We start from the raw sequence: 55,163 nt of genomic DNA, 5'->3' as shown, positions 1-55,163 counted from the left end.
GGGAAACGGACTTGGGCTGAGAAGAATCTAGCTCAAATCTAAACTGACAGCGACACCTGAAAAAACGGGTAACTGTCAGATCAAGTCTGAGCTAGTACAGTTTACTTAAAGGTAAGTCGTGGCAGGGCCATGAAGAATTTGCCGCCGTGCACCGGTCCTGCAAAGTCATCTCTGGTACTCATCGCGTGTTGCTTACCCTGGATCCCATGTAGTTTTTAAGTACTTATTGTACCTCACCCTCGGTTACTTCGGCGCTATCACTTTTTCCATGAGTTTTCCCTTGTGATAGCGCTTTTTTCTCTCTCGGTACCTAGCCTCGCTAATCTTCTTAAATATCCGCTTTTAAGCTTCCAGCTTTAAGGCTAATTGCCTAACAGGCAAGTGCCACACCTTTTTAGCGAAGACCTGAAAAGCCAAGTTTTTCAACATATACCCTTAAACATTATAGTCTTTCATATTTAACGTATTGTGAATGCTAGGAATGCGTTCTTCTGCATGGTGATTCACATACAGCAGTGTACTTGTGCCAGCCCTAGCCAATATATCAATAAGCTTAAGCGCTTTCTGTCGGTTGAAGTCGTCTAAACCATTGCAAGGTTCATCCAAAATAAGCACGGCGGGGTGCTTAACCATAGAACGTGCAATAAGTACTAATCGCTGGTCACCAAAAGACAGTGACTGAAACGGCGTGTTCTTTTTCTGTTTCAACCCCAGTACTTCAAGCCACTGCTCTGCCACCATGCGTTCCGCTAGCGTGGGGCGAGTGTACAGACCAATACTGTCGTGAAAGCCTGAAATGATAACGTGCTCAACACTTGCATTCACTTTGTACTGCATGTGGAGCGCATTCGACATAATTCCAATGTGCTTTTTAATGTCCCATATGCTCTCGCCTGTGCCACGTTTTATGCCAAACATTGTTAAATCGTTGATATAACAATGGGAATTATCACCGGTAAACATTTGAAGCAAACAGGTTTTGCCTGACCCATTTGGACCAGTGATCTGCCAATGCTCATTTTTGTTAAGCGTAAAGTTAAGCTTTTCAAATACGGTTCGCTCATCGAAGCGCACGAACCCATCTTTAAGCTGAATTAAGGTATGAGGTAGTGAATCTAACTCACTGTTTTGCTCATTGAGGTTTCGGTCATTGCGATTGGGGTCATCGCCGTGCTTGTCTTTAGCGTTAAGGGCTAAGGGAACATTGATATCATCAGACTCTAGTGCAAACCAGGTGCTTAATTCTGAGCGCAAACCGTCATAGTTAAGTTTATCTTCAGATTTCCACGTAATAGCCAAGTCATCCATGACAATCAACTGGGCTTGCATATTCTTGGGAATATCTGCGAGTTTGTTGGCGGTAAGTACTAAAGAAGCTTGCTGCTGAGAGACAAGAAAGCGACTAAATGCGCTTATCGCTTCAACATCTAAACCTTCGAAGGGTTCATCAAGCAAAATAATAGAGGCATTACTTAACCATGCCAACATGATAATAATCTTGCGGGTTTCACCTGTTGAAAGTGAAAGAAACCCATTATCTAGCAAATGCTCAATTCTAAGCGCAGAGGCTAGCTCGTTGTAATAACGATGACTTTGGTAATCTTTATTGATGCCCGCGAATAGTTCGCGAACCTGTGTTGGCTCAGCTATTACGTCTAAAATATCCGCACTGTCTTTTTGTTTTTCTTCTTCAATTAACGCTTGCTGTTTAAAAACCGATACTTCTGCAACAACCGAACTACATTCACGACTACCGCTTACGACCTTCCCACTACCGGCAAGCGCGGAAATTAAGAGTGACTTTCCGCTACTGTTTCTGCCTGCGATAAGGAAGTGCGACGGCGCACTTTCAGTACAGAGCGCTAGCGAAAATGCAGGAGTAATGTATTGATTAGAAAGCTTTATTTGAAATTCAGAAAGGTACAGCATTAATGATCGCGAGTGAATATGGTGTAGAACCATTGTGAAGTTTTCTGATTACGTGTCAATGGTGAATAAGACTTTCTGAAGCCAGAACTAGCTGGTAAGTTAGTCTCATAAGGTAAATGCAGCATTGGATGCTTGCTAAGGGAATAAAATAGTGAGCAAGGTAACACTCAGAGATTTTAAAATGAGCGATGTGGGTAGACTGGTAGATATTTTGAATCAACCGTCGGTCACGCAATTTCTGTCGACAAAAATTCCCAGCCCTTATACAAAAGAAGATGCCACATGGTGGATTCAAGAGGGGAGCAAAGAAGGTTTTATAAGAGCTGTAGAGTACGACGGCGAGTTAGTAGGGTGTATTGGTGTTAACCCAGGAAACTTTGAATATGAAAGAGCCGGAGAGGTCGGGTACTGGCTTTGTTCATCACATTGGCGAAAAGGGATTATGCGTGACGCGCTGCGCCAAATTATCGCTCTTACTTTCTCAAACACAAGTATAGAGCGCATTTTTGCCTGTGTATTTTCATCCAATCTTGCTTCGCAAAAGCTGCTGCTAGATGTAGGGTTTAAGCAAGAAGCGATATTGCAACGCGCTATTTTTAAAAACGAACGTTTTTACGATAGCCATATTTTTGCCATTTTGAGATAGCTCTTCGATGGTGACTTTAGGACCCGCAAAGCGTTGAGTGGTTTCCATTGATACGGATATTTATTTTACTGCTTTATTCGCGGCAACGCCTTCAATCACCCCTGCGGCTGCAAGGTTCATCAATCGACGAAACCTCGGACATTCCAAATGACTCGGTGCCGTGCAAGCAGCTGCATGCTGCAGACCATCACGCATGGCTTCTAATTTTTTGATTGTTCCATCTAATTCGTTCGCTTTTTTAAGTAGTAGAGCGCGGTCTATATCAGGCTTTGCATCGGTTCCTAGTATTCCTGCAATTTCTTCCAGTGAAAAACCTGCTGCGCGGCCTAGTGCGATTAATTCAAGGCGCTCTAGTACGTTTGAGCTAAATACGCGACGTATACCTTGTCGACCAATAGATTTGATAAGGCCTTTTTCTTCATAAAAGCGCAGTGTTGATGCCGACACTCCTGACTTTTTTGCTACTCGAGATATTTCCATACTTGTTACCCATAAAGGCACTTGACTTAAAGTTAACTTGAAGTTGTAGGCTAGCATCTCATGTTAATTGAAACTAGTTATTGAGAGTGAATATGGAAAGTATTGTTTTTATCTTGCTGATAGGTATTGGAGCTACTTTAGTGATGGATTTATGGGCCTTGTTGAGAAAGCAATTGTTTGGTATTGCCCCTACCAATTGGGGCATGGTGGGGCGCTGGATAGGGCACATGAGAAAAGGGCAGGTTCGTCATACTTCTATTTCAAGTGCCCATGCTGTTCACGGGGAAAGTACTATTGGGTGGACAGCCCATTACCTAATTGGAATTGCCTATGCAGCACTGCTTATTTTCATATGCGGAGAATCTTGGTTGTTCGAACCGACGCTGGGTCCAGCAGTGGCGCTCGGTATCGCTACAGTCGTTGCACCGTTCTTTATATTGCAGCCAGGTATGGGGGCGGGTATTGCGGCATCGAAAACGCCTAATCCTAGCGCTGTCCGTCTACACAGCGTTTTAAACCATGCAGTATTTGGCTTAGGGTTGTACCTTGCGGCATTGGTTCTAAGGCTCGCCCTGTCCTTATAGTCATGGAATTGGTCGAGCGGTAAATACAAATAGAAGCTGCAGACTGCCAGACAGAATCTGGCTAGGGAAGGCATTAGCTAGTAAAATAAAAGGCGACTGGGGTTACTCAGTTGGCGATTATTACAGTTGATGCCTTACCTTTTCTGACGCCAAGAAATGTAGCAACGTGCTGATTATCTTCACTGTATAGCCTAACAAAGCCTCCTTGCATACTGGACGAAATGTCTGCATCAAACATTAAGTCATCTACTAGACTATTTAATATTTCAGCGTCATCTGACACCACCTCTATTGCACAAAGGTCATTATTGCAAACGGCCTCTTGATACAGTGCTGCGTCTTGCTCATTTAGTCTGTCGATAAGTGAATCTTGCAGATCGCTTTCTATTGAAAGGGTTTCACTAGTTTTTGGAGCAAACTTTATCGTCTCTACAAGGCCCCTTAATTCTGTAATAGTTAAAGAACCTAAACGCTTAGTATCCAATGTGGCAACGTCGTTATTGACCTTCAAAATGTGACTTGTATCGTCAATGGGTTCTTCTGGTTCAATTAAAGCGTGAACCTTGGTTTCATTACTAGTTAGCTTTTCATTTTTTAGCTCAGCGTCAGTATCAATTTTCGTCACCATAAGTTCTTCCGCTGAAGTCAGTGCTTGATACGAAGTTGAGCCTGACTTATCCGCTAGGGGAACTGCTGTATTGTTCAGGTTAGTTGCTTGGTCTTTCTTCTGAATTAGTGGCTCACTGGTTAACGAACCGATAAAGTAACCCACAGTAGTGAACAGTGCTACGGTCAAAACAAAAGAGAGTTTTTTCAATATAAATATCCTTATTTCAATAACTGAAAGATGTTGTGCTTGTTATGGGGAAGATGACCTCTGTCAAAAGCGCTATTCCTTATGCTCTTAACCAACAGTTCCTGTAAAACGTGTCACTATACTATAAAGATTAAAACACGAACCAAGAACAACATATCACAATGAATAGCGAAATTACTTACTTCAATTGCTGATAAGAAAGTTTAAAATACCAAATCAGCCACAATTATTTATTTGTTCTTAATAATTAACTGGAAAAAGAAAACAGGATGAAAATTTCACTGGAAGAAATAAACAAATCTAACTATGAGCAGGTTTGTGACTTGGATGTGGCGGAAAATCAGCAAGCCTTTGTTGCGTGCAATATGTGGTCGTTGGTTGAGTCTTTTTACAACGAGAACCATACCTGCAAAGCCATTTATTGCAACGACCAGCCCGTAGGGTTCTTCATGTGGGTTCAGGAAACGCCAACCAAAGTGTCCATTTGGCGCTTTATGATTGATGAGAGCCATCAGAATAATGGAATTGGCAGAGTTGCTTTATCTCAAGCTATCACGCTTATAAAGCAAACTTCTGAGCTCAAACAGATAGAGATATGCTATAACCCCAAGAATCCTGTCGCCAAAGCCTTCTATTCAAGCTTTGGTTTCGAAGAGGTGGGGTTAGATGAAGATGGCGAAGATATGCTTGCTGTTATTGCCATTTAGCCACGATTTAAATTTAAAGCAGCGAAATGCGAGGGATCTCAAGATATGGATGTCATAGATATTAAGACTTTTATTCCAAGCAAAAACTACGACATTTCTAAAGCATTTTATTCTGAGATTGGATTTAATGCAGAATACGTAAATGAAGACCTAACACTGTTTGAAAATGGTGATTGTCTCTTCTTTCTTCAGCGCTTTTATAATCCTGAATTGGCGAATAACTTTATGCTACAAATATGTGTAGCAGATATTCAGTACGCTTTTGATTTGTGCTCGCGCTCGTTACATAAAACGAAAATTTCATCAATTGAGCAACAACATTGGGGAAGTGTTTTCTATCTGTGGGGCCCGTCGGGCGAACTACTTCACATTACCGAATTAGGTAGCTAGCTTTGGCGAGAACGAGGGACGGAATGACGAATGATGCATATGAATTACACCGTTAAAGAAAGCCCTCCGTCAGTTGAAGACTTTGCCAGTTTAAGAAAATTGATTGGATGGAGTAACCCGTGTCTATCGGTTGTTCAAAAAAGTATTGATGCCTCGTTGTTTTGGGCAACAATTTACCTCGACAACAACTTTGTAGGCTGTGGTCGGGTGATTGGCGATGGCGCAATGTATTTTTATATTCAAGACGTCATTATTCATCCAGACCATCAGAATAAAGGCTTGGGATCGAAAATAATGAACACGTTAATTAGACATTTAGAGTCTTGCTGCGCACCTGGCGCAACGATTGGTTTGTTGGCTGCGCACGGTAAAGAGAGTTTTTATCTTAAATTCGGTTTTGAACCTCGTGATGGTGAAAGTTTAGGTTTAGGCATGTGCAGGTTTACTTAGCTAATTGGTCATTAACGCGGCATGAGAGTCCCAAGAGTCCTCAAGTTTTTTTTGGTCACTTGGCATTATGATCATTGCCTATTAATTATCGGCAGCTTTCTGTCCTAAGGCGGCAAGTCGCCTCCGCTTTTTGTGGGTTGTATGGCGATGAATATTAAATTCTTTCAGCACTGAAAAAATATATATCCCCCTGAAAGTAGCCGCCTTATCTAACACGTTTAAAAGTAGCGCTCATAATGCTACCTGCAGCCTCTCTTTGGTGTGAATTTTGCAGAGCCTGCTTAAAGACACTGAAAATGTCGGTTTGCGTAGCAGCTGATCACTGTTTTTCGATGAGTTTTTGCTTCTTTCCGATAGAAATTTGACGTTTTTCACTGGACACGTGTAATGAAAAGTATGACAAAACCTGTCTCTCACGCTTTGCTGACAGAAAATGGTCGCTTGGTCGCGAAAGCCTTGGCATATACCGCGCTTCTCTTGGGCTTACTCTCTGGTTGCTCTTCATCTGACGAACCAAAGAGTCAATTTGCGCAAACCGATGCCAGCGACGTATCTGCATTGGGGAATGTGGAATACCATACCTATATGTTGGCAAACGAACTTTTTGCTGATGTGGGTCCAGCACGTCAGTCTCGCTATGCGGTAGTTGGCTTTGTACCTGCCGATACTATGAAATACAGTGCTGATCATCAACATCCGCTAATGTTGTTGGGTCATCAACTTGAACAGGGAATGATTACTGAGGCCACGAAAAGAGGCTTTTCTACTCAAGAATTTAAGCTTTCGAACGATATAATTGTTAGTAACGAAAGCGACAGAGTGTTAACCCGCGATATCGACCAGCTTTCCAACATTGAGCGCGTCGATTTTTATATAACCGGCACTATGGTTTATCAAGAGTCTGGCGCGGTGGTTAACGCTCGAATTATCAACGCTAGAAATAAAAACATTGTCGCTGCAGCAACACGCTTTTTCCCTGCCGAACTGTTTTGGCGCGAAGAACAAGTAACCACCAGAAACGGCAAGTTATACAGAACTGAAGGTACGAGGTAACCCCATGAAAAGACGAAATCAATACGCGGCGCTTTCGCTTTGTGCTTCACTGCTAAGCGTCAGCGGGTGCTCTATGATGATGGGGGAAGAAGAGGTAGCCGAACAAGCGCCTCAGCGCCCGGCCATGAACGTGATTGATATTACTGCCGCCGACCGCGCTCCCTCAAAGCCAGTTGAAAATACCAGTGATACCCAGTCTCAGGGTATGGACGCGTATGGCGCTATCGGTCAACCTCCTTTGTATTCGAGCGTACAGGGCGCGTATAAAGGTCGACCTCTAACCAAGCATATTGGCGACTATGTGAAGAACATGGCGCAAGACTTAATTGCCAATATGGAATATGTGAATAACAAGACACCTATTGGTGTAACCCATTTCGCACTACTAGATACTGACTTGCAGAAAACGGATTTGCTAGGTCGTCAGATGGCGGAATCTTTTGTTCACGAACTGCATAAATTCCGCGTACCCGTTATCGACTTCAAAGCCACCGAGTATATTCGCATTACTGACGATGGCGATTTTGTATTAAGCCGAGACTATTTGGAATTGAGCAGCAGCCTTCCTATAGAATACGTACTTACCGGAACCATGACCAAGCACCAAGGTGGCGTGTTAGTTAATGCCCGTATTTTAGGCATGGAGTCGCGCGCGGTGGTGGCAACTGCGCAAATGTTAGTGCCGTTCTACGTAGTAGATGCACTTATTCCAAGTGACGGTAGCCAGCAAAACGGTATGCGCGATGGCGTTAAGCTAAGTCGCGGCTAGGAGTTTCAGCATGGTGTTTACAAAGAAGCTTGTGTCAAGCAGTTGGGCAGCCGTTGGCGTAATGCTAAGTGTATGTATGACAGGGTGTACTAGCACACAATCTATTGGCTCATTTTGGTTAGGTGAAGACGGTGAAATTACGCATCACGCCGAGCCAGTGCCTGTACCAAGCCGCTCAGGGCTGGAGTACACACCAGATTCTCGCGATAGACAATATCAACAGCACGTGGAAGTCGCCCCCGGCTATAAAGACCCATTACACCATGGCTATTCACCTTCACAGACGCACAAGCGCTTAAATGATTACGCCTCGCAACTTGCGATGGAGTTAATGGACAATGCAACCCGTCTTACGCAGCAAGATATGGTGGGTGTGGCGAGTTTTGTTAGGCTTAATCAGTCGTTGAGCGACAGCACCGTGTTAGGCAATCAGCTTTCAGAGTATCTAATAGCCGAGCTACAAGACTTTGGGTTAGCGGTTGTCGACTTTAAGCTTGCAGGTGGCATTACTGTAACGCCAGTCGGCGATTTTGTTCTTACTCGAGATGGTACTGCGCTAGCTAAACAGGTTGAAATGGACCATGTTGTAACCGGCACCATCATTGAAGATGACAGAGGCGTACGCGTAAACGCCCGTATCGTGTCGCTGGAAAATAAACAAGTGGTAGCCAGCGCCAACGTATACATTCCTGCGTTTATCGTGATGGATTTGAATAAAATGGCTAGTGTTAACTAGCCATTTACTTTAATTGCGCTCTGTCTATAAAAGCGAACTCCTTTCATGTTCGCTTTAAAACCTCTAAACATCTTATCTTTTGGGTCTAGGTACAGGAGGATTTTCACAAAGGCCTCTCCGTTTATTAACCCTGACTTCTAATCGCTTCGCGAGTCATAAAGCGGCTTGTGTTTACAGCATTAAGCAGATCGTTGCTTAAAGGTAGCGGCTCATTACATAGACTACTCACCAAGACCTCTGCCATTAAAGGCGCTGTGGTTAACCCTCGAGACCCAAGGCAAGTAAGGGTGGAAACTACGCTGTTTGGCAACACTGGCGCGCTAGTCAACGGTTTGCCCACGCCTAGCATAGTGTAGTGTTCTTTTAATGAGTCAAAGTTATGTAGTGCACCGACAACAGGCTGGTGGTCGGGTGAACCTAAACGGGTAGCAGCTCTGGCTTTACCGTCATGGTGTAATGCTTGCACAATGTCGGTGTTTGCTAGCGCCTGTTCATGTGTGGCAAGGTTCGTTTCAGTTTCATCGCCTCGTATATCGGTACTTAAGTCGTTTTTAACGTAGGTTGAACCTAACGCATGTCGACCTTCGAATACAGGTGTCATATAGCCTTTGTGACACAACACAGTGTTAAGCTGTTCAATTGGCATTTGGGTGGGAATAGCTTCAACCTGGCCGCGAACAGGGCGAAGGGATAGGCTGTTAAAATCGCTAGCGTTTACCGCACCTGCACCAAGGGCTAGGATAAGATGATCGGCAGTAATAACTTCTTCATTCTCAGCGCTATCTAAGTTAAAGCGAATCCGCACCCGCTGCTTTGTTGTCTCAACTGCCTCATGAGATACATAGGTATGATTGGGTTTCAGCGTGAGTTTGCCACTTTGAAGTGCTTCTTCAATCATGCCAGTAACTAGCTGTGGAGGAGAAATCCATCCGCCCAAACCAATGTATAAGCCAGAGTAGGGAAGAGCTAGGTTAGCGATATCGCTCACCTCTTTACTGTCCACGGGCTTAATCAAAGCTTCAGGCCATACGTCGGCTGCTGCCAGTTTATTTTGGCGTTCTGCTACCTTGTCGTTAAAGCTTAGTTGAATAACGCCACAGAAATCATGGGCAACGTCGGCTAGGCCAGAGACTTTTGCATGTTCAATGGTGTGGTCGTAGCGTTGGCGCGCATATAAAAAACTGTGCGCCTGAATGCGGCTGGCAATACTTGCTTCGCTATGAAGCTGCGGGTAAAAACCGCCTTGCGGGTTGCCAGACGCGCCGCTTGCAAGGGTGTTACCATCAAAATACAAAGTAGTGCTAATGCCGCGATTTACTAAAGCCAGGCATGCTGTAGCTGCAGCAAGGCCGGAACCGACTACTGCGACTTTACTTGTTTTATCTAAGCTGCCGTTAGCGTACCTGTAATAGGGGCCAGCAGGCAGGCGAAGTTTATGCTGCACATTTTCATTTTTTTGGTTAAAAACGCCAGTGAGCATGTCACGCTTACGGCCAAAACCGTTGCGTTTTTTAATGGTAAAACCCACACCAGCAAGCCCACGTTTTACGATGCCTGCGGCGGTAAAGGTTCCAAAGGTTGTACCTGTTTTTGACAACCGAGCCATTTGGCTAAACAGTGCATCGGTCCACATATCAGGGTTTTTGCTTGGTGCAAAACCATCTAAAAACCAGGCATCGATGAGGCCATTTACAGGAGAATGCCATTGAGGTAGAAGTTCGTGAACATCACCAATCCACAAGTCGAGTGTGGTTGAATGGTTGTCAAAATGAAGGCGATGACAACCTTCAAGGCCCATGGGGTAAAGTGAAGCGAGTGCTTGCGCTTCGTCTTTAAGAGCAGGAAAAGCTTCTAGCGCACGCTGCATATCCTGTTGAGGCAGTGGAAACTTTTCCGTGGTGATAAAATACAGGCGCTTTAACGGATGGTCAGGGTTTGCTGCTTTAAATTCGTTGAAGGCACGCATGGCGACCAAAAAGTTCAGCCCAGTTCCAAAACCAGTTTCGGCGATGACAAAAGTAGGATTGCGCCACTGTTGCCAGCGCTCAGCAAGGTCGTTGCCTGCAACAAAAACGTGTTGGGTTTCATCAATGCCGCTGTCGTTAGAAAAATAAACGTCGTCAAAATGGTCGGCGACAGGCGTACCGCTCTCATTAAAATGAACCTGTGCATGCTTAGATTTCACTGTTTATTTTTCTCCGTTTATATTGTTTTGGTGTTGGCACTTTGAACTAGGGGCAGTTTTCACTACTTCATCAGCTTGCCCATCCGATGCTTGATTTGAAGCGCCAGAATTAGCCTGGCTTTTAGATAAACAAGACATTTCTTCGAGTGTTGAAAAGTGAGGAATTACTTTACTGGTCACGTGCTGTGCGCCAAGCATACCGCCAATAGTGCTCCACGAACCATTAACGTTAATTAATCCGCGATGATCCATCGTAGGTGCTTCAGCTTCTGTTTTCGAGATAACCCAAGTGCCTTCGGCAATATCAAAGGTCCATATGGCGTCATCTGCTGTTGAAGGCTCGCCGTTATAGCCGATGCCATTATAATTGTACGGATTAATTGAGCCGCCAACAAAATAGATTTTATTGGTGGCCTTATCTCCCGCTGCCGCCATGCGATAGCGCGCAGTACCCGTTGGATGGTCAAGTGTACGCCAATCAATTTTTAAAGGGTTTTGCTTATCAATTACGCCTTTAAAGCAGGCGGTTTCTGGCGCGAAGCTGCGGCGTTTATCACTGTGCGGTGTTACAGAAACGCCGTCACAAATTACCATAGTGCTGTTAACGATGCCGCCAGCTTGACCGAATACCGGATTGCCAAGAAAAGGGCTCGCCTGTTGCCATTGGCCGGTTTGCGTATCGTAAACCTGCACAAGATTTACGTTGCCATCGTTGTGCCAGCCAGAAACTAAGTACACGTAACGGTCTTGGTAAACTAAAGCAGTTGCATCATCAACAGGCACGGGCATAGGCGTTAATAGCGTATATTCCCCTGTTACAGGAGCGTATTTATAAACATCTGGCGTACTAATTTCATTGTGATCTTCATCAACCGTGTAACCGCCAAAAATGTAAACGCTGTCTTTTACGCCCACTGCTACTGATGCCAAGCGGCCTTTTAGCGCAAGGCTGGATGGAACGGGGGAAAGAGCCTGCCACCGTAAAGGTTTATCTTTGTTATTGATAACAAGCTGCCAAGCACGGTTGTGCACATCTTTATGGGTTTTTCCTTTGCCCAGCCCCATAAAACTAATTACATATTGCGTGTCGTTTATGGTGACAGAAGCTACGGCATTGTTTGAAACTGGCTCTGGTAGCGCGGGGAGGACGATAGGCGCAGCTGTTGAAGAGACAGTCGCTGCAGAAGCAATGATAAAGGCAGCCACTACGAAAGAAAGTCGGGGTACCGCACTTTGGAAAATGCGTAGAGCAATGGTTCTTGGCTTTTTTAATAACACAGCAATCTTCAGTTTTATCTAAATTTCGAACGTTTGGCCGCGTATTCTACCTGTCACCTTTTTGTTTTTCCGCAAAAGTTTGTACCTGCTTAAAACTCTTCTTTTCTTATTGCTTCTGCAAATAACAATCTATCAGTAAAAACAATACGTTTATTTAATTGTTGTTGTAAATGATTTGTTAAATTTAGCGCTAAGTCTATTGAGGATAGTTCAGGGAGAAGGTATGGCGGGCGTGTTTCACCAATGTGGTCAAAGCATTTGCAAACGCACTAGAGACGAAATGGATGATCGTGCACGTATCATCGCACGTGCACTTGCTGAACATGGTGTGTGCGATAACGATGTGGTAGCTATTCTTATGCGAAACCACGTCGGTATATTTGAAATAGTCGAGGCATGCCGATATGTGGGGTCGCGCTACGTTCTGCTTAATTGGCACAGCCCCGTTGCCGAACTTTTGCCTATTCTGGACGACTGTGGCGCTAAAGTACTGTTCGCTCATCGCGATTTATTAAAGGGTGGGAATGCCCACGAAACGTTATTACAAGTTCCCACCTTGTCTGCGATATACACGATTAAAACGCCAAAAAGCATTTTAGAGCGCTATCATCTTACAGGTGATTCTGAATTGGCGACAGAACCGAAAATCGGGGAGCAGTATCTGTGCCTTGATACGCTATTAGCTGCCTCAAACGCAAAGCGCCACAATGAACCGGCCAAGCGCTTTAAGGGCATGTTTCCCTACACATCTGGCAGCACTGGAAAACCTAAAGGTATTAAGCGAGATGTAGACCTAACGCGGCCAGACCCTTATTTAATATTTAAAGGGCTGTCTGAAGCGTTAATGCAGCTATCAATAGGTGATCGCTTTTTCGTCTCGGCACCGCTTTATCACAGTGCACCACACGCGCTTACGCTCTGCTGTTTAGCAGCGGGTAATATTGATGTATACATTGAGCCTCAATTCGACCCCGAACGCTTTTTACAAGACATAGAGCGGTTTAAGCTGACTCACGCCTATATTGTTCCTACCATGATGGTGAGGCTACTTAAACTGCCCGCGTCGATAAGAAGTAAATACGACACTTCAAGCTTGCGATTTGCCTTATCAACAGGGTCAGCACTGCCAAGCGACGTGAAAGAAGCAATGATTAACTGGTTTGGTCCAATTTTCTATGAGTCTTATGGCGCTAGTGAATTAGGCTTTATGACCCTAATTTCATCTCAAGAAGCATTAGATAAGCCAAATTCTGTGGGTAAGCCCATTCCCGGTGCCGCGATTAAAATACTGAGCGACGATAAAGAGGAGTGCGAAGTAGGTGATGTTGGCGTTATATATGCACACCTTTCCATGTTCGCGCCATTCAAATATACCAATACTACGGGCACGCAAAGCGACTTACATGTTGGTGAATTCACGACATTAGGTGACATGGGTTATGTGGACGAAGATGGCTACTTATATATTTGCGATAGGAAAAAAGACATGATCATCTCAGGTGGCGCCAATATATTTCCTGCTGAAATAGAAAGCGTCATCATAGAAATGCCTGAGGTTGCAGACTGCGCGGTATTCGGTGTGCCTGATGCTGAGTATGGCGAGAAAGTCGTGGTGGCTGTTCAATGCTCACCCGACAATGCGCTGTCGATTGATGCGCTAAACGAGTATTTAGATGGCAAACTAGCGCGGTTCAAGTGGCCTAAAATGTTGCAAATACTCGATGCTCTACCCAGAGAAGATACGGGTAAAATATTTAAGAACAAACTTAGAGCTCGCTTTTGTCAATAAAAGAAACCGCTAGAGCTATTTTGAAGGTTTTATGAAGGTATAAATTAACGCTGGTCATGACCCTGTACATTCGTGCTACATTGGAAATATTCCGAATAAGAGAGCTTAGACGAAGACGGCAAAAACGAAAAAGAAGGGAAGTGGGAAACTACCTGTTTATACACACAAGCCCAGAATTAAAACAGGTAATGCAACGCTTAAGTTTAGCAAATTTGAGTATGGCAATTGGCAGAGCAGACCACTTTACCATTCAAAATCGTTACCATAAGCCGCAACAACGCAAAGGGTAAACTATGAGAAGAGCAGTTATCACCGGTCTTGGTATCGTATCAAGCATCGGCGTAAATAAAGAAGACGTACTTGCTTCACTTAAAGCGGGTAAGTCTGGAATTACATTTTCAGAACAGTTCGCCGAAATGGGCCTTCGCAGCCAAGTTTGGGGCAACATCGACATCGATTTGAAAGACCATATTGACCGTAAAGCTATGCGCTTTATGGGCGATGCGGCAGGCTACGCATACGTAGCGATGCAACAAGCCATTGCAGACTCTGGTTTAGAAGAAAGCGACATTTCAAACGAGCGTACAGGTATTATTGCTGGCTCAGGTGGCGCGTCTTCTGAAAACCAAGTGCTTTCTGCTGATATTCTTCGCGAAAAAGGCGTTAAGCGTGTTGGTCCATACATGGTTCCTCGCTGTATGGCATCTACGGTATCGGCGTGCTTAGCGACGCCGTTTAAAATTCGCGGCGTGAACTATTCAATTGCCTCTGCGTGTGCAACTAGTGCCCACTGTATTGGTAATGCGCTAGAGCTTATTCAGCTTGGTAAGCAAGACGTAGTATTCGCCGGTGGCGGTGAAGAATTACATTGGTCACTATCAAGCCAATTCGACGCTATGGGCGCACTAAGCTCTAAATATAACGACAATCCTGCCGTTGCATCACGTACTTATGACGCAGCACGCGACGGCTTTGTAAGTTCTGGCGGCGGCGGTATGGTTGTTGTTGAAGAACTTGAGCACGCGCTTGCACGCGGCGCAAAAATCTACGGCGAAGTAGTAGGTTACGGCGCTACATCAGACGGTTTCGACATGGTTGCACCGTCGGGTGAAGGCGCAATTCGCTGTATGAAAATGGCAATGCAAAATATTGATGCGCCTATCGATTACTTAAATACTCACGGTACATCAACGCCAGTAGGTGACGTGAAAGAACTTGCGGCGATTCAAGAAGTGTTTGGCCAAGCAGGTGTGCCAATTAGTGCAACCAAGTCGCTGACAGGTCACGCACTAGGTGCAGCGGGTGTAAACGAAGCTATCTATAGCTTGTTGATGATGGAGAATAACTTTATTGCGCCATCAATTAACATCGACACACTGGACGACGCGGCACAAGGGCTAGATATTGTTACCCAAGCTCGTGAAGCAACGTTAAACACAATTATGTCTAACAGCTTTGGTTTCGGCGGCACTAACGCAACGCTTGTTATGCAGCGTTACAACGGTTAGCCGAAACAGCTAGTATCAAAAAGTTCGAAGCTTCGTTTAAGAAGCTTCAAAACAAAAAGGGCGTAAACCTGAACACCATGAGTGTTTGTGTTTACGCCCTTTTTTGTTGTAGATACCTATAGCTTTCTAAAGTAAAGATTGCGAACACGACCGTTAGATATTCTGAAGCCATTCACTTCACCATGAACATCGCGCTCAAATAGGATATCGCCAACTTGTGAGCTAAAAAAGTCACCTTTGACTGGCGCAATATAATGGTCGCTTAGACGGTGATGAGAAATTTTCAGCTGTTTATTTTCTGGTGAAAAGTGATAAGTGGAAGAAAGTTCAGGGCTGAAGTAACTGCCGGCGAACTGCGATAACCAGGTTCTGGTTATTTTGACTGGTGTATAGCCAACCGACACATACGTATCGATATTGTCTACCCGCACTGTCATGAAGCTTGTTTCGTCATCTTTAGTAAATTCAACATAAATCTCTCCCTCTACATTCAGCATTTTGAAGGTGTTTTCGCTGATAGGAGCGAGTTCGCTTACGTCACCTTGGCCTCTTGAATACATTAGTTTACCGTTTTCTAAATATATCTCTCGTGAGTACGCTTCTGGTTTATACCAATAGTGACCCGCATAGGCATTGAGTGTGTCTTCATCTAACTCAATAAAATCTGATATTTGTTTAGGTGAGATTGACTCTAGAAATGCGTTAGCAATGGCGTTATGAGGGGGAGGGGTGTCTTTCTTCAAAAGCGTGTCAGCCATTTGCAGAGCCAATTCCCATGGCCTTGCATCTGCGCCATTATTCAATATTGCAATTGCTAAATTTTGGTTAGGGAATCGAGCTAAATACGAACGAAACCCTGCGTCTCCGCCGCTATGCTGAAAATATTTGATACCTTTGTAATGACTAATAAATTGCCCATAAGCGCCACCAAATGTTTCTCCATTGTTTAAGGACGCAAGAGTATTCATTTGCTTAATTATAGCAGGGCTACCAACAGTCGGTTCGGTGTAGTTAGCTGACCATTTCAGCAGATCTTCTGCGGTTGTAAATAAACTGGTTGCACCTACATTTGAAAAGCTCAACACACTTTTTTTGTAGCCACTGCCATTGGGCTCGTATGAGTAGGCCCTATTGCTAACGATCTTCTGATGGTCGTCATAAAACAAGCTGTTACTCATATTCAATGGAGTGAACAGCCTTTCTTGCGTGAACTGAGCAAAAGATTTACCGCTAACACGCGCAACAACCTCTGCTAATAGTGTGAACCCGGTATTTGAGTAAAGAAACTCTTCTCCCGGTTTGAAGTTTAGCTCTTTTTGTCGCGCTACTATTTTTAGTACGTGTTCGGTAGTGATTACGTCATCTAATCGCCAACCCGCCATACGTAACAAATTCCATTGATCTCGCATGCCGCTTGTATGTGATGCTAAGTGTCGTAAAGTTATTGTGTGACCAAAGTCCGGCACTTCTGGAATGTATTGCCGTATGTCATCATCGAAATTTAACTTACCTTCTTCAGCAAGTAGAAGAATGGCGAATACGGTAAATTGCTTGGATACAGATGCAACGTGAAACATAGTTTCTGGCGTAACAGGTATATCGTATTCTAGGTTTGCGCTGCCATAACCTTTTGAAAATATAACCTCCCCATCCTGCAGAACTGCAACTGAGGCCCCGGGCTTATCAATACCATCGGATTGGGAAAATAGTTGGTCAAACTCGATAGTTTGTTTTGAAGGGATATTTAGAGGCTTTTCAGGTTTTAAAGATGGTTGGCAGGCGCTTATACCAATTAATAGTGATAAAATAACGACTAGACGTGCTGCAAGATTATACATTGTAACGATTCCTTGTTAGCGCTTATTTTCAATTTTTTCCGATGAAGAGCAAGCGTCAATTCGCTGTAGAAAAACGCAAAAACCATTCTCAGGCGAAGGTTAGGGTAAAGTTGTTTTAATTAGTAGGCAAACATATTCTCTATTAACTACCCACTGATGAAAATGCTTTTGCACTTTAGCCGCTTGTTCTGAAAGCTGCGAAGCTAATACATGGGCTATGTCACATCGTTTCTAATTTTAGCCCACGCGTTATAGACCATTTGTGTAGTGTGTGAAGGTTTGCTGTTTGTCTCTAATTGCCAGAAAGACTACTCTTCGGCTGCGTACATTTACCCGTCACTCAAGCTGCCTGTGATAATTTTGGCTTTTGTCTTCTCTAAATTAAAAAATGCTGATGTTTAAACAAGTCTGGTGTAATATTGCACCAGCTAATATCTATTGGAGTAAATGTCATGCCTCGTCAAAGTATCACTCTGACTGAAAAAAATGATGCGTGGCTCAAAAGTCATATTGAAGATACGCGAGAGTATGCAAACAAAAGTGAACTCGTGAATGATTTGATTCGTCGGGCCAGACGCGCTGAGGAAATAAATCAAAAGCTCGTCAGTGCAGAGAGAAGTGGATTCATTGAACAATCGCCTGAAGATATGCTGAAAGAATTTAAGGCTGAATTAAAAAGATAAATGGAAAGCTACAAGCTATCGCTGAATGCCAAAGAGGATCTCAGGCGTATTTATACATATGGATTTGTAGAATTTGGCGAACTCCAAGCAGATAAGTATTTCGAAGGTTTTTTTCAGACATTTGAAAAAATTGCAAGTAATCCATCTGCATACCAATCAGTTGACCATATTCGGCAGGGGTATAGACGCTGCGCTTATGGCTCAGACAGTATTTACTATCGATACAATGGTATTGAAGTTGAGATAATGGCAATTCTGGGTGGGCAAGACATCGTTGAATGGCTCTAAATCAAGCCAACAAACAAAACTCGGTGTCCGCTCCTTGTTTTGAGCAGACTGTAAAGAAGGAAACGAAGTCGCACCGCTCAACACAGTGCGTCACGTACAAATCCATATCTAACTAAGTAAAACCGCAAGCTCACCCTAATATTAATAGAGAGCTACTGTGTTATTACTAAGTTTTCGAAAAATAACTACAAGGCCATTTCACAGCGGAATTCTAGTATTAGTTAAAGCTTTTCAGCTAATTAATTCGGTCAAATAAACTGGTAACGACCAAACAAGGTATCTGGCTCCAAAATGGTGATTTTCCCGTAATGTCGTTTAAGCAAACCTTCACTTTCAAGCTCACCTAAAAGCTGGTTCACCGTTTGCCTACTGCTATTTATCATTTGCGCCAAAGACTCTTGCGAAAGCGTTAGCGTAATCGCGTTGTGTTTGGGCAAATGCTGACCGTAACTGGTGGTAAGCATCAATAGCCGTTTTACAAGCTGGTGTTTAAGGCTAAGCCCTGCACTTGAGTCAATAAACTGAAAAGCGCTGCGTACTCGCGTACATAAAAGGCGAGTAAAATGCGGGTACAGTTCAGGGTACTGTTCAAGTAATGTCTTAAACGCATTTTTTTGAATAATAGCAACGGTGGAGTTTGTCTCACAGAAATTATCATGGGTACGCGGAAGGTCGTCGAACATCGATATTTCACCAAACCAGGTGCCGGGCCCAAGCAACGCGAATAGCATCTCTCGACCATCTACCCCCACAGTAACCACTCTTAAACGGCCTTCGCATACGCCATAAAAACCGACACCGTCTTCACCTTTGGCATGCAGTTGCTGCCCAGCTTTTAAGTGTTTTAGACGCATCTTGTCGAACATGGCTTTCTGCAAATAGGGTGGAAGCGCGCTAAACCAAGTAGAGCTAGCGAGAACAGGTTTAAATTTTTCCATTTAACAAATTTCTTACACTGTCGTATACCCGACAGTGTATAGCAATTACTGCGCGTAATGTAGGCGTTAAGAGAGAGTAAGTGGAAGTTTCATTGAAATGTTCAAGGTATCGAGCCTTCCACCTAGGACTCCCGCCCCAAATGAAATTAATTTATACGTTAAAAGAGTAAAGCTATGACAGATTCAGTAAAGTCGAAAGTTAGCAGTGAAGAATGGCAAACCCGTGTTGATCTAGCCGCATGCTACCGCGCAGTTGCTATGTATGGTTGGGACGATCTCATTTTTACTCACATTTCTGCTCGTGTTCCTGGGCCTGACCATCATTTCTTGATTAATCCCTACGGTTTAATGTTTGATGAAGTTACGGCATCAAGCTTGGTTAAAGTTGATCTTCACGGTAACAAAGTAATGGAAAGTGAATACGACATTAACCCAGCAGGTTTTACTATTCATAGCGCTGTTCATGAGGCTAGAGACGATGCAAAGTGCGTGTTGCATTTGCACACAGCAGAAGGCGTAGCGGTATCCATTTTAGAAGAAGGGCTGCAGCCTTACTCGCAACAGTCGCTTTTCCCGCTGGCGTCGCTTTCCTATCATGCCTACGAAGGCGTGGCGCTAAACCCAGAAGAAAAAGTGCGATTGGTTCGCGACCTTGGCGATACCCAATTTATGATTTTGCGCAATCACGGGCTTTTAACCTGTGCAGACAATATTCCCGATGCATTCTTGTTTATGTTTATTATGCAGCGCGCCTGTGAAATTCAGTTAAAAGCGCAGGCCACAGGCAAACCGCTTATTCCAATTCATTCGGCAATTCTAGATGGCATTCGTACACAAGCCGATCAAGTCACCCGGCAGGCTGGTGGTTCGTTAGCATGGCCGGGTATTAAGCGACGCGTTGAACGCCGTTTCCCTGGATATGACAAGTAACGGCGTGAAGTTTAACGTTATCTAATACGATGATCGCAACGGATGAAGTGGACAAAAAACGTGAGCTAAAGCGGTTTGCTCTAAGCGTTCCCGTTTTAAAGGATTGTATGAACTTCGGAGGTCTCTTTAATGTTGCGGCCAAACGTGCATCAAAATGACGTAAATTAAACGAATCACCGATAAGATAAATCAAGGGCGCTGGGTTACTAAAAGCCTAAGTTAAGGTACACTTAGCGCCATGAAAATACTTCTTGAAGACACCATTCCGTTTGGCACCGATTACCTTAATAGCGTAGGTGAGGTTGAAACCTATGCATGGCAATCTCTTGTGCCTGAAATGCTGCGCGATGTAGATATTCTTGCGCTGCGTTCTACCACCAAGGTTACCCCTGAACTGCTGACTAAGGCTAACAAGCTTAAGTTTGTTACTACGGCAACGGCGGGAACCAATCATCTAGATAAAACGCATTTAGATAGCGTGGGTATTATGCATAGCAGTGCAGCAGGCTGTAATGCTGTTGCGGTTGCCGAGTACGTGTTAAGTGTTTTGCTGCACGCGCAAAAGGCCCAAAAGCTCGATTTATATAATGCGACAGTGGGAATAGTAGGTGCTGGTAATGTGGGAACTGCATTATCAAGAATTTTAACGGCAATTGGCGTTAACCACTATCTGTACGACCCACCGCTACAGAAAACGCTAGCAAAATCTGGTAAGAAGGAGCATAACGGTCAGTCATTTGTAGACTTAGCGCAAATAGCAAAGTGCGATGTTATCTCGCTTCACGTGCCTTTTATTAAAGGCGGTGAATATCCTACATATCAGATGATAGATAAGGCGTTTCTTGAAGGATTAACGTCAAACCAGCTGCTTATAAATGCATGCCGGGGTGAGGTTATTGATGAAGTGGCACTACTTAGTGTACTTCAAGGGGAAAAACCGCCAATGGTGGTACTCGACGTATTCGATAATGAGCCTGCCATAAATACAGCATTATTTGACTATGTTTGGTTCGTTACACCACATATCGCGGGGCATTCTGTAGAAGGCAAAGTGCGCGGTACGCAAATGATTTACGAGCAAATTTGTGACGTAGTGGGCAAAGCCCCAGACAAAGTGCTTAGCGATTTTTTAGAAAAAAACAACCCAATCAAAGCTGCGTTAAATTCGCCTGAGGCGTCGCGGTTGTCGATTGAGGATCTCATTGCTGTATTCCACGATGTGTATGATGTAGCTATTGACGATGAGATAATGCGAAACGCGTTTGCGTCAGGCCATAATGAAACGCCAGAGACACACATAGCAAATACGTTCTCTACATTGCGCAAGCAATACAGAGTGCGTCGCGAGTGCAGCGCCTATGCGTTACACTTGCCAAAAAACACCAGTAAGCAAATCCAAGACACATTCACCAAACTGGGCTTTCACGTTAGCCTGGTTTAGTTTTTTTACATTAGGAGCATAAAGCATTATGTCGCAAGCGTTTGACGTAGCGGTACTTGGCGCCACAGGTTTAGTGGGCCAAACCATGATTGAACTATTAGAAGAGCGAGACTTTCCGGTAAACCGTTTGTATCCGCTTGCCAGTAAACGTTCAGCAGGTAGTACCGTGTCGTTTAAAGGCGAAGACATTGAAGTATTAGATGCTGATGATTTCGATTGGTCATTAGTGCAATTTGGCTTTTTCTCAGCCGGAGGCAGCATTTCTGCAAAATTTGCGCCGTTAGCGGCAGAGGAAGGCTGTATTGTTATCGACAATACTTCAGAGTTTCGTTACGAGCCAGATATCCCACTTGTGGTGCCAGAAGTTAACGCCCATGCACTGGCAGAGTTTCGCAATAGAAACATTATTGCGAACCCAAATTGCTCAACCATTCAAATGTTGGTTGCACTTAAACCTATTCAAGACGCGGTTGGTATTGACCGTATTAACGTGTGCACATATCAGTCAGTTTCTGGTGCAGGTAAAGAAGCCATGGAAGAGCTGGCTAAACAAACCGCAGGTTTGCTGAACGCACGTGAAGTAAAGCCAGAATCGTTTAGTCGCCAAATTGCCTTTAACGTTATCCCTCAAATCGACGTATTCCAAGACAATGACTACACCAAAGAAGAAATGAAAATGCTGTGGGAAACCCAAAAAATCATGGGCGATCAGAGTATTTTGGTAAACGCGACGGCTGTGCGCGTGCCGGTTTTCTACGGTCATGCTGAAGCCATTCACTTAGAAACGCGTTCGCCAATAGATGCGCAGCATGTTAAAGAGCTTTTAGCCGATGCGCCGGGCGTAACAGTTTACGACGGAAATGAGCAATTCCCAACGCAAGTAAGCAGCGCTAGCGGCAACGACATTGTGCATGTGGGTCGTATCAGGAATGATATTACTCATCCTTGTGGTTTGAATTTGTGGGTGGTGTCAGACAACATTCGCAAAGGAGCAGCGACAAACAGCATTCAAATTGCTGAGACACTTATTCGCGACTACTTGTAAGCATTCTACGAAGGTTCAGTCTCTGATTAATCGGATAAGCACAGGAAAAGGTAAACATTTTTCTGTGCTTGCCGATACGCAATGAAAGGGCGATTCCTGTTGCAATAAGGCAGCACTGTTCAACGGGATAGAAAGACAGCACTTGAAGCTACCAGATGGCGGCTTTTAGCTAAAATTTGGGCAATAGAGAGGTTCAATACTACTGTCTAACTAGATCACCCTTAATAACTGGTTTATAGTTTGTAAAGTTAGGAATAGAACAACGTTAAAAACAATACTCAGTCAGACACTTAGGCGAACGGTAAGAACTATATAAAGCGCAAATAAATCTTACTGCTAAGTTCATAAAGACTGTAAAACGCTGGCTTGATTATTAATGGTTTCAAGGTGGCTTAAGAATAAAAATAAAAGCCAATATTTTCTTCCGTACTGATTGGCTAGAAAATCCGCCCATACGTCTCGGGTGGTAAAGACGCTTGAGGGCATATAGGACTGCTATGAAATTGCATTTGACGGGCTTACTTTTACTAACACTTTGTTTGTCTGGCCCTATCATCACTGTTGATGCACAAGAACGCGCTACCTTCTTGAAAGGTCCCAAAGACGCAACTGATCAGTATTCGGGCTTGGAATATGGCCCTATCGACGCCAACGACACCTTATGGCGTATTGCCGAGCGCTATCGCCAAAACAATAACCTGAGCGTATATCAGGTTATGAGCGCCATTTACGAGCTCAATCCAAACGCATTTGAAAACGGCAATTTGAATTTATTAGTTGATGGCGCGGTATTAAAGTTACCATCAGAGCGGTATATCGCCAGAATTGATAAGCAAAAAGCCCAGATGCGCGCTGAGCAGGATGATAGAGCATTTGCTGAAATGCTTAATAAACCTGGCAGTAGCGTGAGAAACATCAAGCCTGCATCTCCTTTAGTCAATCAACAAGACTTGACGCAAACCCAAACTGATATTGAGCAGAAAATCACTCGCTTGGATCATGAGCAAACCCGACAATTTGACGAACTGCGTATGCAGTTTGCAGCCTCACTGGAAAATGTTGAAGCGATTCTTAACGAAAACAGACGCTTGTACGAGCGTGTTGAGGCTGTTAATGGCGAACTAGAAACCTTGCGTGGGCAAGTCGAAGGTGATGTTAAGAGCCAGCTTGATATGCAAGTGGCGCTTCAGCAAGAATTGCTCGACATGATCAAGGCCGAGCAAGCGCAGCGCGAAGCAGAAAAGCAGTCTTCGTTTTTAAGCGCACTTACCAGCCCTTTGAGTCTAATTATAGGCTCGGCAATTCTGTCACTATTGTTAGTTGGTGGTCTTATCATGTGGCTGCTAAAACGTAATAGTAAGCCTGACGAAGCGCCTGCGGCTGGACCTACGATTACAGCCGATAACGATGAAGTGCCGGTACCTGATTCTGACATTGGCGATCTTTCAAGTGCACTGGCCCCTGACTTTGATGATAAAGCAGAGTTGTCAGATGATGACTTGTTCAATGACGACGACCTACTTGATGACGTACTTACCTCAGATTTAGAAGAAAGCCTAGATGACGAACTAGAAACCTTCGCTGACCTTGAAGACGACATGTTGGTGCCAGACGATGGCAGTGATGACTTGTTTGAAGCTGGCGATGATGAGCTTGATCAAAGTGAACTAGATAGTCTGTTTGATGACGATGACCTGTCAGATAAAGTATTAAACGAAAACGACACTGACGACCTTGAAGGCTTCGACCTGTCAGGGGATGACGACATCTTTGATGAAGATGCTGCCGATGAAAACGAGCCAAAGGCGGAAGTTGCTGACGAGGCTGCATCGACAGATGACGATGATTTTGACATTGATGACTTGCTTGATGATGTACAAAGCCAAGACGCGGCAGAACTTGAGAGTGATGAGCTAGATGAGTCGGGCGATGTAGACCCTGACGACATACTGGCTGAGGTTAACGGAACCGCTGAATCTGACAATGTTGATGAAGACGATATAGACGCGTTGCTTGCCAGCTCGGTTGATGATTTATCTGACGCTGACGAAGAGACAGAAAGTGTTTCATCTTTGCCAACAGTAGAAGATGAGGACGATAAGCCTGAAATCAGTATTGACGATTTGCTAGAAGAGCACGGCGTTGATGCAGGTCTAACTGATGAGCTAGATAGCAACGATGACCTTATCAATGAGGATATGCTGAGCAAGCTCGACGACGAAATTAATCAGCAAAATAAAGAAATTGATAAAATCACCGACGATTTGTTAAATGAAATTGAGCAAATCGAAATGATGGGTGACCTAGGTGAAGAAGATGACGAAGACGAGGATGATCTTGAGGAAGAAATAACAACTTCTTCGCCGTCGCCGCAGTCTATTCAGAGTCTTGATGCCATTACCGACGATTTAGACGAAATAGTCACCGACGAAATCGAAACTAACGCGGACTTCAGTGACCCTCTTTCCGATGAGCTTATTGCTGAGCTACAGGCGGAAGATGAGCTTGCTGAAGAGCCTTCAGCGGAGCAAATGCCCTCAGCGGATCAAATGCCTTCTGATATAGAGCTTGATGAAAGCGCTTCTAGCGAGTTACCTACTCAATCTAATGAGGACGGTGATTTTGACGATCCGTTTACTGATGAACTACTTGCAGAACTTGAAGCAGAGTTAGATGGCGAGCCTGAAGTTAGTCCAGAAGCTCACGATGAAGACGTAGACCTTGAAACGCCTGAAAGCGATGAAGAAGTTGCGAGCGAAGATGATTTCAGCGACCCGTTAACTGATGAGTTGCTTGCTGAACTAGAAGCTGAAGAATCTAAAAGCAGTGAAGGTGCAGATTTGCTGACAGACGAGCTACTTTCTGAGCTTGAGTCTGAAATAGAACCAGATGATGAAACAGATGCAGAGTTCGAACCTGAAGTCGAGTTTGAGTCAGAACCAGAAGCTGAGCTAGAAGCTGACTTTGAAGATGAAGTAGAACTTGAGACGGAAGCCGAAGGTGAACCGAAGTCAGAACCAGAGCCAGATCTTGGCACCGAAGTAGAAGAAGAACAAGACGCTGAGCTTGAGCCTGAACTAGAAGCGGAACTGGAGTCTGAGCCTGAGCCAGAATCAGAGCTAGAATTTGAATCTGAGCCTGAGCTTGAATCTGAATTAGAACAGGATATCGACTCTGAAACAGAACAAGACCTAGAACCAGAAGAAAAAGTTGAACCTGAAACTGAAGCCGACTTGGAAGATGAAGTAGAGCTTGAGGCGGAAGCCGAGTCAGAATCAGAATTTGGCACTGAAGTAGATGCAGAACAAGACACTGAGATTGAGCCTGAATTAGAGGCGGAACTTGAATCTGAGCCAGAGCCAGAATCAGAGCTAGAATTCGAAGCTGAGCCTGAAACCGACTCGGAAGATGAAGTAGAGCTAGAAACGGAAGCTGAGGCAGAACTAGAGCCAGAAACAGACGTAGAGCCAGAGCTCGACGCTGTCGATGAAGACGCTGAAGAAAAGGCAGGGCAAACGTCAGACGATCCACTAGATGACGCTATTGAAGCGTTTGAAAGACAGATGATGGATGATATTCCTTCGTTCAGTCAGATGGATACGGAAGAGCCTTTAGCTGATGAAGAGCCATCAGCGCAGGAAAAGCCCTCAGCGCCAACAGAGCCAGCGGAAGATGCTTCAGCAGAAGACAGTGATGAATACGACGACAGCCTGTTAAACGCTGCGTATGACGAAGTAGAAAGCTTTGAATTAGAGCAAGAAATCGACGGTGTAGTAGACGGTGAAGATGACGAAATATCATCAGAATCTAGTGCTGCTGAAGAATCGAGTTCACCTGAAGAAACTGATTTAAACCAAAGCGATTCAGATAAGAACAGCGAAGAAGACTTTAACGAACTTGACGATGTTCCTGGCCTTGACGACTGGCTGTCTGCTTCCGATGACGACGATCATGTAGACGACAACGAGATTCTTGACGATCTTGACAGTGCGGAATTCGATGAGCTTCTTCAAAGTCTTGAGTCAGACGCTATTGTTGATACAAGTGATGTCGACACCAGTGAAATTGAAAGTGATGACGACGGTCAGGATCCAGAAGCATCTTCAGCAGAGAGTGAAGATACTTTCGAACTTGAGCAGGAAGATGATGAAGCCACATTCGAGTTAGAAGGGAGTGACGACAACCTTGGATTCGACGAAAGCGATGATACGTTTGAACTAGACGAAGAAGATGAAACCTTTGAGCTAGACGAAGATGGTGCTTTTGAGTCTGAGCAAGAAGACGACGAAGATACTTTCGCCCTTGAAGAAGATGATTCGGAACTTGCATTAGACGACCTTGAAATTCCAGATGATGTGGAATTGGATATTGCCACGCCAACTGAAATTGAAGAGGACGAACAAGAGGCTCAATCCGTTGAGACTGAAAAGGCTCAAGAGGATGATCTTAAACTCGATAACCCTGATTTAGATCTTGCCGCCTTACTTAGTGATGTCGATGGTGAAAGTGACGCGCAAACGCCACCAGAAGACTTCCTTGATGTGGAGGCTTTAATGGACGATGGCGATGATGCAGATGCTATTGACCCGGATAGCCAAGCGCTAGATCTTGATGTAAGTTTATCTGACTTCACAGGTGTATCTGATGAAGATACGGTGATTGATATAGATAAAGACGCAGGGCAGAACGCTAACCTGGACTTAGCTCGCGCTTATATTGAAATGGACGATGTGGACGCTGCAAAAGAGTTGCTTGAAGAAGTAATGAAAGAGGGTAGCGAAGAGCAGAAACAGGAAGCCGCATCGATTTTAGCGAATATTGCTTAAGTAGTTTGCTCTTATGCGCATAACCGCGCTCTCGTTTGAGATTTTGGACGGCCAGTATATTTACAAGATATACAGGCCGTTTTTGTTTTAGGTGATGTACATTTATTTTCTATGACCTAAAAGAGTTTTGCGTATTAGCGGCATTGCATGTTGCAAGCGACATGACTACACTTAGCGCCTTTTCAGAAACGGGGTAATACAGATATGGGGCGAATTGCCTTAGGGATTGAATACGACGGTGCTGCTGTATACGGATGGCAACGCCAGCGTGAAGTACCAAGTGTTCAGGAACATCTTGAAAAGGCACTATCGACAGTAGCCAACGAACCCATTGAAGTGCAGTGCGCTGGACGTACCGATGCTGGTGTACACGCTACTGGGCAAGTGGTTCACTTTAACTGTGATGCACCACGCTCAGAGCGCGCTTGGACACTCGGCGTAAATGCGAATCTGCCCAACTCTGTTGCTGTTACCTGGGCAAAGAACGTCAGCGATGACTTCCATGCACGTTTTTCTGCTACCCATCGCCGCTATCGTTACGTTATTCATAATGCGAAAATGCGTCCTGCTATTCTCCATTCCGGGGTTACCCATATCCACCGCGAATTAGACGAGAAAAAAATGCATGTTGCCGCACAAGCCTTGCTAGGCGAACAAGATTTTACCTCTTTTCGCGCAGCGCTTTGCCAAAGTAAAACACCATTTCGCAACGTTACTGATGTAAGCGTATATCGCCAAGGGCGATACGTTATTATCGATATTCGCGCCAATGCTTTCTTGCATCATATGGTTCGCAATATCACGGGCGCGCTTGTTGAGATTGGGGCAGGGGAGCAAGATGTAAATTGGATAGGTCACTTGTTAAGCCTAAAAGACAGAAGTAAATCTGCAGCGACGGCAAAGCCAAATGGGTTGTACTTGGTTGACGTCACATACCCAGACGAGCATGGTTTGCCTAAACCGCCTTTAGGGCCGTTGTTTTTGCCGGATCGCACATAGCACTGTCGATGCATAAAAGGAATTAGTGTGATCATCTTTAAATTTTTATCAAGAACTTTTGGTTTGTTACTGTGTTTAACGGCATTAGCACATGGTGCCGATATAAAAGATAAAACCCCTAAGGTACGTTTCGCGGTTAACACACCAGGCGCTGCCCCTTATTTATATTATGATGAGAACTCAAAACGCTATGAAGGCATAGTCGTTGATTTTTTCAATTCGGATGAGCTAACGAATCAGTTTCGTATTGTTTATTTAGATTCGAATCGTGCTAGAAGCGAAGATTTGTTAAAGTCGTCATCGATAGATTTATTTTTATCTTCCGAAAGTTGGATAAGTAAACCGAACGACTTTTTATTTAGCGAAGAGTTGATAAAGCACGACAGCTATATCTACTCAACTTCAAGTTTTGAAGGGCCATTTGTACCTGAGGAAAATTTATCCTCTAGTATTTGTACTAGATATGGCTTTACTTATCCCGTTTTACAGCAGTTCTTTGAGAAAAAAGAAGGTAATATTCATAGGGTTGACTCAAGTAGCCAATATACAATGGCTATGATGATGTCGAAAGGGCGCTGTGACTTTGCGATAATGAATGAACACAACGCGCGTGCAGTTATGTTTAACAAGACGTTTTGTTCTTCAGAATTCTATCAGTCACCAAACGTTGTTAGTCGGGCTCGTTTAGTGTTTGTTATTCGTTCTGATTTAAACTCTCTCAAAAATAAAATAGATAGTGCACTGAATCATTTTGTCGAAAGTGGACAAAGGCAACTATCGCTAGAACGTCACTCAGGTATTAATCAGTTTCCAAAAATGCAGTGCCAGGGCGTTCAATAACCCCCATGTTTTTTGAGTCTCGTCAGCAATAATTTACGCAAAAGCAAACGTAGGCAGGCATTAGTGAGCTCAGTTGCCAACTTCTAAGACCAGTTTTGTTTTTTCCATTTCGTTGTATTGTGGTCTAATAGCGCGCTATATTAAGTAGCTGTTCTATTGTGTTACGTATTTTTTCTTTGTAATACAGTATGAAACTTAAAAAATTAATGTGTTGTTGACCACAAGTATGAACAAACATCAATCGTCATGGTCGGCAAACAAAAAACAAAGGATTCAATTTCCATGAGCTGGATTCAAAAAATTCTTCCTCGCACGCAAACATCAACCAAAGGTAACGTACCAGAAGGTATCTGGACGAAGTGTGGTTCATGCCAAGCTGTGCTGTATAAGAGCGAACTGGAAAAACTTCAGGAAGTTTGCCCTAAATGTGACCATCACATGCGTATTACGGCACGCCGCCGTATCGATGCCTTCTTAGACGATGGCGATCGCGTTGAGTTAGGTGCAGAGCACGAGCCGCAAGACGTACTTAAATTCAAAGACTCTAAGCGTTATAAAGACCGTATTGTTGCTGCACAAAAGGCAACAAACGAGAAAGATGCGCTAGTGGTAATGCAGGGCAAACTAAAAGGTATGCCGGTAGTGGTTGCGTGTTTTGAGTTCGCGTTTATGGGCGGCTCAATGGCATCGGTTGTAGGTGCTCGTTTCGTTGCTGCTGTTAATGCATGCTTAGAAAACGATATGCCGCTTATTTGCTTCAGTGCAAGTGGTGGTGCGCGTATGCAAGAAGCACTGATGTCGCTAATGCAAATGGCTAAAACATCTGCAGCGCTTGCCAAAATGAGTAAAAAAGGCCTGCCTTATATTAGTGTACTTACAGACCCTACAATGGGCGGTGTATCTGCAAGTTTGGCAATGCTTGGTGATGTTAACGTAGCCGAGCCAAAAGCGCTTATCGGCTTCGCAGGCCCTCGCGTAATTGAACAAACAGTAAGAGAAAAGCTGCCCGAAGGTTTCCAACGCAGTGAATTCCTTGTTGAGAAAGGTGCAATTGATATGATTGTTGACCGCAGAGATATGCGTGATAGATTACACAGCCTGTTGGTTAAGTTGCATTATAAGAATTAGTGAATAACGAAAACAATCTAAATACTGGCTCAGCGCCACACGCAGAAAACGCCTCAGCGTCTTCATCTTCGCAAAAAAGCCTGAGCCAGTGGTTATCCTACCTAGAATCTATTCATCCTAGCGCCATCGATATGGGGCTAGACAGAGTGAAAGAAGTGGCCAATGCCATGGCACTTTCACTTAGCCAGTCTTTGGTTATTACTGTTGCAGGCACTAACGGTAAAGGCACAACGTGTCGCTTGCTCGAACAGGCCATGCTATCGCAAGGTAAAAGTGTTGCGGTATACAGTTCACCCCATTTAACCGACTATCGTGAACGCGTGCGCTACAACGGCGAATTACCGCCTGCCGATGAATTTGTAAGTGCATTTGAGTTTGTTGAAAACGCGCGGAAAGACACGGTTGGCGAACCTATTACTCTAACTTACTTTGAGTTCGGTACACTGGCTGCCATGAAAATGATGCAGTCATGGGCTGTTGATGTGGTCATTCTTGAAGTAGGCCTAGGCGGACGTTTGGATGCCACCAACATTATTGATCCCAATCTAGCTGTTATTACGACTATCGATCTTGACCATCAAGATTGGCTTGGTAATACCCGCGAAAAAATTGCTCGGGAAAAAGCGGGCATTATGCGCAAAAACGGCAATGCAGTGGTTGGTGAACTGTTTCCTCCATCATCGCTTTACGATGTGGCTAACGAGCTACAAGCTAACGTACGTTGGGCTACACAAGATTTCGAAACAGTGGTATCAAGTGATTACAGCGAGTGGAGCTGGAAAGGGAAGTGCAATAGTTATACGTCGCTACCTTATCCTAAAATTCCACTTCAAAATGCGAGTACAGCGTTGGCCGCGCTGGAGCTACTAGATTTGCTGCCCGAAGAAAGCGTGGTAAGAGACATTATTGAGAACACCACCATGCCGGGGCGCCAGCAGACTATCAGTGATTCCCCGTTAGTAGTTGTAGACGTTGCCCATAATCCACAGGCGACGACAGCTATGCAAGATTGGCTAAACCGTTACGATGTAAGCCAAATGCGCGTTGTGGTGGGCATGCTAAAAGATAAGTCTATTGCAGAGACCTTAGCGCCACTGGCGGCACTTAATGCCAAGTGGTACGTAGCATCAACAAGTGGTCCTCGGGGCTGTAAGGCAGAAGTACTTGAAAATGCACTTGTTAATGCCGGCACAACCATAGAGAATATAGACACGTTTCAGGACGTGACCTCGGCATATCAGCGCGCGCTTGCAGATTATCAAACTGGTGAACTTATTCTCGTTTTTGGTTCTTTTGTTACCGTAGCAGACGTGCTTGCTGGGCAAAACTAACACGCGCATTGTAGAGTAAAACCGTGTATTCAAGCAGGAGAGCACAGTGACATCGGCATTAAAGAATAGACTGGTGGGGACAATTATTGTTGTCGCCCTAGCGGTAATCTTTTTACCAGACTTTCTTGATGGCAAAAAGCAAACAAACAGAGAACCTTTTGTCTCTGTACCTGCTAATCCGCCTAAAAAGCCCATCGTAGAGCCAGAATCTTTTCCATCAGAGCGCGTAGCGAAAGCTGCGGTGCCAGCGGTTGAAATCCAAGATGAAACGGCATTAGATGATGATCTGGATTCTTCTGGCGCAGGGGAAAGTGGTAGTGCAGGTGAAGCCACTACCGCAAAAGCGCCAGCGGTGAAAACCTTTGAAGAAGAGGACAATCTAGCAAGCCAAACGGTGGTTAATACAAAAAGTGCCGCAGACGATGACGCAGGTTGGGTTATTCAACTTGGCAGCTTCCGTCACGAAAAAAACGTGAAGGCACTGCTCGCCAAGCTAGAAAAGGCTGGATATCGCGCGTTTAGTCGAAAAATTCAAACCAGCTCTGGCCCGCTCAATAAAGTCTTTGTTGGCCCAGATTTAGACAAGAAGAAGCTGGAGTCGGCACTACCACATTTAAAAGAGCTTACGAGTCTTAAAGGTAAAGTCACCACGTTCAAAGTTGAGTAACGCGTGGTGTTCATCATGCTTGTCGAATTTAGCATGAATGGAGAGGCAGTGATTGGTATTACAGACTAGTAATATTTCTATCTTCTGTTAGAATGCGCGCCATCTCGCCAAAGGCTCGTTGCTTCACAATAAAAAGCAACATCAACGCAATAAAGAGACGATGAACTGGGTAGACTTTTCCATACTGGGTATCATTGCGGTATCTACCTTAATAAGCCTGATCAGAGGGTTTGTTAAAGAAGCCATCTCGCTAGTGGTGTGGTTTGCTGCACTCTTTATATCAAGCAATTTCTACGCTGACCTTGCCGTTTATTTTACAGCCATTGACGACCCTTATTTAAAAAATGGTGCTGCAATTGCGGCATTGTTTGTCACCACGCTCATTCTGGGCGGCATGATTAATTACGTTATTAGCCAGCTGGTTCAGGCAACAGGGTTGTCTGGCACAGATAGGGCCCTAGGTATAGTTTTTGGTGCACTGCGTGGCGTGCTTATAGTTAGCGCATTGCTCTTTTTTATGGACACCTTCACTGGCGCAGCCTCCTCAGATTGGTGGCAATCATCGGTGCTCATTCCCGAGTTTGGTGTCATCATAGAGTGGTTTTTCAGCTATGTGAAAGACTCCTCCAGTTTCTTAAATCCCGCTTGAAATAGGTAACGCACATGTGTGGTATAGTCGGAATAGTTGGTAAAACGCCCGTAGCTCAGTCACTGTACGACGGTCTAACGGTTATTCAACACCGAGGACAGGATGCCGCAGGCATTATGACTATCGACCAAAATATGTTTAATTTGCGCAAGGCAAATGGTTTGGTTCGAGACGTGTTTCATACCCGCCATATGAAAAGATTGTCTGGCAACATGGGGATTGGTCACGTTCGCTACCCAACTGCGGGTACATCAAGCTCTGCAGAAGCACAACCGTTTTATGTGAACTCGCCGTTTGGTATTGCCTTTGCTCATAACGGCAACCTCACCAACGCCCATGAGCTGCAGGAAGAAGTATTCCGCATTGCACGCCGCCACATCAACACCACCTCAGATTCAGAATTACTGCTTAACATTCTTGCGCATGAACTGCAGCAGGTAGCAGGTTTAAGCGTAAGTGCCGAACACATTTTTGAAGTGGTAACGAAAGTTCACAAAAAGATCAGAGGTGCCTACGCAGTCGTTGCGGCGATCATCGGCCAAGGTATTGTAGCGTTTCGCGACCCGCACGGTATTCGTCCTCTAGCACTCGGTAAGCGTATAAGCGAGCTGGGTGAGGAATGGATGGTGGCATCTGAAAGCGTGGCGCTTGATGCTGTTGGCTTCCAGTTTGTGCGCGATGTAATGCCAGGTGAAGCGGTATTTATTACCGAAGAGGGTCAACTGCACACCAGACAGTGCGCCGAGAATCCAGTAACCTCTCCGTGTATCTTTGAGTTTGTTTATTTTGCTCGCCCAGATAGCTTCATAGATGGCATTTCAGTTTATGCATCGCGTGTAAACATGGGCCGTAAGCTAGGTGAAAAAATTAAGCGCGAATGGGCAGATCTGGATATCGACGTGGTTATTCCTATTCCTGAAACGTCGATGGATGTGGCGCTTCAAATCGCGAACACACTGGATTTGCCATATCGCCAAGGCTTTGTTAAAAATCGCTACATTGGCCGTACTTTCATTATGCCTGGCCAAACCATGCGTAAAAAATCAGTACGCCGTAAGCTAAACGCAATCTCATCTGAGTTTAAAGATAAGAGTGTACTGCTTGTCGATGACTCTATCGTGCGCGGTACTACATCGGGTCAAATCATTGAGATGGCGCGTGAGTCAGGTGCGAAGAAAGTATACTTTGCGTCAGCTGCTCCAGAAATTCGTTTCCCAAATGTGTATGGTATTGATATGCCATCGGCAAACGAACTGATTGCTTATGGTCGTGAAATCGATCAAATTGCAGAGCTTATCCAAGCAGATGGCCTTATCTTCCAAGACATTTCTGACTTGGTAGATGCCGTTCGCGAAGAGAACGAAACCATTCAGCGTTTTGAAACGTCAGTGTTTGATGGTAACTATATTACTGCGGATATCGACCAAGAGTACCTTGAGCGAATTGATATGTCGCGCGGTGAAGCGTCTAGAAAAGCGCCAGTGATACAAGCAGAGCTTAGCAATCTTGATGTGCATAATATTGATGCTGCTGATTAATGTAAGACGCTCTTTGATATAACAACAAGCCGCTTTTTGAAGCGGCTTTTTTAATGCTTTTAAAGTAAGAGGCTAGTGAACAAATACCGGTCCGCCGTACAGTCCCCACACCAATATCGAACCTGTCATTAGAATAACGAGCAATACTAGCCCACATGTCACTACCGAGCTTGAGTAAATGAACCCTTTATCTTCTGGCATATGCATCAAAATTGGCACGCCAGAATAGAGCAGGTATACCGAATAGCTAATACCGACTAACAGCGCCGTCATCACCACCCAGAGTTCTGGGTAAAGACCTGCGATGCCCACCATAAACAACGGTGTAGCCGTGTAGGCCGCAAGTTCCAGCGACTGCGTATAAGTTGGTGTCGCATCAAACGCTTTAGCCAACTCATGAATAAGTACAGCCAATGCGACCACGCCTGCAATTAATCCAAAATACATGCCTATACCCATCATAATGGCGGTATTTTCGCTAAGGCGAATTATGTCACCTGCGCCGATACTCCAGCCAGTATGGGCACTGGAATAATAGGCCACGAGTGATGGAATGAGAGATATAAAAGCGATATGGGTAAGCGCGTAAAAATAGGTTTCGTGTTTGGTATCAATGGTTTGCCACTCTTCTTTTGGATGAGTGTAAATACCAATTAAATGATTCAAAATCATAAAGTCCTGCCTTGTTCACCAACGTTATTATTTTAAAAAATATTGTTGTGAGGCAGGGAGAACACACGGATTAACCGTAAAACCAAGGAAACACAAACACAGCGCAAAGCGCTAAACACTGCCGTTAACAATATGTTTACAAATTGAGTGTGCAGCAGAATGACTAAGCCGTCAATATAAATTGATTAATTTATAAACGGATGCAAAGCGTTAACTTTAGCGTGGTGCACCTGAGTGGAAACGCAATTCGTCATCGTCGCTTTCAATCAGCGATTTTTCAACGCTTCCGAAGTGGGCAACGCGCTCTGAAATATCGGTTTTAGCGATTTGCCCAGCCAGCGTTAGGTAGTCTTCAAAGTGTCTGGCCTCAGAGCGCAACAGCGACACATAGAACTTGCCTAAATTTTCGGAAACATACGGCGCAAGTTTGGCAAAGCGTTCACAGGAGCGCGCTTCAATGTAGGCACCACAAATGAGCTTGTCGACAAGCTTTTCAGGTTCGTAAGTGCGTACGTGACGCAACAAGCCATTGGCGTAACGACTGGATGTTACCGACTTATATTCAAACCCCAACTCGTGCATAATTTCTAGCACTTGGTAAAAATGATGAAGCTCTTCTTTAATTAGCATGACCATTTTATCAAGCATGTCTTTTTTAAAAGGGTCTAGCCCTTCAGTGTTAAATACATTTTTGGAAAGGTGCTTAGTATTAAGCGATTGCCAATCGCCTTCGTGGCGGTAAGTGAAGTCTTCGTAAGGTTTCAACCAGCCCAGCAATACCTTACTGGTTTCCTCATCGGCTACATAGCGGCGAAGTAGGTACATAGCCGACTGAGCCGCTTTAAGCTCGCAAATTAGGTGGTCAGTAAGGATAACGCGAAGGTTTTCCTCTTTCTGCGCTTCGTCTATCCACGACTGTGGCGTCTCGCAATGTAAAAAGGCATTGATTGGTGAAAGTAGAGACGTGACTTCAGAAGTGGAAATTACAGACATGTTGAAACTCAATTTTAAGTGCTACGGTTTTTCAGTTACATTTGAATTTGGCTGCTGCCAACGCTAGTTTCGGCAGTTTCGCCTTATAAAAATACAAAATTCAGCGTATCTGAATTGGACCGCAATTTTACTTGATACCAACAAGCCCTTACAACTTAAAATAGAGGCCAATAAATTACAAAATGAATTATCTTGCCCATCTTTTCTTAGCCCGACCAACTGCCGATTCTCAATTCGGTAACCTACTCGGTGATTTCAGGCGGGGTGTTGATATTAAAGAGTTTGGACAAGCGGTACGGCTAGGTCTTAAAAACCACTATGAAGTCGATAGGTTCACCGACAGTCATACCAGCGTCTTAGCAGCAAAGGCGTTATTTCATAAAAGTCGTCGGCGCTTTGCACCTGTGGCGCTGGATATCTACTTCGATCACTTGCTAATTAAACATTGGGCGTCGTTTACAACACAGGGTTTTGACGACTTCAGGGAACAAAGTTTCGCATTGTTAGAACAGCGATTGCCCACTATGCCAAGAACGATGCAGCACAGTGTCGGGCATATGATAACCCATGACTGGTTTGAAGGTTATGCTAAGGAAGAGGGCATTGCTAAGGCGATTACTGTGGTTGCTAAACGTATTCGTTTTCCCAACACGTTTCATCTTGCTGTGGATGATATTAATGCGAACAGAGACGAGATTGAAGCGAGATTCTTAACGTTTTTCCCTGAACTCATTACACACATAAAAATCAATGGCCCTGAGAATATTTGAAAGGCTTAACCGTGTTACAGAAATGTATCGAAGAAATTGGTCGTTTTGTCGTTCATTGCTAAGCTGTCATGTGAACAGCGATATAGTAAAGCGTGCAATACAAAGACAACACAAAAAAGATAAAATTAACGACACTCAAAGATAATAATGATGAATATTCAATCCTTAGTTAGAAATACATCGCCCGTATTATTAAGTCTGGGTAAAAATAAACACAAAGCGCAATCGCACGCGACCCTAGCATGGTTAACGGCAGCCTTAATTGCTTTTGTAAGCTTAACTACCAGTGCTTCAGCGCAAGAAGAAAGCGCATCTGCCCATGCTCGTTCAATAAAAATTGATAGCAGTGTAGTGACAGAGCACGAAACTAAAATCCTAGGCAAGCGCGTAAAGTACAGTGCTACCACGGGTACTCAACCGGTTTGGAACAGTAAAGACGAAGCGGTTGCCACTTTGTTTTACACTTACTATCAGCGCACTGACGTAAAAGAGAATACTGAGCGCCCGCTTATTATTTCTTTTAACGGTGGTCCAGGCTCTGCGTCAGTGTGGATGCATGTAGCCTACACAGGCCCTCGTATTCTTAATATTGACGATGAAGGCTATCCAGTTCAGCCCTATGGTGTTCAAACCAATCCTTACTCCATTTTGGATGTGGCAGACATTGTGTTTGTTAACCCAGTGAATACAGGGTACAGCCGTGTGCTGCCTAAAGCTGACGGCAGCATGCCATCGCAAGATGAACAGCAGAAAATGTTCTTTGGTGTAAACGCCGATATTAGCTATTTGGCAGACTGGGTGAATACTTTTGTAACGCGTAATAATCGCTGGCGTTCACCTAAATATCTTATCGGTGAAAGTTACGGCACGACGCGTGTGTCAGGATTAGCATTAGAGCTTCAAAATCGCCAATGGATGTACTTAAACGGCGTTGTGCTTGTATCGCCAACCGATATTGGTATAGAGCGCAACGGGCCGGTAAAAGCCGCTAATCGACTGCCTTATTTTGCTGCCGCGGCGTGGTATCACAATAAGCTTGAACCCGCGTTGCAAAACAAAGATCTTACTGAGCTATTGCCTGAAGTTGAAGACTTCACCATCAATACGCTTATTCCTGCTCTGGCCAAAGGTGGCTTCATTGGTGAATCGGAAAAGCACGATGTGTTAAAGCAAATGGCGCGCTATTCTGGGTTAAGTGAAGCGTCTATTGCGCAAAACAACTTAGACGTGAGCACTGCATTTTTCTGGAAAGACTTACTGCGCGAGGAAGGGAAGACGCTAGGTCGTTTAGACAGCCGCTATTTGGGTATAGATGCTAAGCAAAGCGGCGACCGCCCTGACTATTGGGCTGAGCTAACATCATGGCTTCATTCGTTCACGCCCGCTATTAATTACTATTTGCGTGAAGAGTTAAACTACAAAACTGATATTAAGTACAACATGTTTGGAAACGTGCACCCATGGGATAGAAGCAATAATCAAACCGGTGAGAACTTGCGATTGGCCATGGCGCAAAACCCGTATCTGAATGTGATGATTCAAGCTGGCTATTACGACGGCGCAACGAACTACTTTGATGCAAAGTATACGATGTGGCAGCTCGATCAAAGTGGCAATTTAAAAGACCGTTTGAGCTTTAAGGGATATCGCAGTGGCCACATGATGTATCTGCGTCGCGACGACTTAAAACAGTCCAACCAAGACCTACGCGAGTTTATTAAAATGAGCACACCAGGCAAAGGCATACCTGCTGAATACAAGCGATAGTACGTCTGAAAATCTAAAGACAAGGATGTCAGGTTTTTTTACATTATATTAAACTAATTCATTATTTATTTTTTAAGCTTCTGTATTTAAAAGCTATTTTAGATTTGGCTTACACTTTGCTAAATCGAGTCTGCTAAATAATGAAATTCTTATTAACATAAACTACAAGGACGTATACATGAAAAAGTCTTCGCGTTTTTCATTATCCCTGCTGGCGAGCGCAGCGCTAGCATTCTCAATCTCAAGCACCACAGCCAATGCTTCAGTGCTCCTTTCCGGCTGGGAAGGCTCTACTGAAAGTGGATTTGGTAACTTAGCGATGAATGGTAACGACGACGGTTCATCGGGCGCTATCGTATTTGACGCATTTGAATCGCTTGCCTTCGATAGTGGCGTAAATTTCTTTGGTACTTCATACGATAGATTCTTCATTAACAATAACGGTAATATTACCTTCAATGGCACTGTGAGCTCTTTTACGCCAAGACCCTTCCCAATAAGCAACCAGCCAATGATCGCGCCATTTTGGGGCGACGTAGATACGCGCTGTGCAGAGTGTGGCGACGTGTTTATCGGTTCACCGAACGAAAACACGCTGGTAGTGACATGGAACGATGTTGGTTACTACAGTCAAAACAGTAACCCTACAAACACGTTCCAATTAGTGTTAATTGATCGGGAAGACACAGGTGCGGGAAATTTTGACGTTGAGTTTAGATATGAAGATATCGGTTGGACTTCAGGTAGTGCGTCAGACGGCGTTCCAGCACAAGCGGGTTATGACGCCGGAGATGGGGAAAACTTTTTCACTGTGCCGGGGTCTCAAACCGCCGCTATCGCTGATATAGACGAAAGTAACAGCAACACGGGCACGCCTGGTATTTGGAAGTTTGCTATTCGCGATGGCGTACTACCGGGTGATACTCCAGAAAACCCTATATTGCCTATTGTTAATCCAGAAACACCGACAGACTATGAATTTGAATTCTCTATAGATGATCCAGATGAACTTGTATTCATCGACCCAGATGTAGCAGTAGGCTATGACTATATTGTAAATAGTGGTCCAAATATCGCGTCAGTACTTTTGCCTGAAGGTTACGACGACAACATGTTTGACCTATTTCTTTGGGACAATGTTCTGATGGATTGGTTCGATACAGGCACAGATATCACTGGTGGTGAGGAGTACGACTTCAATACCCCAGTTGACCGCTTCAGAATTATGGGAATAGATGTTTCGAATATGCTTGAGCCTACGCCGGACGCATTTGTAACCGGCCTCACTTTCGATGGTTCTGGCGTTGTTAATATGAACCAGAATGCCGTTACTGTGTTTGTACCTGATCCTGTATCTGTGCCAACACCCAATACTCTATTTCTAATGCTAAGTGCAATGTTTGCTACGCTTGTTATAAGAAAGCGGAAGCAATAAAGTTGTCATAAAAGAGGGGGAGCGTGCGCTCCCCGTTTTGCTAAGAGGTGAAAGTGAAATATTTAGTAGCAGTTAGTTTAGTACTTGCATCGTTCTTTTCATGGGCTGTAACCACAAGTGACTTTGGTAGTTGGAGTTTGCTATGTAATGATTCATCTGTGTGTACGCTCAGCCAGCTCGTTGCCAAAGACAAAGAAGCAAAAAAAGTGCTATTGGGCGTCAACGTTGACTACTCCTATTCGCAAGATTTTCCAGTATTGAAAATAAAGCTTCCAAAAAATACACTCACAAAAAATGGTGTAGGAGTAAAAATAGACGATTTTGCATCCATACAAGTGCCATTCTCAGGCTGTGACGAGAAGTCTTGCCAAAGTATAGTGAAAATCGACAACGAACTTTTGAAACAAATGCACAATGGACAGACTATGTTAATAGCGTTTCAAAAATCTGAAAACCAGCAAGTTACCTTGCCCATATCGTTGACAGGTTTTGAGGAAGCTTACGCACAGCTAAATCAAAGTATTCAAAAGTAAATGCACAGATACTCGTCTATTTTTGATATTTTGATACGCTGAATGCGGCTAGCTGCGCTAAACATTCAGCGCAGCGCTCTTTCAGCATATCTCTGAATAGTCTTACTGCTGGAGTAATAGATTGGCGGCTAGGGCAAATCAGCCAAAGCTGTTTCGGTTTAGGTTGATATTCGGGCAACAAGGTTACAAGTCGACCCTTTAAAATGTCGTCGCACGCATCTAAGCCAGATTTAACAGCAACACCTTTACCCGCGACGGCCCACCGTCTTACCATTTCACCGTCGTTTGCGGTTCTGTTGCCTCGCATTTTTATCTTCAGCGGTGTCCCTTTGTGAAAAAACTCCCATTCGTTATATACCTTGTCGTGTAGTTGGTAAAAAAGCCCGTTGTGTGCTTGCAAGTCTTCAAATTTTTCAGGGGCACCATGAGAGCTGATATAAGAAGGGGAGGCAACAAGTAAACTTGGTACATCACAAATTTTGAAACCGTATACATTCGCATCGGTTGGAGTACCGTACCTTAGCGCTAAATCGACGGGATCGCGATAAAAGTCAATGTTGCTGTCACTCAGGTTGAGCTTTACGGTTATTTTGTCATGCAAATCCATAAAATCATCTAGCCAAGGCGCAATCACATTTCGGCCTAAATCAGACGATAAACCTAACCTAAGCTCGCCCTCAATCACGCCAGTATCGCCCTTTAAGTTCTGCTTGGCATTAGCCAGCATTGACATGGCTTCTTGACACGTTGGCAAAAACCTTTCACCCGCAGACGACAGACGTAGTGAGCGGGTGGTGCGAACAAACAATTCGGCGCCAAGGGCCTGTTCTACGCGTTTAACCGCAGCGCTTGCGGTTGCTGTACGCATATTCAAATGTGTCGCTGCTGCAGTAATGTTTCTAAATTCAGCAACTTTTATTACTACATTTAAGTCGTCGAGTAACATGGCTTTCAAAAACTATTTGATAATGTTTCTTTTATTGTGCTGTTTATCCAAATTTAATCAAGAGTATGATAAAGATATTACTCAAAGGAGAGACAAATGATGAAAGCTATTGGTTATACCCAATCACTTGGTATTAATGAGCCTAATGCACTGGTGGATATCGACGTCGAAAAGCCCAGCGCGTCGGGTCGAGATTTACTTGTAAAAATAAGTGCGATAGCAGTTAACCCGGTCGATTATAAAATTCGTCATAACGTTAATCCTAATGGAGGTGAGCCCAAAATTCTGGGGTGGGATGCAGTAGGTGAAATTGTTGATATAGGCGCTGATGTTACCGAGTTCGCAGTTGGTGACAGAGTTTACTACGCTGGCGACCTTACCAGAGCCGGCTCAAACGCAGAGTTTCAATTAGTTGATGAACGTATTGTCGGTAAAGCGCCTAAGTCTCTGTCAGACAGCGATGCTGCGGCACTCCCTCTAACCACAATCACAGCGTACGAATTGTTGTTTGATCATCTTGCTCTAAGTCAACAAAGTGAAAAGAGCGATGAGGTTGTGCTTGTGGTAGGCGCAGCTGGTGGCGTGGGTTCAATTATGCTGCAATTGCTTAAAGTACTAACGGGGGCTACCGTGATTGCTACTGCCTCGCGTGAAAGCTCAAAAAGTTGGGTTCAGGAGTTAGGTGCCGACTACGTAGTGGATCACAGCAAGCCTATGGCTGAGCAAATCAAGGCGTTAAACATTGGTGAAGTGACTCATGTCGCAAGCTTAAATAATACGCACCAGTACATTGAAAGCTTTGTTGAAGTTATGAAGCCGAAGGGCAAACTAGCGCTAATTGACGACCCAGAAAGTCTTGACGTAGCCAAGCTTAAGCAGAAGAGCTTGTCACTTCATTGGGAGTTCATGTTTACGCGCTCCATGTTTGAAACCGACGATATGGCAGCGCAAAGCCGCTTACTTACTCATGTAGCATCGCTTATCGACGACGGTAAAATTAAGACTACTGTAGGCAAGCATTTAGGTAAAATAAATGCGGCTAACTTAATCGAGGCTCACAAAATTTTAGAAGAAGGGCGTGCTATAGGTAAGTTAGTACTAGAGGGCTTCTAAAGAAAGCGTGCTTAAGATGATATTCCGTAATACTATGCGCTAAATTAGGTGGTTTTGGCTAAGGTTTATAGCGCAAATGTTTGAATGGCTTGCGAGTCCAGAAGCTTGGGTGGCATTAGGCACCTTAATGGCACTAGAGATAGTGCTTGGTATTGATAACATAATCTTTATTTCAATATTGGTGGGCAGGCTACCTGAACATCAAAGAAATAAAGCACGTCAAATAGGCCTTGGTTTAGCCATGGGCTCGCGACTGTTATTGCTATTTAGTTTGGCTTGGGTAATGGGCTTAGTTAATCCGTTATTTAGCCTCTTTGGGAATGAAATATCTGGCCGTGACATTATTTTAGTGTTGGGCGGCCTCTTTCTTATTGCAAAATCAACCCACGAAATACATGCCAGTTTCGAGGTGACCGAAGCATCAACTACGGAAGTAGCAGCTTCTGGTTTTTTCTCAATTTTGGTTCAAATTGCGGTGCTCGATGTTATCTTTTCTCTCGACTCTGTTATCACAGCAGTAGGGTTAGTTGAACATTTGAGCATCATGGTTATTGCTATTGTTGCGTCAGTAGCAGTGATGCTAGTAGCTGCAAAGCCGATTGGCGACTTTGTGGATGCAAACCCAACCATCAAAATGCTGGCTTTATCGTTTTTGATTTTAGTGGGCTTTACCTTAATAACAGAAGGCTTTGATGTTCATGTACCTAAGGGGTATGTTTATTTTGCGATGGCGTTCTCGTTTATTGTAGAAATGCTGAATATTAAGGTTCGCTCGAGAAGAGCAAAGCAGGTCAGCACCATTCACTTGGCTAAAAAAATGAGTAGCGACGGTAACCAGTAATTTGAAGGGGTCTGAGCAGGTAGACAGAAGGCACCATCTTGCGGTGCCTTCTTTTTATGTACTTAGCCTTGAACATTAACCAAAGTACGGCCAGAAATCTGCCCTTTTAAGATTGCGTCTATTTTTTCATTTACCGCATCAAGGGTCACTTCCTCGGTAAGGTCATCAAGGCAGTTTAGCTTCCATTCACTAGCAAGCTTGTCCCACAACCTCAAACGGGGAGGCATTGGACACTGCACAGAGTCGATTCCAAGCAATGAAACGCCTCGCAAGATAAATGGAAATACGCTCACGTTAAGATCTGCAGCAGCTGTAAGACCGCAGCACGTCACCGCGCCGCCATATTGCGTAGCTTTGATTGCCTGTGCTAGATACTCTCCGCCTACTGTATCAACGGCGCCAGCGAATTGCTCCTTAAGCATGGGGCGTTCTTTGTTTTCTAATAGTTCGTCGCGAGTTATCACTTTGCTTGCGCCAAGTGTCTTTAAAAATGACTCATGCTCTTTTTTTCCAGTGCATGCCGCAACCGAAAAGCCAGCTTTGGCCAACAGGGCAACAGCGACAGAGCCCACGCCTCCTGTAGCGCCAGTGACTAGAATATCGCCTTTGTCAGGAGTCACGCCGTGTTCAACCAAGCCTTGAACCGATAGTCCTGCAGTAAAACCTGCGGTACCAATGATCATTGACTCTCTCAACGTAAGTCCATTTGGCTTAGCTACCGCCCATTCACTTGGAATTCTGATGTATTCGCCAAAGCCTCCAGCGGTGTTCATGCCGAGGTCAAATCCGGTGACAATAACTTCGTCTCCTTCTTTAAAGCGATTGTCACCACACGATACCACCGTGCCTGCTGCATCAATTCCTGGGGTATGAGGAAAGTTTCTGCTCACACCTGGATTGCCGGTGGCTGACAGTGCATCTTTGTAGTTAAGCGATGAATAATGCACCTTAATGAGCAGCGTGCCTTCAGGCAAGTCATCAAGTGAACGCTGCGTTACTTTACGCGTGAAGGATTTATCTTCCTGCTTTTCTACAAGCAAAGCTTTAAACGATGTCATACCTGTCTCCGTTAGTCGAATGATTACGCTACCCATTGTGACGATATATAAACTTTGCGCAAGTATGCACTTTTTAGTAGGGTAGTACCCTAAAAGATACTATTGGCGAGATGTAAACCCTTTGTTCGATTGGTCGCTTTAACAAAGACCACTGAAATCAATGTTGACATCAATAATAATGCCTTTTACGTAGTGAATATGAACGTAATTACTCTAAGAGGGAGTAGTATGACCGCAACTTTGAACAGTGAAGTGGCAGAGGAAAGTGATGTGACATTAGACATTGATAATAACGCCGTCCTAAAAAGCCAGAAACAAGATAATAAGCCCAATGCTGCAGAAAATACGAACGACTCAAATCAATACATTTGTGGCGTAGCAGTATCCCTTGAGATAATAGGCGGTAAATGGAAAGGGGTTATTTTGTGGCACCTTTGCCATAAAACGCTACGTTTTAGTCAGTTGCGTAGACGATTGCAAGGCGTTACCCAAAAAATGCTTACACAGCAACTCAGAGAGTTAGAGCGTGATGGGTTGGTAAACAGGAAAGTGTATGCTGAAGTGCCCCCTCGTGTAGAGTATTCTCTTACCGATTTAGGCCGTACACTAGAGCCAACTTTACGTCAGCTATGTGACTGGGGTAGGGCGTATAACGACGACTATAGATAAAACACCAACACAAACTAATACGTCGTTTAGGTAAACGAGTACTGAGTTAATTCACAACAATACCAGTTTTTCTGGTGGGGCTTGTAATACTTAAATCGTAATGGCTAATCCAAGGTTTACGTGCCGCTAATGCGTTTAAGCGCATTGACGGCACGTGTTAATTTCTGAATAGCTGAGCGCTAAGTAGCTAAACTATCGCTAAAGATTGCGCTTTAAGCAAGTAGCGTGTTGATTGACAATACGCTTTCTTCACCATTATCCACCGTATGAATAGTTGCATCCATTGTGCTGAAGTTCACGTTTAGTGACGCCGCATGGTTGCCGTTTTTCCACGAAAGCACGAATACGTTGTTGACGTAACTCACGTCAAATACACCGTTAAAAGCATCGCTTTCGTTTCTTAGCCTAATAAGCTGCATCAGGCCTTTAACCACTGGCTTCTCAACGGCTTCTTTTACCATGGCAGAAGACAAGTATGGGCGGTTGATGTCGCGGCCAACATTGGTTTTAGCAAGTAACGCCATGTCATTGTGCGCAGCAAGCAAGCCACCGTAATAAACTTGAGGGATACCCGGGCTAAAAAATTGAATGGCGCGTGCAACCAAATAAGCGAAGTCATCTTTACCTAACGCATCGTAATATGTGCAGTTTACCTGGTAAAGGTCTACATTATTTGCCGCGGCACCGGTGGCTTTTTTAGACTCGCCATTGGAATTTTCATGTATTTGGTCAACGAGCGAATTAATCGCATCTGCGGTAAGCAGGCCTGGTTTGTCACCATTCGCGCCCACGTCAACAATGCCGATGCCATCGTGAGTATCTAGCACGGTAAAGCAGTTACGTGGCGAAATTGAAAGCCAGTATGCCAATGCCTCTGCATTTTTAGAGAACAAGGTGTGTAGTACAAGCGGAGGTAAAGCGAAGTCGTAAACACTGTCGCAACGCGCAGCAATATCAATTTGAGTTTGATAGTGACTGTGTATTTCGACCAAACACTGCATGCCCATACCACGTGCGCGGTTTGATAATTCTTCGATAAATTCGAAGGTTTCTTCAAGCATAAAGCAGTTCGAACCCGCGCGTTTAATTGCATAGCCCGCCGCATCTAAGCGAATAAGATCAACATTACTTTCAGTAAACGACTGAAGAATAGAAGATAGGTAGTCTTTGCCTAACTGTGACTCCACATCAATATCAATTTGATTAGAGGTAAAAGTTGTCCAGAACGGCACGGTTTCAGGGTTACCAGTCTCTGTGCCCACCTCGTAATCGCTGAAAAACGGTGTGGGTCGAGGGCGGAACACTTGTGCTATTTGTTCGTCAATTTGCGTTTGATCGTTGCCCTTAAAAATATCTTCCTTGGTTAAGAACAGCGGCCAATAACTCGATTCGCGCCCGTTTTTCAGCACGTCTTTAAACGCTTCACTTTGCCCCGACATATGGTTAACAATGAGGTCGGCCATGATATCTACCGATTCGCCAAGCTTTTTGACGTTCTCCCAATCGCCCAAGCGCTCATCGACCAAGGTATGATCGATAGGATCGAAACCCGCGTCTTCACCATCGTAAGGGTAGTAAAAAGGAAGGATGTGAACACCCGTAAACAGGCCACCTAACGGGCCCTGAAGTATGCTTGTTAGACTCTCGATGTTGCCATCGCCCAGTCGGTCTGCATAGGTGATTAGTTGAACGCCATTGCGTATAGACATGATAACTCTCCAAAATTCAGCATGCGCTTGCTCGTACTTCTCTTGTGTATCGCGAGCACACATTACTACGAATTAAGCACTACCAGTCTGGCAGATTCAAAATTAACCATGTAACGGGTTTAGCTTAATTCTTAATCTTCTGCTATTGACTGACCAAATTTGGTTGAGACTCACAGAAAATCAAAATCTTAATCGATTAAGATAAAATAGCAGTAGAATTGAAATTTGTAAATGAGAAGTTTAAAAAATGGAACTGTCGAACGCTCATGCGGCGGTTTAAATTAGGCAAGTTCTAAGGCAGGATAGCTTGTTCGAGGGCTGTTCAATAGTAGGAAATAGCGAACAGGGCATTTTTAAATACGAGTATGGACCGCTAGTCTGGAGACCTTGTGTCTGATGACTCATTATTCGCTAACTCGTCAAATTCTCGCTTTGCTTCTTTCCACTTAGCAAGCTTTTCGTAGTATACGTCCCAAATACATGGGCAACACGAACCTCCGCCGCAACAATCGTCTCTTAACGGTTTCTCTGGTTCTTCGGGTAGCGACTTCATAGCACTTATCCTCGACTTTCTTCCTTAAAAATATCTAAATCTCAGATAATATTTTCAAGGCTTAACAATATCCTCACGTCCAAACCTAATGTTTAAGCGCAGAGAATACAACTTTGCCTGTGTATGTTACTCCTTATGATACGCCTTTGCAGCTTGAAAGGTTACAAAGGCGTTTAACCTATTTTCGTTAATAAGTGAAAGCTGACATCAACGCCATCATGTTAATGGTGTTACAACTTCATACCACCAGATGCCTCAATCCTTTGGCCGTTAATCCAATAACTATCGTTACTTAATAGCGCTGCAATAACACCACCTATATCTTCGGGTTGGCCAACGCGGCCCAAAGCGGTCTGAGAGGCTATAGCATTATTGACTTCGCTATTATCGCGAACATAGCCACCGCTAAAGTCAGTCTCAATGGCACCTGGAGCCAGGGTGTTTACTCTAATTTTACGGGCTCCTAACTCTGCAGCCAGGTAACGACTCATTACCTCTATGGCTCCTTTAGCCATACCGTAGGCGCTGTATCCCGGGAAGCAGAATCTTGCCAAACCAGAGGAAATATTCAGTATTGCTCCGCCATCCTCAATAATAGGTAACAGTGTTTGGGTTAAAAAATAAGGTCCCTTCACATGCATATCAAATAGCGTATCGAACTGTTTTATACTTGTTTCTGCAAAAGAAGCATTTAGACCAACGCCGGCGTTGTTTACCAGATAGGAAATAGCCTGTTTGCCAAATTGATTATTCAGCACGTCTTTAAGCGTAACCAGAAATTCCGGGAACGAATAATGCGAGGCGGCAGTGTTAAGGGGCAGGGCACAGGCCTTTCTTCCAATGCTCTGAATCTCTTTAACAACCTCATCGGCTGCTGCTTCATTAGTGTTATACGTGATAACAACGTCTATCCCTTTTTTCGCCAGTGCTAATGCGCCAGCGCGCCCAAGACCTCGACTTCCACCTGTTATTAATGCAATCGCCATTGTTATCTCTCTTTGTTGGTTAATTCGTAGACGATTATATTGACTAAAATTGGTATGAAAAACCTACCTAAAGCGATAACATTGTTCTTATTTGGTGAACAATAGGCGAAAGATGGACAGGTTCGATATGCTTACACGGTTTGTAGAAACCGCGAGATTGGGAAGCTTCAGTGCGGCGGCTGCACTTCTAGGTTTACCGAAATCGAGTATTTCTCAAGCGGTAACAAATCTTGAAAAGCAGTTGGGCACGCGCCTTTTTAACCGAAGTACGCGAAGCGTTTCTCTCACCTCTGATGGAGAAACGTTTTTGCCGCAAAGTATTGCCTTATTGAGTGAATGGGACGCCTTACAATCACAGTTCATAACCTCAGCAGACAGTGTAAGTGGCGAGCTTCGTATCGATATGCCAAGCCGATTTGCAACCAATATTCTGCTTCCCATTTTAGGTGAGTTTATCTCTACTTACCCCAAGATTACGTTGCGAGTGAGCAGTGTCGATCGCAAAGTTGACCTTATTAAAGAAGGGTTTGACTGTGTGATTAGGGTTGGTGCATTAGCGGATAGCAGTTTGGTTGCCCGTCGCCTTTTAACTTATCCAATTTATAACTGTGTAAGTCCTGATTATGCGACGAAGTGGGGCATACCGAAGTCGCTGGAAGATTTAGCTAATCACAAGCTTATTGATTATTCCCATACCCTAAGTCACAAAACACCAGAATTTGAATTTATGAAAGGCGGAGAACTCCATGGCGTCGAAATGCAAAGCTTTTTAAGTGTTAACAGTACCCAGGCCTACTTTGCGGCGTGCGCAAGTGGATTAGGTATTGCGCAAATTCCAAGTGTGGGGGTTGAGTCAGAGCTGAAAGAAGGAAAACTAATTCGTGTGCTTCCTGAATTCGAGGCTCAGGCGATGCCGGTAAACCTCCTGTACCCCTCTAGAAGACAAATGCCACTTCGGTTAAAAGTATTTTCAGAATGGTTAGTTGATAAATTACGTGAAGACAAAAAGCCCTGTTGAAATACAGGGCTTTGGATGTTGTGTCGTGTTAGCTAGCTAAATACTAGCTCAATGAGCATTAATCAGCTGGAAGCTCTTCCGACGCTTTATTACCATTTAGGTTTTCTGGTGCTGCCACAATAGGTTTAGGTTTTACGGCATTGGCCTTGGTCAGTATGTCGCTGTTGCCTGTTACCAAATCATCTAATGTGCCTTTTTCCGCATCGACCAAGCCCACTTCACGCAACATAGAGTCTACCAGTGGGGCGTTAGCACGATAGCTTAGTGCGGCTTGCGTTACTTGTTCAGCTAAACCACTACCAGCAGTAGCAACGGTGTGATCGCCTTTCACGCCACTCCCTTGGCCGTAGCCTTGAAGAATTTTAATACCTTCTATGTTTTCAAGTGGCTTAACGGCGTGTGCCACAAGCTCAGGCAATATTTTGAGCATGGCAAGGGCTTTTTGCAGCTCAATTTGCTCGGTCTTAAGCGTATTTTCAGCCTCATAAAGCGCTTGTTTACCTTGTGCTTCAACAGCAAGCACTTTCTCATCAGCTTCAGCCTGAAGCATTTTTGCATCGGCAGCAGCCTTAGCTTCCGTAAGAATGGCGGCAGCAGAGTTTTCAGCTGCTTCTTTCTTAGCTTGTGCTTCTACGGTAATGCCCACAGCCTCACGCTCTGCCTCTTTACGCGCGTCTATAACTTCAATTTGTTTCTTACGCTCAGCTTCTGCCACCATTTTCGCTGTGGTTACTGCTTCCACTTTTTCCACTTTAGCTTTTTCCGCTTCAGCAGCTTTAGCACGCGCGGCCGACTCTTCCTCAGATTTTGTCGCAACGGCAATTTGTTTAATTTGCTCAGAAACCTCAACTTCTTGCTGCTGACGAATGCGCGCTTGCTCTAATGCCTGACGCTTAGCAATTTCTTGGGTTTCAATTTCCCGTGATTTTTCAATTTCCGCAGCCTCGATAGCACGGTTTTTAGCAATCTCTGCTTCGCGCTCTTCCCGTTCTTTCATTTCGCGCTGCTTAGCAATTTCTGCTTTTTGTTCCTGACGTTTAAAGGCAAGAATTTGCTCTTGGGCTAAGCGAGCTTCTTCTTCATCTCGTTTAACTTCTAGCGATTGTTTCTCAGCAGCCAAATTACGCTGTTCAATGAAAATGCGGTTTTCTTGTTGAATATCGTTGGTTTCTTTGCGCTTTTCTTCAATAATCTTCGTCAAGCGTGCACGCCCCTCCGCATCGAAAGCGTTGTTTTCATTGAAAAACTGTAGGTCGGTTTGGTCAAAACCAGTCAAGCTCACCGATTCTAACTCAAGACCGTTCTTTTCAAGATCGTTAGCCACGCTTTGCTGAACTTTTTGTACAAAGTCAGCACGCTGCTCATGCATTTCGGTCATGCTCATTTCAGCAGCTACGGCACGTAGTACGTCAACAAACTTAGACTCCATTAGCTTTTTAACTTCTTCAGCGCGAGTGGTGCGCGTTCCTAGCGTTTGCGCAGCCATTGATATGCCATTGGCATTGGGGGCCACGCGTAAATAGAAGTCTGCCTTAACATCAACACGCATGCGATCTTTGGTAATAAGCGCGTCTTTTTGAATTTTTTCCACTTCTATACGAAGGGTGTTCATATTTACTGGAATTATTTCGTGAACGACAGGAAGCACGATAGCGCCACCGTCCTTAATGACTTTTTCACCGCCTAAACCGGTTCTTACGAACGCTGTTTCTTTCGTCGCGCGGGTGTAAAGTTTGGCAAAGATAAGGCCAATAACGATAAGCCCTACAACAATAGCACCGGCAATAAAGAGTATTGACGGCAAGCTAGATGGTTGAATTGTATCCATACTTTTATCTCTTTTAGGTTATAGGTAGCGGGTTGCTAACCAGCTGTGTTGTTTTTTCTGAACTAAAATGACGCGCTCTCCTTGTGCGAACAACTCTTCATCTTCGAAAGGTTCTACTAACACAAAATGAGGCTGTGAATAATGGTCGGTAAACTTTGCTTCAGCTGGGTTGCCTCGGCTTGCTTTTCCAATCGTGATTTCGGCCACAGACCCAATGAAGTCATCGCTGTTAACCGCGCTAGACTCTACACTAGGCAACAAGCCTGAAATTACCTTTACGGTTTTAGCTGTTACGAATGCGCCAATAACAAATGCAAGAGGAACGGATAGGAAAGCTGGCAAGTTATAGCCGAGTGCACTCGCTGTTAAGCCGTTAACCATCAAGCCAACTAAACCGAATAGAGTAAGAAGTACTACCAGGTAAATAAGAAAGGGAACTTTATTGATATTAAGCCAGTTGGCAAACGAGGTATTAAGAAACCCATCGCCATCAAACTCTGCAAAATCATCGCCTAACCCCAACAGGCTTATACCAAAAATAGTGCTAACAAGTTCTAGTATGAAAATAAAGAAAACGGCTATAAGCGAAATGCTAAACCAGAAGTTTGTAGGGGAAAGAAGAACATCTGTCATTTACACCATCCATGATGACTAACTTGCTTTTATTCTTTATACCACAGAACAAAAATTAAGCCAGCGTCTGACACATGTACTTTCGGCTAGTTTGTAACAAATAATGATGGGAACTAACTGAAGTTATGTTTCTGCAGCATCACATCATTTTCAGTAACCTTCAATACACTGCCTTGATCATACCAATCGCCAAGTACAATACGAGTTGCAGGCTTGCCGTTTGCTGTAAGGCTATGAATGTTGGGTCTGTGTGTGTGGCCATGTATCATGCGCTGCACGCCCCATTTTTCCATGACTTTCACCACTTCTTCAGACGTGACATCCATAATATCTGGCTTAAGATTTTGCTGCTTTGCCTTACTTTCCTTGCGACCGTTATCGGCAACACGCTGTCGATACCATAAAGGAAGCGCAAGCATTAAACGTGGCCACCACCAACCGCGGGATTTCTTGCGAAACTTTTGATAAGCAACATCGCGAGTGCATAGTTCGTCACCATGAGTAAGCAGGGTAGGTGTGCCGTATAAGTCTACAACTTCTTGTTCATTTAATAACGTCATGCCGGCTTTTGATAGCCACTTTTCACGTATGGCGAAATCACGATTACCGTGAATAAAGTAAATAGGGCAATGCTGACTCACTGCCATGAAAGCTGATGCTATGGCAGTGTTAAATGGAGTAACGTTGTCGTCGCCAATCCAAACTTCAAACAAGTCACCAAGAACGTAAAGTGCATCAGCATTAATCGCGTCTTCTTTTAAAAAGCGCATTAAGCATTCTGTAATGTCAGGGCGGTCGGCACTTAGGTGCAAGTCGGCAATGAAGTAGGTGAACGACATAAATCTTCTTAAGTGTGGTTTAAAAAGCCGCGTTAGCAATAACGCGGCTTGCTTTTAACTAGGGGCCGAAAGCATGTTGAAGAACATGCTAATCAAGCCAATATTTAGTTAAGCGTTAGACGGGCCGCTTAAGCAACCACTGCTTTTTCAATGATAACTGGCTCAACAGGTACATCTTGGTGATAACCGTGGTTACCGGTTTTAACGGCTTTAATCTTCTCTACCACGTCCATACCTTCAGTTACTTTACCAAAGGCACAGTATCCCCAACCATTGACAGACTTGCTAGTATGGTTAAGGAAGTCGTTGTTGTTCACATTAATAAAAAACTGTGCTGTAGCAGAGTGTGGGTCTTGTGTGCGCGCCATCGCGATAGTACCTACTTCGTTGGCAACACCGTTGTCTGCTTCGTTTTCAATCGGATCTTTTGTATCTTTTTGGTCCATATCTGGCGTAAAACCACCACCTTGGATCATAAAGTTATTAATTACACGGTGAAAAATTGTGTTATCAAAAAAGCCGTCTTCAACGTAAGAAAGGAAGTTAGCGACGGTTTTTGGCGCTTTATCTTCGAAAAGCTCTAGGGTGATGTCACCGAAATTTGTTTTTAACGTAACCATTGTGGTGTGTCCTGTGTGTTAGCAAACATATAATGTGCGCTCATTTTAGCGCAAAACGAGTAGCCAGCGCAAAGAGATGGGTAAGAGGTATCACGGCAATAAACGCTGTAAAAGGCTTGTACCATTTAAATCGTGACAGTGCTAAACTTTGCGGCCGAAAAAATTACGAAAAATAGGAAATATCGACATGCTACATCTTTACAATACCCGAACCCGTGAAAAAGCGAAGTTTGTTCCGCTTCAAGAAGGGAAGGTGGGTTTGTATGTGTGTGGTATTACCGTTTATGACCTAAGTCACATGGGTCATGCCCGTACCTACCTAAGTTTCGATGTTTTGGTACGCTACATGCGCCACCTTGGTTTAGATGTGAAGTACGTGCGCAATATCACCGATATCGACGATAAGATTATTGCTCGCGCCAATGAAAATGGCGAAAGCTTTGAGGCGCTTACTGCACGCACTATTGCCATGATGCACGAAGATTTTGCGGCGATTAACTTACTAGAGCCAGACGTTGAACCGACAGTAAGTGGCCACATGGATGAGATTATTGAAATCATCCAGCGTTTAATTGACAAAGGCTACGCCTATCAAGCTAAAAGCGGCGATGTGCTATTCGATGTAAGCAAGTATGAAGACTACGGTAAGTTAAGCAAACAAGACTTAGATCAGCTCAAAGCCGGTGCACGTGTTGAAGTGGCGGCAGGTAAAGACGACCCGCTAGACTTCGTGCTGTGGAAAACTACCAAGCCGGGTGAGCCAGCATGGCAGTCACCATGGGGCGAAGGTCGCCCAGGTTGGCATATTGAGTGTTCAGCGATGAACCACAAGCACCTTGGTGCGCACTTTGATATTCACGGCGGTGGCTCAGATTTAACCTTCCCTCATCACGAAAATGAAGTGGCTCAATCGTGCTGCGCGTATGACACACCTTACGTAAACGTGTGGATGCACGCAGGTATGGTACAGGTTAATGATGAAAAGATGTCTAAGTCGTTAGGCAACTTCTTTACCTTGCGCGATGTGCTTAAAGAACACGATTCAGAAACCTTGCGTTTCTTCTTAATGTCGGCGCATTATCGTAGTCAGTTAAGCTACTCGCAAGACAACATCACTCAAGCAAAAGCGGCCCTAGAGCGTTTGTATACTGCACTTCGTGGTGTAGAAGTAGATGAAAGCACTGACCTTGGCTACGGTGGCTACTTAGCACGTTTCGAAGCGGCTATGAATGATGACCTTAACGTGCCAGAAGCTTTTTCGGTGCTGTTCGACGTGGCACGTGAGCTTAACCGTCAAAAGGACAATGCTGAAGTGGCGGGCAAACTGGCAGCGGTTCTTAAAGGTCTGGGCGCAATTTTGGGTATGCTTCAAAGTGATCCAGATACTTACCTCAAAGGTGGTGACGGTAATGACGACGAAGCGGCTGAAATTGAAGCGTTAATTAAACAGCGTAACGATGCCCGTGCCTCCAAAGACTGGGCAGCGGCAGATGCCGCACGCGATGCGTTAAACGCAAAAGGCGTAGTGTTAGAAGACGGCCCAAGCGGTACTACGTGGCGCAAAGCGTAGTTAGCACCCAATACTTTTTAACAGAATAAAAGCCCGCATTTGCGGGCTTCAGATTGATGATAAACCCCTCTTTTTTCGGAGGGGTTTATTTTTTCTAGCAGCCGAAGGCTGCGATCGCGATATTTTTTAATAAGGCGTTTTTGTTTTA

At 44.3% G+C, this 55,163-nt stretch carries 50 protein-coding genes and 1 pseudogene; 33 read left to right on the top strand and 18 right to left on the bottom strand.

Annotated features, from left to right (window positions below; translation table 11 throughout):
* Positions 1 to 110 precede the first annotated feature (110 nt).
* Positions 111 to 212, top strand: a pseudogene (locus tag MHN02_RS17230) (DUF1826 domain-containing protein); the annotation flags it as partial.
* 223 nt (positions 213 to 435) lie between these two features.
* On the opposite strand, the gene MHN02_RS17225 reads toward MHN02_RS17230, so the two are convergent.
* Positions 436 to 1,962 carry an ATP-binding cassette domain-containing protein gene (locus MHN02_RS17225; RefSeq protein ID WP_336246524.1) on the bottom strand — a complete coding sequence of 509 codons (1,527 nt, stop codon included), beginning with the start codon at positions 1,960 to 1,962 and terminating at the stop codon, positions 436 to 438.
* A 118-nt stretch (positions 1,963 to 2,080) separates the two neighbouring features.
* Between MHN02_RS17225 and MHN02_RS17220 the strand changes: the two genes are divergently transcribed.
* Positions 2,081 to 2,575: a GNAT family protein gene (locus MHN02_RS17220; protein ID WP_336246523.1), complete on the top strand. Its 495-nt coding sequence runs from the start codon at positions 2,081 to 2,083 to the stop codon at positions 2,573 to 2,575.
* Between the two features lie 60 nt (positions 2,576 to 2,635).
* Here the strand turns inward: MHN02_RS17220 and MHN02_RS17215 are convergent, their stop codons facing one another.
* Positions 2,636 to 3,055, bottom strand: coding sequence for a helix-turn-helix domain-containing protein (locus tag MHN02_RS17215; protein WP_014979686.1), 420 nt, complete (start codon positions 3,053 to 3,055; stop codon positions 2,636 to 2,638).
* 92 nt (positions 3,056 to 3,147) lie between these two features.
* On the opposite strand from MHN02_RS17215, the gene MHN02_RS17210 reads away from it, so the two are divergent.
* Positions 3,148 to 3,639: a DUF2938 domain-containing protein gene (locus MHN02_RS17210; RefSeq protein WP_014979685.1), complete on the top strand. Its 492-nt coding sequence runs from the start codon at positions 3,148 to 3,150 to the stop codon at positions 3,637 to 3,639.
* Between the two features lie 106 nt (positions 3,640 to 3,745).
* Here MHN02_RS17210 and MHN02_RS17205 read toward each other — a convergent pair whose 3' ends face one another.
* Positions 3,746 to 4,456, bottom strand: coding sequence for a hypothetical protein (locus MHN02_RS17205; RefSeq protein WP_239247480.1), 711 nt, complete (start codon positions 4,454 to 4,456; stop codon positions 3,746 to 3,748).
* Between the two features lie 269 nt (positions 4,457 to 4,725).
* Between MHN02_RS17205 and MHN02_RS17200 the strand changes: the two genes are divergently transcribed.
* From MHN02_RS17200 to MHN02_RS17175, 6 genes are all read left to right on the top strand, one after another.
* Entirely contained in the window at positions 4,726 to 5,163 is a 438-nt protein-coding gene (locus tag MHN02_RS17200; protein WP_239247479.1) for a GNAT family N-acetyltransferase, read from the top strand.
* A gap of 45 nt (positions 5,164 to 5,208) precedes the next feature.
* Positions 5,209 to 5,553, top strand: a complete 345-nt coding sequence (locus MHN02_RS17195) for a lactoylglutathione lyase (protein WP_014979682.1) — start codon at positions 5,209 to 5,211, stop codon at positions 5,551 to 5,553.
* Positions 5,554 to 5,583: 30 nt separating this feature from the next.
* On the top strand, positions 5,584 to 6,003 hold the full coding sequence (locus MHN02_RS17190; protein ID WP_239247478.1) for a GNAT family N-acetyltransferase: 420 nt from the start codon (positions 5,584 to 5,586) through the stop codon (positions 6,001 to 6,003).
* A 387-nt stretch (positions 6,004 to 6,390) separates the two neighbouring features.
* Positions 6,391 to 7,056: a FlgO family outer membrane protein gene (locus tag MHN02_RS17185; protein ID WP_014976894.1), complete on the top strand. Its 666-nt coding sequence runs from the start codon at positions 6,391 to 6,393 to the stop codon at positions 7,054 to 7,056.
* A gap of 4 nt (positions 7,057 to 7,060) precedes the next feature.
* Entirely contained in the window at positions 7,061 to 7,825 is a 765-nt protein-coding gene (locus MHN02_RS17180) for a FlgO family outer membrane protein (protein ID WP_014949957.1), read from the top strand.
* 10 nt (positions 7,826 to 7,835) lie between these two features.
* Positions 7,836 to 8,561: a FlgO family outer membrane protein gene (locus MHN02_RS17175; RefSeq protein WP_239247477.1), complete on the top strand. Its 726-nt coding sequence runs from the start codon at positions 7,836 to 7,838 to the stop codon at positions 8,559 to 8,561.
* A gap of 124 nt (positions 8,562 to 8,685) precedes the next feature.
* Here MHN02_RS17175 and mnmC read toward each other — a convergent pair whose 3' ends face one another.
* Positions 8,686 to 10,746, bottom strand: coding sequence for a bifunctional tRNA (5-methylaminomethyl-2-thiouridine)(34)-methyltransferase MnmD/FAD-dependent 5-carboxymethylaminomethyl-2-thiouridine(34) oxidoreductase MnmC (gene mnmC, locus MHN02_RS17170; protein WP_171337651.1), 2,061 nt, complete (start codon positions 10,744 to 10,746; stop codon positions 8,686 to 8,688).
* 3 nt (positions 10,747 to 10,749) lie between these two features.
* Positions 10,750 to 12,024 (bottom strand): galactose oxidase, encoded by a 1,275-nt coding sequence (locus MHN02_RS17165; protein WP_171337650.1) that lies wholly within the window; start codon positions 12,022 to 12,024, stop codon positions 10,750 to 10,752.
* A gap of 223 nt (positions 12,025 to 12,247) precedes the next feature.
* Here MHN02_RS17165 and MHN02_RS17160 point away from each other — a divergent pair, with 223 nt between their 5' ends.
* Together MHN02_RS17160 and fabB are read left to right on the top strand one after the other, a co-directional pair.
* On the top strand, positions 12,248 to 13,813 hold the full coding sequence (locus MHN02_RS17160) for an AMP-binding protein (protein ID WP_239247476.1): 1,566 nt from the start codon (positions 12,248 to 12,250) through the stop codon (positions 13,811 to 13,813).
* Between the two features lie 293 nt (positions 13,814 to 14,106).
* Complete coding sequence (gene fabB, locus MHN02_RS17155) at positions 14,107 to 15,321, top strand: beta-ketoacyl-ACP synthase I (RefSeq protein WP_014949953.1); 1,215 nt, start codon at positions 14,107 to 14,109, stop codon at positions 15,319 to 15,321.
* A gap of 116 nt (positions 15,322 to 15,437) precedes the next feature.
* On the opposite strand, the gene MHN02_RS17150 is transcribed toward fabB, so the two are convergent.
* Positions 15,438 to 17,159, bottom strand: a complete 1,722-nt coding sequence (locus MHN02_RS17150; protein WP_239247475.1) for a serine hydrolase domain-containing protein — start codon at positions 17,157 to 17,159, stop codon at positions 15,438 to 15,440.
* A 452-nt stretch (positions 17,160 to 17,611) separates the two neighbouring features.
* Between MHN02_RS17150 and MHN02_RS17145 the strand changes: the two genes are divergently transcribed.
* Both MHN02_RS17145 and MHN02_RS17140 read left to right on the top strand, forming a co-directional pair.
* Positions 17,612 to 17,842: a CopG family transcriptional regulator gene (locus MHN02_RS17145; RefSeq protein ID WP_110288631.1), complete on the top strand. Its 231-nt coding sequence runs from the start codon at positions 17,612 to 17,614 to the stop codon at positions 17,840 to 17,842.
* A complete protein-coding gene (locus MHN02_RS17140; protein ID WP_136782926.1) occupies positions 17,843 to 18,130 on the top strand; it encodes a type II toxin-antitoxin system RelE/ParE family toxin in 288 nt (95 codons plus the stop codon).
* 248 nt (positions 18,131 to 18,378) lie between these two features.
* On the opposite strand, the gene MHN02_RS17135 is transcribed toward MHN02_RS17140, so the two are convergent.
* A complete protein-coding gene (locus MHN02_RS17135; protein ID WP_239247473.1) occupies positions 18,379 to 19,068 on the bottom strand; it encodes a Crp/Fnr family transcriptional regulator in 690 nt (229 codons plus the stop codon).
* 174 nt (positions 19,069 to 19,242) lie between these two features.
* On the opposite strand from MHN02_RS17135, the gene MHN02_RS17130 reads away from it, so the two are divergent.
* The 11 genes from MHN02_RS17130 (at position 19,243) to purF (ending at position 34,462) form a co-directional block, all read left to right on the top strand.
* Positions 19,243 to 19,998, top strand: coding sequence for a class II aldolase/adducin family protein (locus MHN02_RS17130; RefSeq protein WP_039225270.1), 756 nt, complete (start codon positions 19,243 to 19,245; stop codon positions 19,996 to 19,998).
* Between the two features lie 238 nt (positions 19,999 to 20,236).
* Positions 20,237 to 21,439 (top strand): 4-phosphoerythronate dehydrogenase, encoded by a 1,203-nt coding sequence (locus tag MHN02_RS17125; RefSeq protein ID WP_039222668.1) that lies wholly within the window; start codon positions 20,237 to 20,239, stop codon positions 21,437 to 21,439.
* A 28-nt stretch (positions 21,440 to 21,467) separates the two neighbouring features.
* Positions 21,468 to 22,484 (top strand): aspartate-semialdehyde dehydrogenase, encoded by a 1,017-nt coding sequence (locus MHN02_RS17120; protein ID WP_014979671.1) that lies wholly within the window; start codon positions 21,468 to 21,470, stop codon positions 22,482 to 22,484.
* A gap of 497 nt (positions 22,485 to 22,981) precedes the next feature.
* On the top strand, positions 22,982 to 27,310 hold the full coding sequence (locus MHN02_RS17115) for a FimV/HubP family polar landmark protein (protein WP_239247471.1): 4,329 nt from the start codon (positions 22,982 to 22,984) through the stop codon (positions 27,308 to 27,310).
* A gap of 204 nt (positions 27,311 to 27,514) precedes the next feature.
* Positions 27,515 to 28,309 carry a tRNA pseudouridine(38-40) synthase TruA gene (truA, locus tag MHN02_RS17110; protein WP_061486086.1) on the top strand — a complete coding sequence of 265 codons (795 nt, stop codon included), beginning with the start codon at positions 27,515 to 27,517 and terminating at the stop codon, positions 28,307 to 28,309.
* Between the two features lie 27 nt (positions 28,310 to 28,336).
* The gene (locus MHN02_RS17105) at positions 28,337 to 29,149 is read left to right on the top strand and encodes an ABC transporter substrate-binding protein (protein ID WP_061486085.1); all 813 of its coding nucleotides are present in this window, start codon (positions 28,337 to 28,339) and stop codon (positions 29,147 to 29,149) included.
* A 282-nt stretch (positions 29,150 to 29,431) separates the two neighbouring features.
* Complete coding sequence (gene accD, locus MHN02_RS17100) at positions 29,432 to 30,277, top strand: acetyl-CoA carboxylase, carboxyltransferase subunit beta (RefSeq protein ID WP_014949945.1); 846 nt, start codon at positions 29,432 to 29,434, stop codon at positions 30,275 to 30,277.
* On the top strand, positions 30,277 to 31,608 hold the full coding sequence (folC, locus tag MHN02_RS17095) for a bifunctional tetrahydrofolate synthase/dihydrofolate synthase (RefSeq protein ID WP_239247469.1): 1,332 nt from the start codon (positions 30,277 to 30,279) through the stop codon (positions 31,606 to 31,608). The genes accD and folC overlap by 1 nt, the downstream gene beginning before the upstream one ends.
* 46 nt (positions 31,609 to 31,654) lie before the next feature.
* Positions 31,655 to 32,275, top strand: a complete 621-nt coding sequence (locus tag MHN02_RS17090; RefSeq protein WP_239247467.1) for an SPOR domain-containing protein — start codon at positions 31,655 to 31,657, stop codon at positions 32,273 to 32,275.
* A 160-nt stretch (positions 32,276 to 32,435) separates the two neighbouring features.
* On the top strand, positions 32,436 to 32,924 hold the full coding sequence (locus MHN02_RS17085; protein ID WP_014998799.1) for a CvpA family protein: 489 nt from the start codon (positions 32,436 to 32,438) through the stop codon (positions 32,922 to 32,924).
* A 14-nt stretch (positions 32,925 to 32,938) separates the two neighbouring features.
* Positions 32,939 to 34,462, top strand: a complete 1,524-nt coding sequence (purF, locus tag MHN02_RS17080) for an amidophosphoribosyltransferase (RefSeq protein ID WP_239247466.1) — start codon at positions 32,939 to 32,941, stop codon at positions 34,460 to 34,462.
* A gap of 72 nt (positions 34,463 to 34,534) precedes the next feature.
* Here the strand turns inward: purF and MHN02_RS17075 are convergent, their stop codons facing one another.
* Both MHN02_RS17075 and miaE read right to left on the bottom strand, forming a co-directional pair.
* The gene (locus tag MHN02_RS17075) at positions 34,535 to 35,134 is read right to left on the bottom strand and encodes a Yip1 family protein (protein ID WP_239247465.1); all 600 of its coding nucleotides are present in this window, start codon (positions 35,132 to 35,134) and stop codon (positions 34,535 to 34,537) included.
* A gap of 216 nt (positions 35,135 to 35,350) precedes the next feature.
* A complete protein-coding gene (gene miaE, locus MHN02_RS17070; RefSeq protein WP_014976880.1) occupies positions 35,351 to 36,127 on the bottom strand; it encodes a tRNA isopentenyl-2-thiomethyl-A-37 hydroxylase MiaE in 777 nt (258 codons plus the stop codon).
* Between the two features lie 182 nt (positions 36,128 to 36,309).
* Between miaE and MHN02_RS17065 the strand changes: the two genes are divergently transcribed.
* The 4 genes from MHN02_RS17065 (at position 36,310) to MHN02_RS17050 (ending at position 40,632) form a co-directional block, all read left to right on the top strand.
* Positions 36,310 to 36,897 carry an ACP phosphodiesterase gene (locus tag MHN02_RS17065; RefSeq protein WP_239247464.1) on the top strand — a complete coding sequence of 196 codons (588 nt, stop codon included), beginning with the start codon at positions 36,310 to 36,312 and terminating at the stop codon, positions 36,895 to 36,897.
* Between the two features lie 150 nt (positions 36,898 to 37,047).
* A complete protein-coding gene (locus MHN02_RS17060; RefSeq protein WP_239247484.1) occupies positions 37,048 to 38,664 on the top strand; it encodes a carboxypeptidase in 1,617 nt (538 codons plus the stop codon).
* A gap of 178 nt (positions 38,665 to 38,842) precedes the next feature.
* Positions 38,843 to 40,099, top strand: coding sequence for a nidogen-like domain-containing protein (locus MHN02_RS17055; RefSeq protein ID WP_101565064.1), 1,257 nt, complete (start codon positions 38,843 to 38,845; stop codon positions 40,097 to 40,099).
* Positions 40,100 to 40,152: 53 nt separating this feature from the next.
* Positions 40,153 to 40,632, top strand: coding sequence for an invasion associated locus B family protein (locus tag MHN02_RS17050; RefSeq protein WP_039236473.1), 480 nt, complete (start codon positions 40,153 to 40,155; stop codon positions 40,630 to 40,632).
* A 16-nt stretch (positions 40,633 to 40,648) separates the two neighbouring features.
* Here the strand turns inward: MHN02_RS17050 and MHN02_RS17045 are convergent, their stop codons facing one another.
* The gene (locus MHN02_RS17045) at positions 40,649 to 41,578 is read right to left on the bottom strand and encodes a LysR family transcriptional regulator (RefSeq protein WP_239247483.1); all 930 of its coding nucleotides are present in this window, start codon (positions 41,576 to 41,578) and stop codon (positions 40,649 to 40,651) included.
* Between the two features lie 99 nt (positions 41,579 to 41,677).
* Between MHN02_RS17045 and MHN02_RS17040 the strand changes: the two genes are divergently transcribed.
* Together MHN02_RS17040 and MHN02_RS17035 are read left to right on the top strand one after the other, a co-directional pair.
* Positions 41,678 to 42,691 (top strand): zinc-binding alcohol dehydrogenase family protein, encoded by a 1,014-nt coding sequence (locus MHN02_RS17040; RefSeq protein ID WP_239247482.1) that lies wholly within the window; start codon positions 41,678 to 41,680, stop codon positions 42,689 to 42,691.
* A 76-nt stretch (positions 42,692 to 42,767) separates the two neighbouring features.
* Positions 42,768 to 43,532, top strand: a complete 765-nt coding sequence (locus tag MHN02_RS17035; protein WP_156086573.1) for a TerC family protein — start codon at positions 42,768 to 42,770, stop codon at positions 43,530 to 43,532.
* Positions 43,533 to 43,594: 62 nt separating this feature from the next.
* Here MHN02_RS17035 and MHN02_RS17030 read toward each other — a convergent pair whose 3' ends face one another.
* Positions 43,595 to 44,590 (bottom strand): YhdH/YhfP family quinone oxidoreductase, encoded by a 996-nt coding sequence (locus MHN02_RS17030; protein ID WP_239247463.1) that lies wholly within the window; start codon positions 44,588 to 44,590, stop codon positions 43,595 to 43,597.
* A gap of 228 nt (positions 44,591 to 44,818) precedes the next feature.
* On the opposite strand from MHN02_RS17030, the gene MHN02_RS17025 reads away from it, so the two are divergent.
* On the top strand, positions 44,819 to 45,259 hold the full coding sequence (locus MHN02_RS17025; RefSeq protein WP_275444921.1) for a helix-turn-helix domain-containing protein: 441 nt from the start codon (positions 44,819 to 44,821) through the stop codon (positions 45,257 to 45,259).
* A gap of 212 nt (positions 45,260 to 45,471) precedes the next feature.
* Here MHN02_RS17025 and gtfA read toward each other — a convergent pair whose 3' ends face one another.
* The 3 genes from gtfA to MHN02_RS17010 form a co-directional block, all read right to left on the bottom strand.
* Positions 45,472 to 46,968, bottom strand: a complete 1,497-nt coding sequence (gene gtfA / locus MHN02_RS17020; protein ID WP_239247462.1) for a sucrose phosphorylase — start codon at positions 46,966 to 46,968, stop codon at positions 45,472 to 45,474.
* Positions 46,969 to 47,341: 373 nt separating this feature from the next.
* Positions 47,342 to 47,521, bottom strand: coding sequence for an oxidoreductase-like domain-containing protein (locus tag MHN02_RS17015; RefSeq protein ID WP_014949928.1), 180 nt, complete (start codon positions 47,519 to 47,521; stop codon positions 47,342 to 47,344).
* Between the two features lie 230 nt (positions 47,522 to 47,751).
* Complete coding sequence (locus tag MHN02_RS17010; RefSeq protein WP_039236483.1) at positions 47,752 to 48,507, bottom strand: SDR family oxidoreductase; 756 nt, start codon at positions 48,505 to 48,507, stop codon at positions 47,752 to 47,754.
* A gap of 112 nt (positions 48,508 to 48,619) precedes the next feature.
* Here MHN02_RS17010 and MHN02_RS17005 point away from each other — a divergent pair, with 112 nt between their 5' ends.
* Entirely contained in the window at positions 48,620 to 49,525 is a 906-nt protein-coding gene (locus tag MHN02_RS17005) for a LysR family transcriptional regulator (protein ID WP_239247461.1), read from the top strand.
* Between the two features lie 58 nt (positions 49,526 to 49,583).
* Here the strand turns inward: MHN02_RS17005 and MHN02_RS17000 are convergent, their stop codons facing one another.
* The 4 genes from MHN02_RS17000 to MHN02_RS16985 form a co-directional block, all read right to left on the bottom strand.
* Positions 49,584 to 51,353, bottom strand: coding sequence for a flotillin domain-containing protein (locus MHN02_RS17000; RefSeq protein ID WP_039236487.1), 1,770 nt, complete (start codon positions 51,351 to 51,353; stop codon positions 49,584 to 49,586).
* 18 nt (positions 51,354 to 51,371) lie between these two features.
* The gene (locus MHN02_RS16995; protein ID WP_239247460.1) at positions 51,372 to 51,986 is read right to left on the bottom strand and encodes an OB-fold-containig protein; all 615 of its coding nucleotides are present in this window, start codon (positions 51,984 to 51,986) and stop codon (positions 51,372 to 51,374) included.
* Between the two features lie 113 nt (positions 51,987 to 52,099).
* On the bottom strand, positions 52,100 to 52,825 hold the full coding sequence (gene lpxH, locus MHN02_RS16990) for a UDP-2,3-diacylglucosamine diphosphatase (RefSeq protein WP_168463423.1): 726 nt from the start codon (positions 52,823 to 52,825) through the stop codon (positions 52,100 to 52,102).
* 128 nt (positions 52,826 to 52,953) lie between these two features.
* Complete coding sequence (locus MHN02_RS16985; RefSeq protein WP_239247459.1) at positions 52,954 to 53,445, bottom strand: peptidylprolyl isomerase; 492 nt, start codon at positions 53,443 to 53,445, stop codon at positions 52,954 to 52,956.
* A 187-nt stretch (positions 53,446 to 53,632) separates the two neighbouring features.
* On the opposite strand from MHN02_RS16985, the gene cysS reads away from it, so the two are divergent.
* Complete coding sequence (gene cysS / locus MHN02_RS16980) at positions 53,633 to 55,015, top strand: cysteine--tRNA ligase (protein ID WP_239247458.1); 1,383 nt, start codon at positions 53,633 to 53,635, stop codon at positions 55,013 to 55,015.
* The last annotated feature ends 148 nt before the right edge of the window (positions 55,016 to 55,163 follow it).

It is taken from the genome of Alteromonas sp. CNT1-28 (assembly GCF_022348345.1).
GTDB classification, from domain to species: Bacteria; Pseudomonadota; Gammaproteobacteria; order Enterobacterales; family Alteromonadaceae; genus Alteromonas; species Alteromonas macleodii.
This window is presented reverse-complemented; position numbering and strand designations above follow the sequence as displayed.

Coding starts and splice junctions, on each gene's coding strand:
- MHN02_RS17225 (WP_336246524.1), bottom strand. CDS start 1,962: ATGGTTCTACACCATATTCACTCGCGATCATTAATGCTGTACCTTTCT.
- MHN02_RS17215 (WP_014979686.1), bottom strand. CDS start 3,055: ATGGAAATATCTCGAGTAGCAAAAAAGTCAGGAGTGTCGGCATCAACA.
- MHN02_RS17210 (WP_014979685.1), top strand. CDS start 3,148: ATGGAAAGTATTGTTTTTATCTTGCTGATAGGTATTGGAGCTACTTTA.
- MHN02_RS17200 (WP_239247479.1), top strand. CDS start 4,726: ATGAAAATTTCACTGGAAGAAATAAACAAATCTAACTATGAGCAGGTT.
- MHN02_RS17195 (WP_014979682.1), top strand. CDS start 5,209: ATGGATGTCATAGATATTAAGACTTTTATTCCAAGCAAAAACTACGAC.
- MHN02_RS17190 (WP_239247478.1), top strand. CDS start 5,584: ATGATGCATATGAATTACACCGTTAAAGAAAGCCCTCCGTCAGTTGAA.
- MHN02_RS17185 (WP_014976894.1), top strand. CDS start 6,391: ATGAAAAGTATGACAAAACCTGTCTCTCACGCTTTGCTGACAGAAAAT.
- MHN02_RS17180 (WP_014949957.1), top strand. CDS start 7,061: ATGAAAAGACGAAATCAATACGCGGCGCTTTCGCTTTGTGCTTCACTG.
- MHN02_RS17175 (WP_239247477.1), top strand. CDS start 7,836: ATGGTGTTTACAAAGAAGCTTGTGTCAAGCAGTTGGGCAGCCGTTGGC.
- MHN02_RS17160 (WP_239247476.1), top strand. CDS start 12,248: ATGGCGGGCGTGTTTCACCAATGTGGTCAAAGCATTTGCAAACGCACT.
- fabB (WP_014949953.1), top strand. CDS start 14,107: ATGAGAAGAGCAGTTATCACCGGTCTTGGTATCGTATCAAGCATCGGC.
- MHN02_RS17150 (WP_239247475.1), bottom strand. CDS start 17,159: ATGTATAATCTTGCAGCACGTCTAGTCGTTATTTTATCACTATTAATT.
- MHN02_RS17145 (WP_110288631.1), top strand. CDS start 17,612: ATGCCTCGTCAAAGTATCACTCTGACTGAAAAAAATGATGCGTGGCTC.
- MHN02_RS17140 (WP_136782926.1), top strand. CDS start 17,843: ATGGAAAGCTACAAGCTATCGCTGAATGCCAAAGAGGATCTCAGGCGT.
- MHN02_RS17135 (WP_239247473.1), bottom strand. CDS start 19,068: ATGGAAAAATTTAAACCTGTTCTCGCTAGCTCTACTTGGTTTAGCGCG.
- MHN02_RS17130 (WP_039225270.1), top strand. CDS start 19,243: ATGACAGATTCAGTAAAGTCGAAAGTTAGCAGTGAAGAATGGCAAACC.
- MHN02_RS17125 (WP_039222668.1), top strand. CDS start 20,237: ATGAAAATACTTCTTGAAGACACCATTCCGTTTGGCACCGATTACCTT.
- MHN02_RS17120 (WP_014979671.1), top strand. CDS start 21,468: ATGTCGCAAGCGTTTGACGTAGCGGTACTTGGCGCCACAGGTTTAGTG.
- MHN02_RS17115 (WP_239247471.1), top strand. CDS start 22,982: ATGAAATTGCATTTGACGGGCTTACTTTTACTAACACTTTGTTTGTCT.
- truA (WP_061486086.1), top strand. CDS start 27,515: ATGGGGCGAATTGCCTTAGGGATTGAATACGACGGTGCTGCTGTATAC.
- accD (WP_014949945.1), top strand. CDS start 29,432: ATGAGCTGGATTCAAAAAATTCTTCCTCGCACGCAAACATCAACCAAA.
- MHN02_RS17085 (WP_014998799.1), top strand. CDS start 32,436: ATGAACTGGGTAGACTTTTCCATACTGGGTATCATTGCGGTATCTACC.
- purF (WP_239247466.1), top strand. CDS start 32,939: ATGTGTGGTATAGTCGGAATAGTTGGTAAAACGCCCGTAGCTCAGTCA.
- MHN02_RS17075 (WP_239247465.1), bottom strand. CDS start 35,134: ATGATTTTGAATCATTTAATTGGTATTTACACTCATCCAAAAGAAGAG.
- miaE (WP_014976880.1), bottom strand. CDS start 36,127: ATGTCTGTAATTTCCACTTCTGAAGTCACGTCTCTACTTTCACCAATC.
- MHN02_RS17065 (WP_239247464.1), top strand. CDS start 36,310: ATGAATTATCTTGCCCATCTTTTCTTAGCCCGACCAACTGCCGATTCT.
- MHN02_RS17060 (WP_239247484.1), top strand. CDS start 37,048: ATGAATATTCAATCCTTAGTTAGAAATACATCGCCCGTATTATTAAGT.
- MHN02_RS17055 (WP_101565064.1), top strand. CDS start 38,843: ATGAAAAAGTCTTCGCGTTTTTCATTATCCCTGCTGGCGAGCGCAGCG.
- MHN02_RS17045 (WP_239247483.1), bottom strand. CDS start 41,578: ATGTTACTCGACGACTTAAATGTAGTAATAAAAGTTGCTGAATTTAGA.
- MHN02_RS17040 (WP_239247482.1), top strand. CDS start 41,678: ATGAAAGCTATTGGTTATACCCAATCACTTGGTATTAATGAGCCTAAT.
- MHN02_RS17035 (WP_156086573.1), top strand. CDS start 42,768: ATGTTTGAATGGCTTGCGAGTCCAGAAGCTTGGGTGGCATTAGGCACC.
- MHN02_RS17030 (WP_239247463.1), bottom strand. CDS start 44,590: ATGACATCGTTTAAAGCTTTGCTTGTAGAAAAGCAGGAAGATAAATCC.
- MHN02_RS17025 (WP_275444921.1), top strand. CDS start 44,819: ATGACCGCAACTTTGAACAGTGAAGTGGCAGAGGAAAGTGATGTGACA.
- gtfA (WP_239247462.1), bottom strand. CDS start 46,968: ATGTCTATACGCAATGGCGTTCAACTAATCACCTATGCAGACCGACTG.
- MHN02_RS17015 (WP_014949928.1), bottom strand. CDS start 47,521: ATGAAGTCGCTACCCGAAGAACCAGAGAAACCGTTAAGAGACGATTGT.
- MHN02_RS17010 (WP_039236483.1), bottom strand. CDS start 48,507: ATGGCGATTGCATTAATAACAGGTGGAAGTCGAGGTCTTGGGCGCGCT.
- MHN02_RS17005 (WP_239247461.1), top strand. CDS start 48,620: ATGGACAGGTTCGATATGCTTACACGGTTTGTAGAAACCGCGAGATTG.
- MHN02_RS17000 (WP_039236487.1), bottom strand. CDS start 51,353: ATGGATACAATTCAACCATCTAGCTTGCCGTCAATACTCTTTATTGCC.
- MHN02_RS16995 (WP_239247460.1), bottom strand. CDS start 51,986: ATGACAGATGTTCTTCTTTCCCCTACAAACTTCTGGTTTAGCATTTCG.
- lpxH (WP_168463423.1), bottom strand. CDS start 52,825: ATGTCGTTCACCTACTTCATTGCCGACTTGCACCTAAGTGCCGACCGC.
- MHN02_RS16985 (WP_239247459.1), bottom strand. CDS start 53,445: ATGGTTACGTTAAAAACAAATTTCGGTGACATCACCCTAGAGCTTTTC.
- cysS (WP_239247458.1), top strand. CDS start 53,633: ATGCTACATCTTTACAATACCCGAACCCGTGAAAAAGCGAAGTTTGTT.